Origin of the sequence: Streptomyces microflavus, from assembly GCF_014650075.1 — a bacterium.
Lineage (GTDB): Bacteria > Actinomycetota > Actinomycetes > Streptomycetales > Streptomycetaceae > Streptomyces > Streptomyces microflavus.
Map to the genome: position 1 here is coordinate 457089 of NZ_BMUG01000003.1, position 54893 is coordinate 511981.

Consider the following 54893-nt stretch of genomic DNA (forward strand, 5'->3'; position numbering starts at 1 on the left):
GACTTCCTGACCCGCGGCGGCAGCCGCCCGGCCCCCGGCCCCCGGCCGGAAGGCACCGGCGCGCCCTCACGGACGGCGACGGAGGCGGTGCGCAACCGGCACCGTACGAGGGCGAGTTGAGGGCTGGGGCGGATGGTCTCCCCGCCCCTGCACACCGACGCCCCGCCCCTGCACACCGACGCCCCGCTCCTACGCAGACCCCCGCACCACCAGCTCCGGTTCGAAGATGACCGAGGTGGCGGGGGAGGTGGGGCGGGCCAGCCGGTCCAGGAGGAGGCGGGTCATCTCGGCGGCCATCTCCTCCACCGGCTGGCGGACCGTGGTCAGGGGCGGCCGGCACGCGAGCGCAGCGCTGCTGTCGTCGAAGCCGACCACCGCCACGTCCTGAGGCACCCGGCGGCCGTGCTCCCGCAGCACATGACAGGCCCCCATCCCCATCAGGTCGTTGGCGGCGAAGACCCCATCCAGGTCCGGATGGGCCGCGAGCAGCCGCTCCATCGCCGCCTCACCGCTCTCCTGGGTGAACTGCCCCTCGGCGATGGGGGTGTACGGGTGCCCGTGGCGCGCCATCGTGTCCCGGAAGCCGGCCAGCCGCGCCTGGCCCGCCGGCACGTCCAGCGGGCCGCTGATCGTCGCGATCCGGCGGCAGTCCCGGGCCAGCAGGTGCTCCGCGGCCAGCCGGGCACCGTCCTGGTGGGCGAGGTCGACATAGCTGATGGGGACCGGCCGGGCGGGGCGCGCGAAGAGCACCGCCGCGAGCCCCGCCTCCGTCAGCAGACCGGGCAGCGGGTCCTCCGCGTGCGTGGAGACGATGAGTGCCCCGTCCGCGCTGCCCTGCCGCAGATACGCCACCACCTCGTCCCGGGCCCGTGAGGTCTCCGCGAACATCAGCACCGGATGCATCCCGCGCGGCCGCAAGTAGTTGACGACTCCGGTGACCACCCGGCCGAAGAACGGGTCGGCGAACACCTGCGCGGTGAAGGAGCCCTGGTCCCCGGCGGACCGGGAGCCGGAGCCCTCCCGGTCCGCCCCCGCCTCGACGCCCGCCCCCGACACCACCAGGGCCACGGCGTCCGCGCGCCGGGTGACCAGGGAGCGGGCCGCCCGGTTCGGCGCGTAGCCCGTGACCGAGACCGCCTGCCGCACGACCTCCTGGATCGCCGGATCGACGTTGCGCACGCCGTTGATGACCCGGGAGACGGTGGCGCGCGAGACACCGGCCGCCCGCGCCACGTCCTCCAGGGTTGGTGCTCCGGCCGACCGCAGATCATCCGTCATGAGCGCCTTTATAGCACTTGCGGAGAGCGCTCTCCATCGCAACTGCCCGCTCCCTCCTGCCCGTCGGGCAAGGGGGGACGAAGACGCGTTACCGAGGACCCAGGGGCGGAATCCGGCCACACACCCCACATAGGTGACCGACTATCACGATTCCCTTGTGATCAGCCTTCGCACCGTCCTACGTTTGCCGCTTGCGACGTGTCCCAACGCCAGTGGGGGAGCCCAGTCATGGCCGCAAACGGTCGGCACCGCAGATACCAGCCCAGCCGGATCAACCGTGCCTCGCTCACGGTGACCGCGGGCGGCGCGGGCATAGCACTCCCGCTCATCACGGCGGCCTCCGCGGGTGCCGCGTCGGGGGACGTCTGGGAGAAGGTCGCCGCCTGTGAGTCGAGCGGCAACTGGGCCGTCAACACCGGCAACGGCTATTACGGCGGCCTCCAGTTCAGCGGTCCGACCTGGGCGGCCTTCGGCGGTACGCAGTACGCGCCGCGCGCCGACCTCGCCACCCGGGACCAGCAGATCGCCATCGCCGAGAGGGTGCTCGACGGCCAGGGGCCCGGAGCGTGGCCGTCCTGCTCCGTCGAGGCGGGCCTCACCCGGGGCGGGGACGCGCCCGACACCACCCCGCAGAGCGCCGGCAGCGGACCCGTCCGTTCCGCGGCACCGCAGAGTGCTCCGCCCCGTCAGCCGAAGGTGACGCCCGCCGCGGCGACACCCACCCATGTGCCGGGGAAGCGTGACTCGTACACCGTCTCCAGCGGGGACTCGCTCTCCGGGATCGCGGACGCCCAACAGGTCCGGGGCGGCTGGCAGCGGCTCTACGCGGCCAACCGTACGGTCGTCGGCGAGAACCCCGATCTGATCTTCCCCGGCCAGCGGCTGAGCCTCACGCCGCGCGGCGGGGACGGGGCGAGCTCCCGGAAGCCCGCGCCGCAGGCGGAGAAGCCCGCGCCGCAGAAGAAGCAGGCGGCGCCCAAGACTCCCGAGCGGCAGGCGGCCGAGCCCCGGGCCGAGAAGCCGAAGGCCGAGCCCCGCAAGGTCGAGCAGCGGGCGGCCGCGCCGAAGGCCGAGCCGAAGAAGACGGAGCCGAAGAAGGCCGCGCCCAAGCAGCAGAAGCAGGCGCCGGCGGAACGCGCCGTGAAGCACTCCGGCATGAGCGCCCCCGTCTCCGCCTCCACCGGAACCGCGTACCGCCAGGCCGGCTCCTGGTCCAGCGGCTATCACACGGGCGTCGACTTCCCCGTACCCACCGGGACCTCGGTCAAGGCCGTGGCCTCCGGCCGGGTCGTCTCGGCCGGCTGGGCCGGGGCGTACGGCTACGAGGTCGTGATCCGCCACGAGGACGGCAAGTACAGCCAGTACGCCCACCTCTCCGCGCTCCACGTGAGCGAGGGGCAGTCGGTCTCCGGCGGCCAGCGGATCGCCCGCTCCGGGTCGACGGGCAACAGCACCGGACCGCACCTGCACTTCGAGGTCCGCCTCGGCCCCGGCTACGGGTCGGACGTCGACCCGCTGGCCTACCTGCGGGCGGGCGGCGTCAGCGTCTGAACGGTCCGCTCCGAGCGCGGGGCGGCGGCGCTCCCGCCACCTCGCCGGTCGTGGACCGCCCGGCGAGGACCACCGAACTCCACGCGCGGAACCGCGCTGCCCGGCCGCAGCGGCGGAGCGTACGTGGACCCGGTGGCGACCGGCCCGCTCTTGGGCCGCTTCTCCGCGCTCGCGGCACCGGCGGCCTCTGCCTCCGCGCTCACGGCACCGAACCACCCCGCCTCCACGGCCGCACCCGCCGGCCGTAGCTTCCCGGTGCCGTGCTCCGCGCTCAGCCGCTCCTTCGTCAGCAGGACCAGCCCGCCGGCCGCCAGCGCCCCGCAGGTGAGCGCGAGGACCGTGCCCGCCGCGCCATGGCGGAAGTGCTCGCCGAACAGGGTGATCCCGATCGCGGCGGCCACCACCGGGTTGACCACCGTCACCGTCGCCAGCGGAGCGGCCAGCCCTGCGCCCCGGTAGGCGGCCTGGGAGAGCAGCAGGCCCGCCGCCGCGAGCCCGGCGATCACCAGCAGCGTCGGCAGCCCCGAGCGCACCGAACCGGACGTCCACTCCATGGCCACGGTCTTGGTGAACACCGAGGCCATACCGAACGCCCCGCCGGCCGCCGTGGCCAGCACCGCGCTCCGCAGCACCGGCCGGTGCAGCGCCCGGGCGAGCAGGGTGAGCGCGCCGACCGCGCCGAAGGTCACCGTGGCCAGCGCCAGCTGCTCGGGCCCGCGCAGGGTGTGCGGCTCGGCGCTGCCCGTGAGGGCCAGGAGCCCGACGAGACCGGCCGTCGCCATCAGCGCGCCGCGCCAGGCCGTCGCCCCGGCCCTGCGACCGACGAAGAGGGCGGCCATCGGCAGGGCGAAGACGATCGTCAGCGCACCGAGGGGCTGGACCAGGCTGAGGGGGCCGTAGGCGAGAGCCACCACGTGCAGGACCGCGCCGACTCCGTTGAGCAGCACGGCCGCCCACCAGACCGCGTTGCGCACGAGGGCGTACGGGGAGTTGTCGCCGCGCGCGGCCACCCGCTCCTGGACGATCGCCCCGGCCGCGTAGGCGACCGCGGAGATCAGTGACAGCAGCACAGACAGCGCGAGGGAGCTCATGTACACCACGATGTCCTGTCCGGGGCCCCACGTCGTCGTCCTTGAGACGTCAATTCCGCGTACTGCCCCAGTAGTACGGACGGAGGACCGAGGTCCTCCCCTCGACGGTAGCCCTACTGCCCCCGGCCGTCAGAAGTTGTGCCCCGGCGGATACGGTGAGCTGCGGAGCCGGTACCCGCGGTGGCCGGACCGCGGTCGCGCTCCGGCGCCGACCCGGCGGCCGAGGCGAGGGAGGAGCGGGGCATGGACCTGGCACAGGCGGCTTCGGTGGGCGGTTTCTTCGCGCTGCGGACCGCGCCGGTGCCCGGCGGAGCCCACCGGTCGCTGGCAGAGCTGTACGCGGGCGGGACGGCGCCCCTGACCGCCCGGGTCGACAAGGTCGCGGCGCGGCTGGGCGCCCCCGAACGCCGGGTCGCCGCCTCCATCGCCCATCTCGGCCTCGCCGCCCGGCTCTGGTCCCTCGCGCTCGGCCCGGCCGCGCTCTTCGGGCGGTTCCCCGACCTCGTACCGGACGCCCTGCACTGGGACCCGCTCCACACCTCGCCGGACGATCTCTGGATCGCTGACCCCGGGGAACTGCCCGGGACGGCCGACCGGATCCGGGAGCAGATCCAGTACGGGCATCTGGTGCCGCTGGCCGAGGCCGTCCGGCGCGACGGGAACATCTCCCCGCAGCTGCTGTGGGGCAACGCCGGATCCGCGCTCGCCGGGGCCGTACGGGAGCTGGTCACCTGGTCGCGCGAGCACGGCCGCCCGGAGGTGGCGCAGCGGGCCCGTGCCCTGGCGGCGGAGCTGTTCGACCACCCCGACCTGCGCTCCACCGGCTCCCCGCACGGCCCGGCGTTCCGGCGGCGCAGCTGCTGCCTGTACTGGCGCTGCCCGGGCGGCGGCCTCTGCGGCGACTGCGTCTTCGACCGGGCGCCGGGCCGGGCCGGTACACCCCGGTAGCCGTGGCGCCGGGCCGGGCGCCACGGCTACCGGGGTGTGACGGTCAGGAAGGCAGGGTCGCGTCTATGGCCTCGTCGACATCCGTCAGGACGGGGATCGCGCTGTCGAGCCCGATCATCCCGATCAGCCGCTGCACGAACGGGGACGGCGCGGCGAGCCGCAGCCGGCCGCCCAGCGCGGTCTGGCCCTGGAGCAGCACGTTGACCGTGGTGGAGTCGGCGAAGCCCACACCCGAGAGATCCACGACGACGGGGCCGGAACCCTCTGCGGCCGCTGTCTCCAGTGCCCGGCCCAGGGGCGGGACGCTGTCGATGTCGAGGTCACCCGACACGGTGAGGACCAGAGCACCCCGTTCCTGACGGGTGATGATGCTGACTGCTCTGTCTTCGCTGGGCGGTGGAAGCACGGAAGGCACCTCGGGCGGTTCGGGCGGACGACGGAAGCCGGTCTGCCGGACGGGTCGGCCTCGTTCCGTCCCAGCTCACGGCGGGGTACGGGGTAACGATAGAAGGAACAGTTGCCATTTGACAACATTCTCCATTGGGTAACAATCTGATCCGCAACGGTTGGAGGACCAGCCGTCGGCGGTGACGTACCCAGAGAAGCGGAAGCAGGGGCTGGATGAGGCTAGGCGCTGTCGGCGACATCATCGCGGAGCAGGGGGGCCGCCGCACCCGTTTCCGGCGAGAGCCGCTCCGAAGCTGCCGCGTGGAAGGCCGCGAGGCCCTCCGCGAGCGCGGCGACGGCGGCCGGATCCATACGTTCCAGCACGGCGCTCAGCTCGCGGGCCCGCAGGGCCCGGTACTCTTCGAGGAGAGCCCGGCCACGCAGGCTCAACCGGAGCTCCACCTCGCGTCGGCTCGTCGCGCTCTGCGCCCGCTGGACGAGCCCCATCGCCTCCATGCGGTCGCACAGTCGGCTGACCGACGGCGCACGCGAGCCCAACGCCTCGCCCAACGAGCGCAGATTGGTGCCCTCCTGCTTCTCGATCACGAGCAGGGCCCGGAGCTGGGAGGGCGATACGGTCCCCGAAGCGGCCGCTTCCTGGCCACGGCCCCAGAGCACTTCCAGCAGCTCCGAGGCCGCGGAGGCGTCGGCGGACACCTCGGCGCGGGTGCGCGGACGGCGGGTGGAGTAGGGCATCCATCCACTGTGTCATTCGTCAGCCCTCCTTGTCAGCCCGGCTCCGCCCCCTACCCCGTCTCAGGACGAAGAATGCACGAGAGACCGTGAACAGAAGACCGGACATCGAGACGGCCGTCAGGGCCGCCGCTCCGCACGCGCTGCTGACAACGCTGCGCACCATGCTGGCCGACGCCTACGGTGCGCTGGCGGTGGAGCTGCATCTGGCCGACTACGGTCTCAGAGTCCTCAAGCGCCTCGACCGGCCCGACGGCGAGGAGGAGCCGCTCTCCCTGCACAACAGCGCGGAGGGCCGGGCCTTCGGCAGCCAGGAGCCCCGCGAACAGCAGGTCAGGCACGGCGACGCGGTCGACCACTACCTCCCGGTGACCGTACGCGGCGAACGCCTCGGCATCCTCACCGTCCGGCTGCCCGCGGCGCGGTCGACCCCGGACATGGTGGGCGAGCTGACCCACGTGGCCGATCTGCTGGGCCACGAGATCCTGGTCGCCGAACGGGACACCGACGTCTACCAGCGCGCCCGGCGCACCACCCGGCTCACCCTCGCCGCCGAGATGCAGTGGCAGCTGTTGCCCGCCCGCGCCTGCACCGCCGCCGAGTTCGCCATCGGCGCCCAGCTGGAGCCGGCGTACTCCATCCACGGGGACAACTTCGACTGGGCGGCCGACGCCGACGAGCTGACCCTCGCGGTGACCAACGGCATGGGCGAGGGCATACAGGCCTCCCTGCTCACCAACCTCGCGGTGAACGCCCTGCGCAACGCCCGCCGGGCCGGCATCGGCATCGCCGACCAGGCCGCCCTCGCCGACCAGGCGCTGTACGACCAGCACCGCGGCGCCTCCCATGTCTCCACGCTGCTGCTCCGCTTCGAGCTGGCGACCGGCCGGGTCGGAGTCGTCGACGCCGGGTCGCCGCAGCTGTGGATCCAGCGCGGTCGCACGGTCCGGCGCATGGAGCTGGAGGCCCAGCTCCCGCTCGGCATGTTCGAGGAGTCGCACTACACGGTCCAGGAGTTCCACGTGGAGCCCGGCGACCGGCTGCTGCTGCTCAGCGACGGGGTCTACGACGCGGTGTCCCCGGCCGGGGAGGCGTACGGCGAACGGGCGATGGCCCGGGCCATCCAGTCGACGCGGCTGCTTCCGGCGGCCACCGTCCCGCGCGCGATCCTCGGTGAGCTGGCCGAGTACCGGGTCACGGAGACCCTCGACGACGCACTGGTGGTCTGCCTGGACTGGTTCGGCCGCCAGGACGACGACGGCAGCTGAGCCAGGAACGCTGAATCAGGAACGACGAGACAGGAACACGGACGCCCCCGCAGACGCATCACGCGTCTGCGGGGGCGTCCGCCGTTCTTCCGGGCCCTGAGGGCCTTCGGGTCCTCAGGATCAGATGGAGAGCTGGAACTCCGCGCGGATCCGCTTGCCGACCGGCACCCGCTCCGCGATGAGCCGGTCGCACAGGGCCACGACGATCTCCATGCCGTGCCCGCCCAGCCGGGAGGGGTCGGGGCCGTACAGCACGGGCATCGCCGTACTGCTGTCGTACACCGTGACGCTGATGAGCTCCGCGTTCCCCTCCAGCTCCAGGAGGTAGGGCCCGTGGCTGTAGCGGTCGGCGTTGGTGACCAGCTCGCTCACGGCCAGCATCAGATCGCTGCGCGTGTGCTCACCGATCGGCGCGAGGCACTCCACCGCGAGACGGGTGAGGAAACGGTCCGCCAGGGCCCGCGCGAGCGCGATGCAGCCCGGTTCGCCGTCGAAGACCTCGGCGCAGAGCAGTACCTCGGTGGACCGCTGACCCTCACCGGGGTCCTGCGGTGGTGAGGTGACCTCTTCGTTCATGTGCTCCAGCCAGGCGCCGCAGTGAGGTCGGAGACCCTATTCCGCCATTCGTCTACCCGCGTCGAAGGGTCCCACTCCAGGCAGTCCGGAACGATCCTACGCACGACCGGGCAGCCGCACCACGGTCACGAAGAATTCGTCGATCTGGCGTACCGCCGCGATGAACTGGTCCAGGTCCACCGGCTTGGTCACGTACGCGTTGGCGTGCAGCTTGTAGCTGCGCAGGATGTCCTCCTCGGCCGAGGAGGTGGTGAGGACGACCACCGGGATGAGCGCCAGCTCGGGGTCGCTCTTGATCTGCTCCAGGACCTGCCGGCCGTCGTACTTGGGCAGGTTCAGGTCCAGGAGCACCAGGTCGGGGCGGGGTGCCTCGGTGTGCTCGCCGCGCCGGTAGAGGAAGTCCAGCGCCTCCTGGCCGTCGCGCACGACGTGCAGGGTGTTGCGGATCTTGTTGTCCTCGAACGCCTCACGGGTCATCAGCTCGTCGCCGGGATCGTCCTCGACCAGGAGGACTTCGATGGGCTGTACGGGGCTGTTCACGAAGGGTCTCCCGGCTGGCTGATGGACGGAGCGGGAGCGAGGAGCTCCGCGGTGGTGTGCTGGGGCGCGTCGGGCGCGACAGGCAGGGTGAAGTGTATGCGGGTGCCCTCACCCGCTCCGGCGTCCAGCCAGATCCGGCCACCGTGGAACTCGATGATCTTCCGGCAGAGCGCGAGGCCGATGCCCGTTCCCTCGTACTCGTCACGCGCGTGGAGCCGCTGGAAGATCACGAACACCTTGTCCGCGAACTCGGGCGCGATCCCGATCCCGTTGTCCGAGACGGTCAGGTGCCAGTCCCCGTCCTCGCGCAGGCAGTCGACGGTGATCCGGCACTCCACGTCCTCCCGGCGGAACTTGACCGCGTTGCCGATGAGGTTCTGCCAGACCATCGTGAGCGCCGTGGAGTCGCCGACCAGCTCGGGCAGCGTCTCCGGCCGTTCCACCACCGCCCCGGACTCCTCGACCGCCAGCGTCAGGTTGCCGAGCGCACGGTCCAGCGCCTTGCCCAGATCGACCGGTTTCCAGCTGTCGTGGACCCGGCCCACCCGGGAGAAGGTCAGCAGGTCGTTGATGAGGACCTGCATGCGCTTGGCGCCGTCCACCGCGAAGGCGATGTACTGCTTGCCCCGGTCGTCCAGCTCCTGGCCGTACCGCTTCTCCAGGAGCTGGCAGAAGGACGCGACCTTGCGCAGCGGCTCCTGGAGGTCGTGCGAGGCGACGTACGCGAACTGCTCCAGCTCGGAGTTGGAGCGCCGCAGCTCCTCCGTCTGCTCCGCGAGCAGCGTCTCGCGGCTCTGCGCCCCGTCCAGTTCGTCGACCAGCCGCCGCCGCATATCCTCGACCGCCCCGGCCACGGCCTGGACGTCGGAGGGCCCCTTGATCTCGATCCGCTGCCCGAAGGCTCCCGACTGCACCCGCTCGGAGGCGGCGCGCAACCGGTTCAGCGGGACGCCCACCACCCGGTGCAGCAGCACACTGAGCGCCACCACGGTCAGGACGAAGACGGCGACGAGCGCGAACAGCACCTGGTCGCGGGTGGTGCGCGCTTCGTTCAGGTCGGCCCGCGCGGCGTCGCGGGCTTCGTCGAGATGGCTCTGTTGGGCGGTGTAGGCACGCCGCAGCGCGTCGAAATCCGCCTTGCTGCTCTGCAGCTGCGCCGACGCGCCGGACTCCTTCGGCCCTTGTTCGCGGACCAGCTTCATCAGCGGCACGGCTTTGCTCTCGCGCCACTGCCGCGCAGCGGCCTCGATGGCGTCGAGATCCCTGGCGAACTGCTCCTGCCCGCCGACCAGCTGCCGGGCGCGGGCCAGCCGCTCCCGCTCGGCGGCCTTGCCCGCCTCGTACGGTTCGAGGAACGAGTCGTCGCCCGTCAGCGCGAAACCGCGTACCCCGGTCTCCTGGTCCAGCAGGGCGTTCTGCAGCTGGAAGGAGACCGACCGCGCGGGCTGTATTCGGTCGACCAGATCGTTGGTTTGGTCGGACATCCGGGCCAGCACGAGCCCGCCGACCACCAGGCAGGCGCAGACGACCACGATGAATCCGCCGAGGATCAGGTGCACCCAGTTCTGCACCGAGAGCCGTGCGGCCGTGCCGGTGCGTACCGGAGCGGCCTTGTCGTGCGTACTCATGAAAGTTCCGATCCCCAGCCCAGATGCAGTACGGCCACATCGTCCGCAAGTCCGCCGTAGGGGGCGGCCCCCTCGGTGGCTCCGGCCACCAGCGCGTCGATGAACCGGCGGCCCGGCAGATTCCCGTGGGCCTGCGCCATGGCCAGCAGCCCTTCCTCGCCGAGGCGGCTGTCCGGGCCGGTGCGCCCTTCGAACAGTCCGTCGGTGAAGAGCACCAGGCCGTCACCGGGCGCCAGGGGCAGGTCGACCGTCGGCCACCGGCCCATTCCGGGCAGCAGCCCGAGCGCCATGCCGCCCGCCGGCTCCACCCAGCGGACCTCCTCGCCCCGGCGCAGCAGCAGACCGGGGTGCCCAGCCCGCACGATCTGCGCACTGCGCCCGTCGGACGCGAAGGTCAGGGAGGTCATCGTGGCGAAGACGTGGGAGTCCGACCGCTCGGCGACCAGGATCTTCTCCAGCAGCTCGATCTGCTCCAGGTGGGAGGTCCCGCACAGGACGGCGGTACGCCAGGCCACCCGGAGGCAGACTCCCAGTGCGGCCTCCGCCGCACTGTGCCCCGAGACATCGCCGATCACCGCGTGGACGGCGCCGTCGGCGGTCTGCACGACGTCGTAGAAGTCACCGCTCAGCAGCCCGTGGACGCGCCCCGGCTCGTACCGGGCGCGCGCCTGGAACCGGTCGTCGCGCAGCAGCGGGACGGGCAGCAGGCCGCGCTCCAGCCGGGCGTTCTCCTGCGCGATCAGCTGATTGGACCGCAGTGCCGCCGCCGCCCGCTCGACCTCCTTGCGCTGGAGGGCGTAGCGGATCGCCCGAGAGAGCATCTCGGGGTCCAGTCTCCCCTTGACCAGGTAGTCCTGGGCGCCTCCGGCGACCGCGCGCAGTCCCGTGCCCGACTCGTCGAGACCGGTGAGGACGACGATCGCGGCGTCGCTGTCGGACTCCAGGATCTGGCGTACGGCGTCCAGGCCGTTGACGTCCGGGAGGTGCAGGTCCAGGAGCACACAGACGGGGGTGGCACAGGTGCGCAGGAAAGCGCGGGCCTCGGCGAGCGACTTGCGCCAGGTGAGGGCGGAGTCCAGCTCGCTGTCGGTGAGCATCTCTTCGACCAGCAGCGCGTCACCCGCGTCGTCCTCCACCAGGAGGATGGTCGCGTCGACGTTCCACAGGAGGGTGCTGGGGGAGGGGTCGCCGGTGATCTCCTGCTGAGCGGGGATGCCGACGGTGCCCACAGGTTTGAGGGACATGCCCATGGGTGACTCGGCCAACCCCTCCACCCCCTCGCACGAACGGTGCCAGCCCATCCGGCCGATCGTCGGGAAGCATATGTGATCGGCGGCCTCGGCAGATGCCGCAGGCCGCCGCTCTGACAGGAAGCGGTCGGGCACCCGGAAGGGTGCCCGACCGGACGAACGGCGGGTGCCGGGGAAGCCCCCGGCCTGTTCAGGGAGTGAAGGGAGTGAGGGGGCTCACGCCTCGACGCTCATTCCCTTGCGGAGCTGCTTGACGATCCGGGTCAGCAGCCGGGACACATGCATCTGGGAGACGCCCAGCTCCGCGCCGATCTGCGCCTGGGTCATCTCCGCCCCGAAGCGCATCTGGACGATCCGGCGCTCCCGGTCGTCGAGCTGCTCCAGCAGCGGTGCCAGGGTGTGCAGGTTCTCGACGCTCTCCATGCCCGGGTCGCTCTCGCCGAGCACATCGGCGTACGCGCGCTGCTCCTGGCCGGAGTCGCTGTCCGCCGAAGGGGTGTCGAGCGAGCCCGCGGAGTAGCCGTTGGCGGCCACGAGCCCCTCGATGATCTCTTCCTCGGGCAGGTCCAGGTGGGCGGCGAGCTCCTTGACCGTGGGGTCGCGGTCCAGCTCGGCGGAGAGCTGCTCCTTCGCCTTGGCGAGGTCGACCCGCAGCTCCTGGAGGCGGCGCGGCACGTGCACGGACCAGGTGGTGTCGCGGAAGAAGCGCTTGATCTCGCCCACGATGTAGGGGACGGCGAAGGTGGCGAACTCGACCTCGCGGGAGAGGTCGAAGCGGTCGATCGCCTTGATCAGCCCGATCGTGCCGACCTGGATGATGTCCTCGGTGTCGTCGCCGCCGCGGTTGCGGAACCGGGACGCGGCGAAGCGGACCAGCGACAGGTTCATCTCGATCAGGGTGTTGCGGGCGTACTGGTACTCGTGGGTGCCCTCCTCCAGAACCTGGAGGCGGTCGAAGAAGACCTTGGACAGGGCCCGCGCGTCCTTGGGGGCGACCTTGCCGGCGTCCTCGACCCAGGGCAGCTCCTCGGCGCCGACGTCGGTCCGCGTGCCTACCAGGTCGTCGCTCAGCGGCGCCGTCGCTCCGGTGGCTCGCACTGACATCGCCGTCATGGTGTCACCCTCCCTGTCACCCAATGTGTCGGACGGTCGCCTTCCCGGTCGTCGCGAAGTCATGTCCGCATTTCCGGAAAAGTTTTCCCGACCCGGTTTCCGACCCGGTTCCTGCCCCGGATCCGCCCCGATTCCGGCCCGGTTCTCGCCCCGGTTTCCGGCTCGAACGGAACAGCCTCGCGCGCATGGCAAACTTGGGCGGGGTGTTTCGGCCTGCGGTGATCCCTGACCCGCGGGGATGAAGATGACAGAGGAACGGCAATGACGGTGACAGAGGACAGCCCGGAGCTCGCTCCCGGAATCGACGAGTTCGGTCCCGGTATCGATCCGGAGCGACTGGCCGTCTGCCTGAGCGTGCTGGACGAGCTCGACGACATCGAGGTCGACCACCCGGACGCCATCGCCGTCCGCCGGGCCACCGCCGGGGTCTACCGCACCGTGAAGCAGCGCCGCCGCCAGGAGCGCAGGGCCGCGAAGACCGCCCACGACCGGGCCGTCACCGAGGCGACCGCGACAGGCTCGGCCGAGCGCATCGACGACGAGACGCAGGGCGTCCTGCCCTCCTCGTCCGCCGCGGCCGAGATCGCGGGGATACTCCAGCGCCCGCGCTCCTGCTACATCTGCAAGACCCGGTACGTCGAGGTGGACGCGTTCTACCACCAGCTCTGCCAGCCCTGCGCCAAGGAGAACCGCTCCCGCCGCGACGCCCGCACCGACCTCACCGGGCGCCGGGCGCTGCTCACCGGCGGCCGGGCGAAGATCGGCATGTACATCGCGCTGCGGCTGCTGCGCGACGGGGCGCACACCACCATCACCACCCGCTTCCCCAACGACGCGATCCGTCGCTTCAAGGCGATGGAGGACAGCGACGAGTGGATCCACCGGCTGAAGATCGTCGGCATCGACCTCCGCGACCCGGCCCAGGTCGTCGCGCTGGCCGACTCCGTCGCCGCCGAGGGCCCGCTCGACATCCTGATCAACAACGCGGCCCAGACCGTACGCCGTTCCCCGGGCGCCTACAGCGAGCTCGTCAACGCCGAGTCCGCTCCGCTGCCCGCGGGTGTGCTGCCCGCCGCCGAGGTCATCGGCACCTTCGGCAGCGGCACGGTCGACCGGGTGGCGGCCCTCCCCGCGGCCCGCAAGGAGGGCCTCAGCGCCCAGGAGGTGACCGACCTCGCCCTGGTCACCGGCTCGGCCTCCCCGGCCCGGATCGCCGCGGGCACCGCGATCGACGCGGGCGGGCTCGTCCCCGATCTGCACGACACCAACAGCTGGGTCCAGACGGTCGAGGACGTCGAGCCGATCGAGCTCCTCGAAGTGCAGCTCTGCAACTCCACCGCGCCCTTCATTCTGATCAGCCGGCTGCGCCCGGCGATGGCCAGGGCCGCCGCCAAGCACGCGTACGTCGTCAACGTCTCCGCGATGGAGGGCGTCTTCAGCCGGGGCTACAAGGGCGCGGGCCACCCGCACACCAACATGGCCAAGGCCGCGCTCAACATGCTGACGCGCACCAGCGCCCAGGAGATGTTCGAGAAGGACGGCATCCTGATGACGGCCGTGGACACCGGCTGGATCACGGACGAGCGGCCGCACCCGGACAAGATGCGGCTGGCCGAGGAGGGCTTCCACGCCCCCCTGGACCTCGTCGACGGCGCCGCCCGGGTCTACGACCCGATCGTGCGCGGCGAGGAGGGCGAGGCGCTCTACGGCTGCTTCCTCAAGGACTACGCCCCCGCCAACTGGTGACCGGCCGCCCGGCGGCGTAACCCGCCCGGCCCAACCGGAACCGCACCCTCCGTGCGGCGGCCGCAGACCCGGCTCAGGATGGATCCTGAGCCGGGTTTTCGCTGTCCGAAGTGGCCGAAAGTGACCCACTGCACACGTTCTATCGAGCGCAGAGCCGCTCATTTGGTTACTCTGAGGCCAACGGACGCCATCGAGGAGCCCACGAAGGTTCCCCGACCGTCCCGGGACAGGTCTGCAACCCGACCGCCGTCCCGCCCCGACACGGCGCCACCGCGACCGACATGTTCCAAGCCCCTGCCCCACCGCGGGGCGGTCGGCCTCCGGCGTCGCAGCCGGAGCGTCGGCTACGCCCCGGGTGACGCGACACAGAGGAGTGCGCGGTGACGACACCAGAACTGACGATGCGCGAGAAGCGACCCGCCGAACGGTACGGGGAGCGGACCGCACGGCCCGAGAAGCTCCGGAACATCGAGGTGTGGGCCAGGTCCGCACCGATCCGGCTGGCCGGTTACGAGGACGACCTCGCCGAGCCGCACATCCTGCCCGGCATCGACTGACCGCTTCGAGCAGGCCTCTTCGGCAGGCCGCTTCAGCACTGCTCACGGCCCGTCTCCCGGCCCTCCCGCTCCGGCGGGAGCGGCCGGGAGACGGGCCGCATGAATTCCCGGACGTAGGTGCGGTGCCACCAGTTGCCGGTGGCCCGCAGCTCCCGCAGGTCCGTGAACCGGTAGCGGAAGACCCGGGCGCGCACATGCACCGGAGGGGCGTCCGGGAACGGGTTGTGCGCGAGCAGCCGGAGCGTGTCCCGGTCGCCGCGCAGCAGCCGCTCGGTGAACGGGCCGAACCAGGAGCGCGCGTACGCGGGGGAGAGCGCCGCGAACCACATCATCCAGTCGAGCCGCAGGTGGTACGGGGCGAAGAGGCGCGGTAGCCGCCTGACATCGCCCGGTTTGCCGTGGAAGCCGTACTCCCGCCAGTCGGCGCCCTCGTCCGCGACCCTGTCGGCCGCGCCCTCCACCACGACTTCCAGCCGCATTCTGCTGATGGAGCCGAAAGCGCCGTAGGTGTTGACGAGGTGCAGGGGGTCGAAGGAGCGGTTCATCACCTGCCGGCGCGAGAGCAGATTGCGCGCGGGACGGTAGCTGAGGACCAGCACCAGGGCCGTCACCGCGATGACGGCCGCCTCGTACCAGAGCGGCGGCGCGGTGAGGGCGGGCGGCTCCCCGGCGAGCGGGGTCCAGTCGATCACCGAGAGCGCCAGGGCGATGGTCAGCCAGTTCAGCCAGGCGAAGTTGCCCGACAGGACGAGCCAGAGCTGGGTGAGCACCATGAGGGCGGCGGCCGCGCTCGCCACCGGCTGCGGGGTGAACAGCAGGACGGGCACCAGCAGCTGGGTGACGTGGTTGGCGGCCACCTCGACGCGGTGGACCGGGCGTGGCAGGTGGTGGAAGAACCAGCTGAGCGGCCCCGGCATCGGCTGGGTCTCGTGGTGGAAGTCGAGGCAGGTCAGCTTCCGCCAGCACGCGTCCCCGCGCATCTTGATGAGCCCGGCGCCGAACTCCAGCCGGAAGAGCAGCCACCGCAGCAGCCAGAGCACCAGCACCGGCGGCGCGGTGTCCCCCGTACCGAGGAAGACGGCGAGGAACCCCGTCTCCAGGAGCAGCGACTCCCAGCCGAACCCGTACCAGACCTGCCCGACCTGGACGATCGACAGGTACAGCACCCAGGGCAGCGCCCACAGCAGCATTCCGCCCCAGAGCGGAAGGCGACCGTCCAGCCCCGCGATCAGGGCCACCGAGACCGCGCAGCCGCCCCAGGCGACGGCGGCGAAGAAGCGGTCGGAGTAGTGCAGCCGGAACAGCCCCGGCGCCGCCTTCCAGGGGGTGCGCCGGAGCAGTTCCGGTACGGGGAGCATGCCGCGCTCACCGATCAGTGCCCGGAACTGGAGGGCGGCCGAGAGGAAGGCGACCAGGTAGATCACGGCCAGCGTCCGCTGGAAGATCAGCCTGCTCAGCCAGTAGCCGTCGGCGGAGAACCACTCCATCCCTGCCAGTATCGGCCCGGCGTCGGCGTTCAGCCCGCCGCGACGAGCCGGCGCAGCGTCCGGCCCAGCCGGCGCGCGTACCAGAGCTGCACCTGGGGCACGATCGGCCCTGCGAGCCGTGCGTACCAGACGGCGGGGCGCGAGAACGCCATGACTGTGAACCAGACCGTGCCGTCCTCCGCCAGGTCGACCACGAAGCACTCCTCACCGATCTCTGGGTGCCCGGAGAGGGTGCCGTAGCCGAAACCGGTGCGGCCCTCCTCCCCGTACGCCGTCCAGATCACCTCGCACGTGGCGGCCAGGCGTACCGGCCCCACGCCGAGCGCCATCCTGACCCTGCCACCGGGCTCCGCCCGCGCCGCCGACGCGTCGACCCTGGTGCCCGATGCCCGGTGCATCCGCCACTCGGTCACCGCAGCTCCCGCCGCCGCGAAGTCGTCCGCGCCCCGGCCGACCCGGGTGCGGTGGTGCAGGTGGTTGTAGCCCTTGGGGAGCGGTCCGAGGCGGGTGGCGCCGACCTCGGGGTAGGTGAGCGTGCTCATGCTGTCCTGCTTTCCGGGTGGGACGGGTGGGACTGGTCGGACGGACGGGTGGTGGTGCGGATGCGCTGCCAGGCGAGGAGCGAGCAGAGGGCGAAGCCCAGTGCGTTGCCCAGGCCATGGGTGGCGGCCATCCAGGTCAGGGTGGGGTGGGGCAGCCCGGTCGCCTCGCCGACCGCCCAGCTCAGGGCCAGGAGCATGGTCGCCACCAGGACGGCGGCGGAGGTGAGAAGGAGCAGCCGGGTCGTCCTGTCCCGCCCCTCCTCGCGTCCCAGGCGCCAGGTGAGCAGGCCGACGGTCCACATGCCCGCCGTCAGGAGCACGGCCCCGGCCAGTTCGGCCCAGTCACCGATGAAGTAGCCGACGAGGACGAGGAGCGTGCCCAGCGGCACGCTGAGCGCGGCGAACCGGCCCGCGCGGCCGTCGGAGACCCGGCAGACGAGACCGGCGACCAGGGCGGCGGCGAAACCGGCGAAGTGGAAGTGCGGCACGGTCAGGGCGAGGATGCCCAGCTCGAAGCCGAACAGTTCGTGGCCCCACCGCTCCGCGACCAGGGCGAGTGCGGCGACGGCCGGGGTGACCAGTGCGGTGAGGAGGGCGATCCAGGCGGGGGAGAGGTCCCGGTCGCGGACCGCCCGGCGTGTGCCGTGCAGGGCGAGCACGACGGTGCCCAGTGCGTAGCACGAGGCCAGCGCGGTGGCGGTAGGGCCACGCGGCAGCCATAGGGCCACCGCGCCGGGCGCCGCGAAGAGGGGCCAGAGCCTTCGGGTGCGGTCCAGCTCCCGCAGCCCGGTCAGCCGCAGCCCTGTCGGGACGATGACGAACATGCCCACCATCACGATCGCGTTGACCAGTACGGTCACAGCCCCACCCCCGTCTTTGAACACGTTCAACTCCTGAGATGAGAGTAGAGGTTTTCTTGAACGCGTTCAAGACGGCTCTTCGCGGCCCGGCGTCCGCTTGCGGGCGGGCGTCCGGTGCGGCACAGATGGTGACGATCCATCCGTTCGCCATGGACAGGCAGGAGAGCCCCGTGCGCTCACCCAGACGTTTCCGGCACGCCGTGCTCGCCGCACTGTCCGCCGGGGTTCTGCTGGCCGCCACCGGCTGCGACAGCGCCGGGGACAGGACCACGAAGGGCACCACCGGCACCGCCGAGGCCAAGGACGTCCTCCTTCAGCCGCTCGCCGAGCCGGGCCCCGGCCCCTTCACCAGGTCGACGGTGCGGGCCGCACCCTCGCCGTCCCCCACCCGTTCGCCGGAGGAGGACGACGGCTCCGCCACCCGTACGGTCCACCGGGTCTCGGGCGCCGTCCCCGGGCTCTACGGGGGCGTCCGGTCCGAGGCCGCCTGCGACGTCGGCCAGCAGGCCCGCCTGCTGGCCGCCGACCAGGACAAGGCACGTGCCTTCGCGGAGACGGCCGGCATCGAGGCCGTGCAGATCCCGGGCTATCTGCGCTCGCTCACCCCGGTGGTCCTGCGCGCCGACGCCCAGGTCACCAATCACGGCTACAGCGCCGGCTCCGCCACCGCCTTCCAGGCCGTGCTCCAGGCGGGCACCGCCGTCCTGGTCGACAGCAGGGGCCTGCCCCGGGTCCGCTGCGCCTGCGGCAATCCGCTGGGCGAGCCGGTGATCGCGAAGGGGCAGGTCACCCACCGGGGCGAGCGCTGGCCCGGTTACGACCCCACGCGGATCCTGGCGATCGAGCCCGGCGTGCAGCCGGTCACCGGCCTGGTCATCGTGAACACCGCGGACAACACCTGGATCGAGCGGACCGTCGGTGACGACGGCGGACGCGACCGGACCCCGGACGAGCCGCCGCCCTTCGAGCCGAGCGACGATCTGCTCTTCCCGTCGCCGGCCCGCCCCTCCGAGCCCGAAGCCCCCGAGGCCACCCCGTCGGCGCCCGCCCCCGCCGAACCGGAGGAGCCGCAGTGCCCGGACCCCTCGGCCCCGGACGGCCCCGCCGAGCTGCCCCCCGGCTGCCCGCCGCCCATGGAGCCCGACCCCGGCACCGAGGCGCCGGACGACTTCGACGGCCTGCCGACCGACGAGCCGTGGGAGCTGGAGGACGAGCCCGGTGCGGTACCGGAGCCGACCCAGGTCTTCCCCGGCGAACCCGACGACTTCGGCGAGCTCGACGAGTTCGGTGAGCCGGTGGACTCCGGCGTCCCCGAGCCGTTCGCCGGCTGACCGGGCCGCGCCCGGACCTCCTCCAGCTCGTGCGGTGACCGCTCCGGTCGGCGTACGGATCACTCGAAGAATCTGACAAATGGTGGCAAAGTGGCCCACATGGATGATCGGGTAGCGGGTGCCCTGTCACTCCCGGACGACTGGCCCGCCCACCCGGACCTCAGCCTCGCCCTGAACCGTATGGGCAGCTTCGACTGGGATCTGGACACCGGCCTCTTGCACATGGACCAGCCCGCCCTCGACGTGTTCGACCTGACCGCCGACGAGTACGACGACCGGCCGGTCTCGCTCGCCCAGCGCGTGCCGACCGACGAGGCAGTACGGCTGGACGGAATGGTCTCGCAGGCCCTCAAGAGCGGCCGTACCAACTACGGCGCCTACTTCCGTATCCAGCGCCGCGACGGCACCCTGCGCTGGACCCACACCCAGGGCTTCGTCCGCCGGGACGGGACCGGCCGGCCGCGCCGCATCATCGGGATCGTCCGCGACGCGACCCAGGAGCTGGCCGACTCCTCCGCCCGGCAGGAGCTGGACGTGGAGCGGCGCCAGCGCACCAGCCTGGTGGAGGGCACCACGGCGTCCCTGGCGCACGCCCGTACGGTCAAGGACGTCATCGCGGTCCTCAAGAACTCCCAGGGCCTCGCCCACCTGGGGGCCACCAGCCTCGTCATGGGCCTGCTGGAGTCCGGCCGCATCCACCTCGTGGCGGACGGCCCCGAGGGCGCCTACGTCCCCGGCACCCGGTTCACCCGGGTGGACGAGCAGTACCCGATGAGTGAGGTCGTCCGTACGCTCACCCCGCGCTTCATCGAGTCCGCCGAGGACTTCGCCACCTCCTACCCGGTCCTCTGGCCCAACATCAGCCACCTGGGGATCACCGCGGCCGCCTATATGCCGCTGATCGCGCAGGCCCGCCCGATCGGCGCACTCGGCCTGCTCTACCGCGACAAGGCGGGCTTCACCCCCGACGAGCGCAACCTCCTCATGGCGCTCGGCACCTCGATCGCCCAGAGCCTCCAGCGGGCCATGCTCTACGAACAGGAGCACGACCTCGCCGAAGGGCTCCAGCAGGCGATGCTGCCGCGCCGGATCCCGGCCGTCCCCGGGGCGCAGGTCGCCGTCCGCTACCGCTCGGCCCGGCTCGGCCGGGACATCGGCGGCGACTGGTACGACCTGATCCCGCTGCCCGGCGGACGGGTCGGCGCCGTCATCGGGGACGTACAGGGCCACGACACCCACGCCGCCGCCGTCATGGGGCAGCTCAGGATCGTGCTGCGGGCCTACGCGGCCGAGGGGCACAGCCCCGCCACCGTCATGGCGCGCGCCTCCGTCTTCCTCCACGAGCTGGACACCGACCGCTTCGCCACCTGCACCTACGCCGAGGTCGACCTGACCACCGGGGTCGTCCAGGTGGTCAGGGCCGGCCATGTCGACCCGCTGGTGCGCGACGTGGACGGCAGCTGCCGCCGCATGCCGTCCGACGGTGGGCTGCCGCTGGGCCTCTCCGCGGAGTTCGGGCGGCTGGAGTACCCGGTCACCACCGCGGAGCTGGACCCCGGCCAGACGATGATCCTGTTCACCGACGGCCTGGTCGAGCTGCCCGGCTCCGACCTCGACGAGGGCATGCAGCTGCTGACCACTCTGGTCTCCAACGGCCCGCAGAACCTCCAGAAGCTGGCCGACGAGCTCTGCGACGCCGTCGACGTGCGCGGCGGCCAGGACGATGTGGCGCTCCTGCTGCTCCGCCGCCGGGCGGCCCAGGCGCCCCAGCCCGGCGGCAGGCTCCGGCAGCACGTCGCCCAGAACGACCCCGAGGCGCTCAGCTCCGCCCGGCACATGATCCGGGCGGCGGTGCGCGCCTGGGGGGCGAAGGAGCGGGCCGACGAGATCGAACTGGCCGCCGACGAGCTGATCACCAACGCGCTGATGCACACCGACGGCGGGGCCGTCGTGACGATCCGGGTGATGGCCGGCTCCGAGCGGCGGCTGCGCGTCGACGTGGAGGACCGCTCCAGCGCCCTGCCCCGGCGCCGGGACGCGGGGGAGTCGGGGGTCTCGGGCCGCGGACTGATGCTCGTCGACCGGCTGGCCGACGTCTGGGGCGTGGAGTCCCGGGGCAGCGGAAAGTGCGTGTGGTGCGAGTTCCTGATCCCCGACCGGTCGTGAGGTGCCAGGAATCCCACAAAGAACGCAGCTGTAACAGTACGTAACATGTCCGTACTTGACCGTAACCGACCGCGAAGGATTGACTGCGGGGGTACGGCCGTTCCGCCCCCGACGACATGAGGCCCTCTGTTGGGTACCGAACTCCTGGCCCCGCTCGATCTGGCCTTCTGGCACCTCGAATCCGACGCCCACCCCATGCACCTGGGCGCGCTCGCCGTCTTCGCCCCGGCGTCCGGTGTCACCCGGCTCCACGTCCTGGAGCTGCTCCGCACCCGGGCCGCCGCGATCCCCCGGCTGCGGATGTGCGTACGGGACGTCCTGCTGCCGGTCGGCGGGGCGGCCTGGACCGTCGACAAGGACTTCGACGTGCACCGCCATGTCCACCGCGTCGCCGTGGCCGACGGCGACTTCATGGCGGGAGCCACCCGGCTGGCCGGCGAGCTGATGGAACAGCCGCTGGGCCGCGGGCTGCCGCCCTGGCAGGTGTATCTGATCGGCGGCGCCGACGACGGGCCCTTCGCCGTGCTGGTCAAGCTGCACCACGCGCTGGCCGACGGGATGCGGGCGGTCGCCATCGGGGCCGGGATCTTCGACGAGATCGCCGCCACCGCGGCCCGGCCCGGCGCACGCGGCCGCCCCGCCGTGCCGCCCCGCTCCTGGCTCCCCGACCCCCGCGAGGTGGCGGGCATGGCGCTCGGCCGGATCGGCGAGGTCGGCCGGGCGCTGGGCGTGGGCGCCTCCGTCGTCCGCGCGGGCCGCCTGGACCTGCGCGGCGACACCGCCTTCACCGCACCCTCCAGCGGCACCCGGCGCCTGGCCACCGCGGATCTGGACGCCACGGCCCTCCAGCGGATCCGGCGGGCCGAGGGCGGTACCGCCAACGACATCCTGCTCGCCGTGGTCGCCGGGGCCCTGCGCCGCTGGATGGAGGAGCGCGGTGAGGCGCTCACCGGCACCGACCCGCGCGCCCTGGTCCCCGTCTCACGGCGCAGGCCCGGCGGCGCGGTGACCGGGAACCGCCTCTCCGCCTACCTCCTCGACCTGCCCGTCGGCACGGCCGACCCCCGGGAACGGCTGCGGAGGGTCCGGGGAGCGATGGACCGCAACAAGGCGGCCGGACCCCTGAAGGGCGCCGGAGCCGTCGCCGTACTCGCCGACCAACTGCACCCGCTGGCCCACCGGTTCGGCGCACCCCTGGCGGCGAACGCCGCCCGGATGCTCTTCGACCTGCTCGTCACCAGCGTCCCGCTGCCGCGCTCAGCGCTCTCCCTCGGCGGCTGCCCGCTGAGCGCCCTGTACCCGATGGCACCGCTGGCCCGCGGGCAGTCGCTGGCCGTCGCCCTGTCGACGTACGGCGGCCGGGTCCATGTGGGTCTGGTGGCGGACGGCAAGGCGCTGCCGGACCTGGACCGGCTGGCCGAGGCGGTCCAGGCGGAGTTCGACGCGATCGGCGCGCTGTTCACCGTCGGCCGGGTGGCGGCACCGGTCTCCTGACAGGCAGCCGTACGCACCCTGCGGCAGGCTGGTGCCATGCCCGAACTGCCCGAAGTCGAAGCCCTGCGGGTCTTCCTCGACGACCACCTGGCCGGCAAGGAGATCGCCCGCGTCCTCCCGCTGGCGATCAGCGTCCTGAAGACGTACGACCCGCCGCTGAGCGCCCTCGACGGGACCACCGTCACCTCGGTGGCCCGCCACGGCAAGTTCCTCGACATCGAGGCGGGCGGGCTGCACCTCTGCACCCACCTGGCCCGGGCGGGCTGGCTCCGCTGGAAGGACTCCTTCCCGGCCGCCCCGCCGCGCCCCGGCAAGGGCCCGCTCGCCCTGCGCCTGGTGACCGCCGACGGCGACGGCTTCGACCTCACCGAGATGGGCACCAAGAAGCGGCTCTCCGTCCACCTCGTCCGCGACCCGATGGACGTCCCCGGCATCGCCCGCCTCGGCCCCGACCCGCTCGCCGACGCCTTCGACCGGGACACGTTCGCCGGAATCGTCGGCGGGGCGCGCCGCCAGATCAAGGGCGCCCTGCGCGACCAGTCGCTCATCGCGGGCATCGGCAACGCCTACAGCGACGAGATCCTGCACGTGGCGAAGATGTCCCCGTTCAAAAGGACCGCCGACCTCGACGAGGACGACATCACCCGCCTGTACACCGCGCTGCGCACCACCCTCAAGGACGCCGTGGAACGGACCGGCGGAGTGGAGGCCGGAAAGCTCAAGTCCGAGAAGAAGAGCGGGATGCGCGTCCACGGCCGGGCAGGGGAGGCCTGCCCGGTCTGCGGTGACACCATCCTGGAGGTCTCCTTCAGCGACTCCTCGCTCCAGTACTGCCCCACCTGCCAGACCGGCGGCAAACCGCTGGCCGACCGGAGGCTGTCCAAGTTCCTGAAGTGAGCACGGAGGGCTCTCACCGCGTGACCGTCACCAGCCGCCGCCCGCCCGCCGTCCGCACCTCGAAACGGTCGATGGCCTCCGGCCGCAGCGCCGCCCCGCCGTCCACCTCCACCAGCCCGTCCCCCGGGACCCCGGCCGACCAGCTGGTCACCGTCTCCTCGCTGCCGTCCCGGCCCACCGCGATCAGCGAGCACACCCCGACGGCCGGCACCCGCACGGCCTCCAGAGCCACCGCCGTACCCCACTCGTGCCGCGCCGCCGTCACCACCGCGGCCGCCCCCGAACCCCGGTCCGCCCCCACCCACCGCTGCACCCGCACCCCGTCCCCCGGACCACCGGGACGGCCCGAGAGATCAGCCGCCGCCCACGGGCCGCCCACCGCCAGCACCACCGCGGCCGCCACCAGCGCGAGCCGCCGCCTGCCCGCCCTGCGCCGGCCGGCCGCCACCGCCTCCATGAGCCGGTCCGCGAGCCCGGGACCCGGCCGCACCACCGGCCCGGCCACCGCCAGCCGCGCCGTCACCCGGGCCAGCTCGCGCGCCCGGGCACGGCACTGCGGACACTCCTCCAGGTGCTCCTCGAACCGGAAGGCGTCGGCCCTCCCGAGCACGCCCAGGGCATAGGCCCCCACACGGATGTGGGGCTCGGTCGTCTGCATGTACTGCGGTACGGGAACAAGCCGGGATTCACTCAAGCCATCGGCCCCCGCAAGGCCTAAACTCCGGGCTCATGCTGCGCGTACTCGCCGTCGACGACGAACCACCCGCGCTGGAGGAGCTCCTCTACCTCCTGCGCGCCGACCCCCGCATCCGCAGCGCCGAAGGTGCCACCGGAGCGACCGAGGCGCTGCGCCGCATCGGCAGCGCCGTGGACGCGGGCCCCGACGACCCGTCCGCGATCGACGTCGTCTTCCTCGACATCCACATGGCGGGCCTCACCGGCCTCGACGTCGCCCAGCTCCTCGCCGGATTCGCCTCGCCCCCGCTCATCGTCTTCGTCACCGCGCACGAGGGCTTCGCCGTCCACGCCTTCGACCTCAAGGCCGTCGACTACGTCCTCAAACCGGTCCGCCGCGAACGCCTCGCCGAGGCCGTGCGCCGCGTCGCCGAGCAGGTGGGGGACCGCTCCGCCCCGGTCAACGACACCGCCACCGACCAGATCCCGGTCGAGCTCGGCGGTGTCATCCGCTTCATCCCGATCGACGAGATCGCGTACGCCGAGGCGCAGGGCGACTACGCCCGGCTGCACACCGCGACCGGCAGTCATCTCGTCCGCATCCCGCTCACCACCCTGGAGGAGCGCTGGCGCTCGCGCGGCTTCGTCCGGATCCACCGCCGCCATCTCGTGGCGCTGGGCCGGATCGACGAGCTGCGGCTGGACGCGGGGAGCATGAGCGTGCGCATCGGGGAGGCCGAACTGGCCGTCAGCCGCCGCCACACCCGGGCCCTGCGCGACCTGCTGATGCGCCAGGGCGGCCGCTGAACCCGATGCCGACAGGCGGCCGCTGACCTGGGGCGACCTTTGGCGATCCCTTCCCAGCACCACCCCCCGCCGCCTACACTCCGAGCCCATGTCACAGGAGACCGCACCCCGGCGCGAAGTCGTCACGGGAGAGCCCCGCCGGGTGCGTCCGCTGCCTCGCTACCGCACCCAGTCGGAGATCGAGGAGCAGACCGCCCTCGGCGGCGCCTACGTCCGCTCGCTGATGCGCAGCCAGCTCCGTGCCGGGCTCACCGTCTTCGCCGTCCTCGCCCTCGTCGCGGGCACCCTGCCGCTGCTGTTCGCCGCCCTGAACAGCGCCGCCCTGGTCTGGGCGGTGCTCGGCTTCGCCACCTATCCGCCGCTCACCCTGGCCGCCTGGTGGTACGTGCGCAGGGCGGAGCGCAACGAGCGCGACTTCGCCCGGCTGGTGGAGGGCCGCCCCCGACCGTGAGCACCCCCGACCACACGGCGTCCTGGGTGGCGGTCGCCCTCGTCGTCCTCGCCACCGTCCTCGTCGGCGGCTTCGGCCTGCGCATCTCCCGTACGACCTCCGATTTCTATGTCGCCTCGCGTACCGTGCGGCCCCGGCTCAACGCCGCCGCGATCAGTGGGGAGTACCTCTCCGCCGCCTCCTTCCTCGGGGTCGCCGGTCTTGTCCTGCTGCACGGCCCGGACATGCTCTGGTACCCCGTCGGCTACACCGCCGGGTACCTCGTGCTGCTGGTCTTCGTCGCCGCCCCGCTGCGCCGCTCGGGGGCGTACACCCTGCCGGACTTCGCCGAGGGGCGGCTCGAATCGCTGCAGGTCCGCCGGCTGGTGAGCATCCTCGTGGTCGGTGCGGGCTGGCTCTACCTCGTCCCGCAGCTCCAGGGCGCCGGGCTGACGCTCAAGATCCTCACCGGGGCGCCAGGCTGGCTCGGCGACGTACTCGTCGCGACCGTGGTGACGGTCGCGGTGGCGGCGGGCGGGATGCGGTCCATCACCTTCGTCCAGGTCTTCCAGTACTGGCTGAAGCTGACCGCGCTGCTCGTCCCCGCCCTCTTCCTCGTGCTCGCCTGGCAGGGCGACGGCCGCCCCCGGGTCAGCTTCGACGACCAGTTCGCCGTCTTCCGTGCCGACCACCCGCTCTACGCGACGTACGGGCTCATCGTGGCGACCTTCCTCGGCACCATGGGCCTGCCGCACGTCGTCGTCCGCTTCTACACCAGCCCCAACGGCCGCGACGCCCGCCGCACCACCGTCGCCGTCCTCGCCCTGGTCGGCCTCTTCTACCTGCTGCCGCCGATCTACGGGGCGCTCGGCCGGCTGTACGCCCCCGAGCTGCGGCACGGCGGCGACGCGGACGCCGCCGTCCTGCTGCTGCCCGCCCGGGTCATCGGCGGGCTCGGCGGTGATCTCCTCGGCGCGCTCATCGCGGGCGGGGCGTTCGCCGCGTTCCTCTCCACCGCGTCCGGGCTCACCATGGCCGTCGCCGGGGTCATCACCCAGGACGTCCTGCCCTCGCGCGGCGTACGCCACTTCCGGCTCGCCACCGTCCTCGCCATCGCCGTGCCGCTCGCCGGTTCGCTGCTGGTCAGCCGGGTGCCGGTGGCCGACGCGGTGGGCATGGCCTTCGCCGTCTCCGCGTCCTCCTTCTGCCCGCTGCTCGTCCTCGGCATCTGGTGGCGCCGGCTCACCCCGCCGGGCGCGATCGCCGGACTCCTGCTCGGCGGCGGCTCCGCGCTCCTCGCCGTCGCGATCACCGTGAGCGGGGCCGTGACCCCGCCGGGCTGGCCGCACGCCCTGCTCGCCTGGCCCGCCGTCTGGTCCGTCCCCGTGGGGTTCCTCGCGATGATCCTCGTCTCGCTCGCGACACCGGGGCGGATACCGCCGGGCACCAACGCCGCCATGACCCGCTTCCACCTCCCCGAGGCGCTCACCTCGGCCCGGGCCGCCGGGAGGGAACGATGACCGGGGCCACGGTCGCCGTCCTCGTCGTCCTGGCGGCGCTGCTGCTCGGTACGGGGTTCCTGCTGGGCCGCCGCACCGCCGCCCGCCCGCTGCGCCCGAGCGATGTCGGCACCCCCGTCGAGCACGCCACCTTCGAGACCCTGCACACCGCCTCCCTCGCCGCGCCCCCGCTGCGCGCCGGCCTCACCGAGGAGAGCGCCCGCCGCTCGGCCCGCCGGCTGCGCTCCCTGCTGGGCACCGACGCCCTCTGTCTCACCGACCGCGAACGCGTCCTGGTCTGGGACGGCGCCGGGCACCACCACGGCAAGGACGTGATGGGCCACATCGAGGCGCTCCTGGAGGGCGGGCGCGGCACCGCCTTCGACAGCGGCTGCGCCGACCTCGACTGCCCCCTGCGCTGGGCGGTCGCCGTACCGCTCACCGTCGAGAACCGGGTCCTGGGCGCGCTCGTCGCCTACGCGCCGCGCGAGTCGGCGGTGCTGGCCCGGGCGGCGGGCGAGGTCGCGCGCTGGGTCTGCGTACAGCTGGAACTGGCGGAGCTGGACCGCTCCCGTACGCAGCTCATCGAGGCCGAGATCAAGGCGCTGCGGGCGCAGATCTCCCCGCACTTCATCTTCAACTCCCTCGCCGCCATTGCCTCGTTCGTCCGCACCGACCCGGAGCAGGCCCGCGAACTGCTCCTGGAGTTCGCCGACTTCACCCGCTACTCCTTCCGGCGCCACGGTGAGTTCACCACCCTGGCCGACGAACTGCACTCCATCGACCAGTACTTGGCGCTGGTCCGCGCCCGCTTCGGCAGACGGCTCTCCGTCACCCTCCAGGTCGCCCCCGAAGTGCTGCCGGTCGCCCTGCCGTTCCTCTGCCTCCAGCCGCTGGTGGAGAACGCCGTCAAGCACGGTCTGGAGGGGGCCGTCACCCTGCCCGGGACGCGGACCGAGGAGGCCGCCCCCTTCCGGATCACCATCAGCGCGCTCGACGCCGGATCGGAGGCCGAGGTGGTGATCGAGGACAACGGGAGCGGCATGGACCCCGAACGGCTGCGGGGCATCCTGCGGGGCGAGGCCACCACCTCCACCGGCATCGGCCTGCTCAACGTCGACGAGAGGCTGCGCCAGGTGTACGGGGACGGGTACGGGCTCGTCATCGAGACCGGGATCGGCGCGGGCATGAGAATCACGCTCCGGCTGCCCAAGTACCGCGCGGGAGTGCACGGTTCGTGAGCCCCGCCCGGCCCCTGTGACCTGGTGCGCAGGGGTGGGAAGGCCCCTGACAGACTGTGGGGCGGATTCGCAGTGATCTTCCCTTCCCGGTCCGAGGAGCAGCCGATCCATGCCCACCACCACCCGCCCCACCGCCCCGCCCACTGCCTCCGCCCCGGCTGCCTCGCCCGCCCGGTCCGCTCCCGCCGTCCGGGTCGGGAAGGGGTTCCTCGTGACCGTCGTCGCGGTGGCCCTGTCGCACGTGATCCTTTCCGACGGGCTGTTCGTGTCACTGGTGGGACAGGCGGCCACGAACATGGGCGCCGGTCCGGGCTACTCGTCGGACGTGTCGTTCACCTCGGCGGTCGTCAACACCACCCTGACCATGGCTCTGGTGCTGTGGGTGGGCATGCGCCTGCTGCGGGAGCGCCGGGTGTACGTGATGGTGCTGGTGGGGGCCGTGGGGTGGTTCCTGACGGTCATGGCCAACGTCGACGCCCTGCTGGAGCGGGCCTACGGTCTGCTGCCCCTGGCCCCCATGGCGCTGTTCGTGCTCGTCACCGCTCTCACCGCCGGACTCCTGCGTCCCGTACGGCGGTGAGAACCGGCGGGCCGTACCCGGCCGGCCCGCCCGGACCGGATCAGCACAGATGCACGGCCAGATGCCCGAGCGGCAGGCCCAGCTGCCACGCGGGGGTCCACACCTGGACCTCCCCCTCGCCGTCGAGCGCGCCCCCGGCCACCGGCTCCCAGGGCGCGGGCACGATCGCGTCGAGGTCGGCGGCGAGCAGCTCGGTCTCCTCCAGCCACCGCCAGGCCGCCCGGGCCAGTGCCAGGTCGGGGTCGCCGGGCCCGGCCCGCCGCTCCGACTCCGCGAGCCGCTCGCAGACCCAGCTCCGCCAGGTGGCCCCGTACGCCGTGAGCAGCCGCAGTTCGTCGACGCGGGCCTCGGACAGCGCGCGGGGGAGCGGGGCGTCCCCCAGGAGGCCGGAGAGGAAGATCGTGAGCGCGAGCGCGTCCCGCCCGGCCCGGAACTCCAGCGTCGTCGGTTCCATCAGGTCGCCGGTGCGTAACAGCTCGTCGGCGGTGTACTCCGTGTACAGCCAGGCCATCGGTACCGGCAGCCCGTCCCCGCCGGTCCCACGCGTATCCTCGGGACGCATCCCGTCTCGCCTCTTTCCTTGCTCGGTACCGGGCTTCCTGCAGCATTGAACCGGGGGCGGGCGCCCCGCGTGGGCAGAAGCGGAGGATCGCCCAGGAGATGCGAGGCTGTGAATGAGTGCCGACCCCGGCGACGACCCGCATGTGCGCCTGCTGCTGGGCGCGTACGTCCTGGACGCGCTGGACGCGGAGGAGACCTGCCGGGTCGCCGGCCACCTCCAGCTCTGCGACCGCTGTGCCCGCGACTACGTGGAGGTGGCGGAGGCCTCGGCCCTGCTCGCCCTGTTGCGGGCGGAGGACCTCGGTGAGTAGCCGGGCAGATTGCGCGAGAGCAGCCGCAGCGCGTAGTACGAACGGGACTTGACGGTCCCGGCCGGGATGCCGAGCGCCTCGGCGGTCTCGGTGACGCTCAGTCCGTGGAAGTAGATCTGCACCAGCACCGCGCGGTGTTCGGGGCTCAGGGTGCGGACCGCCTCGCGGACGTCCAGGGCGTGGACGGCCGAGTCCGCGGTGTCCTGGACCGCCGGGGCGCTCTCCAGCAGAGTGTCGCCGACCTCGGCGGGGCGCGCCTGGCGGGAGCGCCGGGCGTCGATGGCGAGGCGGCGGCCGACCGTGAACAGCCAGGGCCGCATCGAGTCGTAGGGCGCGGCGAAGGCCTCCGGATGCTGCCAGGCGCGTACCAGGGTCTCCTGCACCAGGTCCTCGGCCCGCTGCCGGTCCCCGAAGGTCAGGCCGAGCAGGAAGTGGAAGAGGGCGGGGCCGTGTTCCCGCTGCAACTCCGCGATGGCCCGCTCATCGGTCGTCGTCGTGGTCGTCATGAACGTCCTTTCCCGCGGGAGGCCCCCGGACGGCCTCGCTGCCGCCTGGCGTATACGAACGCATTCGGCGGCGCAGGAACAGGCGGTACACCGAGGCGTGCGACGAGCGGTCGCTCAGTGCGGCGAATGGTGCGGCGAACGGTCAAGGGGCCGTCGGGGTCGGACGGTACGACCAGTTCAGCTAGGGATGCGGCAATGCTCCTTGCTTCGGCAGTATGAAGATATGTGTAGTCGGATGGTCGTAATCATCCGAACATGGAGTCGAGCAGATGACGCAGCGCATCCGACCGGGCACCGTGGCCGCCCTCGCCCTCCTCCTCGCCGCGGCCACCGGCTGTACCGGGCAGCAGCCCCCGGCGCCCGCCCCGAGCGCACCCCCCTCCGCCGCCCGGGGAGCGGGCGGCCAGGACGCCGACGGGCCGCGCCCCTTCACCCTGCTCGCCTCGGGCGACGTCCTGCCGCACTCCTCCGTCATCGACCGGGCGGGGGCCGACGCGGGCGGGCAGGGCTACGACTTCGCCCCGATGCTCAAGGGCGTCGCCCCGGTCGTCTCCCGCGCCGATCTGGCCATCTGCCACATGGAGACGGTGTACGGGAAGGAGGGTGGCCCCTACACCGGCTACCCGAGCTTCAAGTCGCCGCCCGAGGTCGCCACCGCCCTGCGCGCCACCGGTTTCGACTCCTGCTCCACCGCCTCCAACCACACCCTGGACGACGGCTCCGAAGGCGTGGACCGCACCCTCGGTGCCCTGGACGCGGCAGGCATCCGCCACGCCGGATCCGCCCGCTCCGCCGCCGAGGCCGCCCGCCCCACGATCCTGCCGGCCGGACCGGGGAAGCGGGCGGCGAAGGTCGCCCACCTCGCGTACACCTATGGCACCAACGACATCCCGCTGCCCGCCGGGAAGCCGTGGACGGTCAACGTGACCGACGAGCGGAAGATCGTGGCGGAGGCGAGGAAGGCCCGGCGGGCGGGCGCCGACGTCGTCGTACTCTCCGCGCACTGGGGCACCGAATGGCAGGACGAACCGGACGCCGGGCAGCTGGAACTGGCCGAGCGCCTCACCGCCTCCCAGCAGGACGGCCGCCCCGACCTCGACCTGATCATCGGCACCCACGCCCATGTGCCGCAGGCGTACGAGAAGGTCAACGGCACCTGGGTCGTCTACGGCATGGGCGACCAGATCGCCGGCGCGATGATCAACTACCAGGGCGTCCAGGACCCGCGCGGCAACCAGAGCTCGATGGGCCGCTTCACCTTCGCGCCGCCGGCGCGGCCGGACGGGCGCTGGACGGTGAAGAAGGCCGAGTTCGTCCCGCAGTGGTACGACACCACCACCGGGCGCGTCGTGAACCTCAACACCGCCATCGAGGGCGGGGCCGAACACCACCGCCCGGTCCGCGACCGCATCCGCGACGTGGTCCTCGGCCGGGGCGCCGAGGCCGACGGCCTCGTGATGGGGGAGTAGCCGAGAAGGGTCACGGCACCACGGTGACCGGCCAGCGTCCCGCCTTCACCAGCCGGACCGCCACCGAACCGATGAACCGGTGCCCCGCCGACTCCGACGCCCCCACCACCACGGCGTCCGCGGTGAGTTCGTCGGCCGCCGTCACCAGCCCGTTGTACGGGTCGCCGCGGAAGGTGTGGAACTCCCAGCGCACGTCCCAGGTGTCCTTGAGCCGCTCCGCCGACTCCCGGATCTCCTCGACCAGCTCCTGGGCGACCTCCCCCGTCGTGTCGCCGACGGGCACGCCCAGCGCGGCGCCCGAGGCGATCACGGGCTGGACGTAGACGAGGGCCAGCGTCGCGTTCTGCCGCCGGGCGAGACCGGCGGCGTAGGCCGCCGCGCGCATGGACGAGTCGGACCCGTCGAGCCCCGCGACGATCACCTTGGGGCCGTCCGTACCGCGTTCGAACTGATGGGGCTGCTGCTCTGTCACGGTTCCGAGGCTATCGGCTCGCCCGGAAGGTGCGGAGGCGGGCCGTGGGCCCGAGCCGGCCGCTGCGTCGAATGGGTACAAAACGGTCGGCCCCCGGTGTCGTCCGCCGGAGTGGACGCCCGGTCGTGCGAGCAGTTGGCCATGAGAAGTGATCACATCCGGCCCGACCGCCGCACCCTGCTGAAGGTCGCCCTCGGCCTCGGGACCGCCACCGCCGTGCATCTGATCGCCGCCGACCCTGCGTCGACGCCCACCCGCCCCGCACGGGCGGCGGGCACCCCGCCCGCCGCGGCCGCCGGGCCGCCCGCCGGAGTTCCGGGCAGACCGCCCGCGTACCGCCTGCAGCCCATGACGGCGGGCACCCCGCCCCGCTTCCGGCCCGCCAGGCCCCCGGTGCGCACCCGGCCCTTCGAGGAGCTCCCCGACCTCGGCCACTCGATGGTGCTCAGCTTCGACGACGGACCCGACCCCCTCTACACCCCGGACATCCTGGCCACCCTGCGCAAGCACAACGTCCGCGCCATGTTCTTCGTCTGCGGCGAGATGGCCGACGCCAACCGGGACCTGCTGCGCGAGATGGCGGACGACGGCCATGTCGTGGGCAACCACTCCTGGTCCCACCCGCTCGTCCCCGGCCTCACCCGCGCCGCGATCCGCGACGAGCTCGGGCGGACCAGCGAGGTGGTCGAGGCAACGCTCGGCACCGCCCCGCTCTGGTACCGGGCCCCGTACGGTGCCTGGAACCGCAACTCCTTCGAGATCGGCGCCGACCTGGGCATGGAGCCGATGGCCTGGACCGTCGACACCCTCGACTGGACCACCCCCGGGACGGGCACCATCGTCCGCCGGGTCCTGGACGGGGCGGCGCCCGGTGTCGTCGTCCTCTCGCACGACGCGGGCGGCAACCGGTCCCAGAGCGTCGCGGCCCTGCGCCGCTACCTCCCCGCGCTGCTCGACGAGGGCTACCGCATCACGGTGCCGCAGCGGGTCTGAGCCCCGCGCGCACGCCGGCGCCCCCGGCGGGCGGGACCCGCCGGGGGCAGCAGTGACGTGGCGTCAGCGGGTCTCGACGAGACGGGCGAAGACCACCACGTTCCCGTCGTAGCCGCCCGCCTTCGAGTACCCGCCGCCGCAGGTGATCACCCGGAGCTCCGCATGGCCCGTGTCGCCGTAGACCCGGGGGCCGGGGAAGTCGTTCTTGGAGAAGACCTCCACCCCGTACACCTCGAAGATCCCGACCCGGCCGTCGTAACGCTCCACCTCGACGCGGTGGCCCTTCTGGAGCGAGCCGAGGCCGTAGAAGACCGCGGGCCCGGAGTTGTTGTCGACATGGCCGACGACCACGGAGGTGCCGAGCTGGCCGGGGGCGATGCCGTTCTGGTACCAGCCGGCGAGGTTGGGGTCCTCGGCCGGCGGGGCGTCGATCCAGCCGTTGGCGTCCAGGTTGACGTCGATGATCGGGGCGTCCACGTTGATGGACGGGATCTTCACCCGCGAGGCGGGGGCGTAGGGCAGCGGCTGCTCCGGCTCGCCCTCCACCGGCGGTCCCGCCGCGTCGCCGCTCAGGTCCAGCGAGGCCGCGGCCGCGGGTTGCGGCGGGCCCTCCTCCCCGAACTCCGCCCCGTTGCGCAGCAGGGCGAGGCCCGTGAGCATGACCAGGGCGACGGCTCCCCACGGCACGCGTCTGGTCCGCTCGGCGCCAGCGTAGTCCCGGCCCATGGTGCTCCCTTCGTCGCGACGCTTGGAACGTTAGGGGCGGTGCGGCCGGGCGGCGATCAGGGAGAGGCGAACGGGTGGCGGGCCGAATCCGGGCCCCCGGGGGTGACTGCCCTTCGGAGTAATGAGCAGATAAAACTTCTGACGGCCTGTGACCTGCGGCTCCGTCAGGTCCAGGGGTTTTCGTACGGCGTGTCGCGTCACCGGGGTGGAGCAGTGCCGAAGTGCGAGCCGCCGGGCGACTGGTGAGTGTTCGTCATGGGATGCGTTCACGTCGATCCAATCCCGGAGGAACAGGACTCCGGGGCGTTTCCCGCTGGAGGTCCACACGATGCGTGCTTCACGCGCTCTCGCGGTCACTGTGACCGCTTTCGCGGCTGTCGGGCTCGCTGCCCCGATGGCCGCCGCCACCAACGGTCCGGTCAACGTCGCCGTCAACCCTCAGTCGGTCCACCAGGGCGGCACGCTCAAGGTCACCGCGCAGGGCTGCGGCCACGGCGGCAAGGTCTGGTCGAACGCCTTCCCGACGGCCCACCTCTCGGCGGGTGACGGCACCAACTACGCCCACGCCCGGGTCCGGAACAACACCACGCCGGGTCAGTACCACCTCTCGGTGAAGTGCAGTGACAACGACCGCATCGCGACGCACAAGTTCACCGTGCTCGCCGGCAACGGCGCGCAGGGCGGCCTCGGCGGCTCGATGGGACCGAACTCCACGGAGATGCAGGTCGGCGGCGGACTGGTGGCCGCTGCGGCCGTCGGTGGCGCGGTCTTCCTCGTCCGGCGTCGGCGGACGAGCCATGCGGCCTTCTAGGACGTCAGACCTCCCGTCCGGCCCGATACGCCCGTCGCCCCGAGTCCTGGATCAGGACCCGGGGCGACTGCCGTGCGCCGCACCGTTGTGCCGTCAGTGCCGGCGGCCGGCGCTGCGGCGGCGTACGAAGTAGAGGGTGCCGGTGGCGGCCGCGAGCACGAGGGCCGCGCCGGACGCGACCTCCATCGTGTCCATGGTGCCGGAGCTTCCGCCGAGACCGCCGCGCACCCCGCTCGGCGCGATGGCCGTGGAGCTGACGGTCGGGGCCGTGGTCGGTGCGGTCGTGGGCGTCGGGGTGCTGGTGGGTCCGGCGGTGATGGTCAGGTTGACGTTGCGGGTGGTCCCGGTGGAGCCGCAGGCGAACGTCACCGCGTAGACCGCGCCCCGCCGCGCGTCCGTGTCGACGGTGGCGGTGGCCGTGGTGCTGCCGCTGGGGATCACGGTCGTGTCGAAGATGCCCGAGGTGACGGTGGTCTCGCCGGTGCATCCGCCGGCGCCGAGGGTCACCCGGCCGCCCGGAGCGATGACCGAAGGGGCGATCGTCGGGTTGAACGTGTTGATGGCCCCGTCCGGGGCGGCGTGGGCGGCGGACGGAGCCAGCAGGGTGAGCGCGGTGGCGCCCAGAAGTGCGAGGGGTGCGACACGTATCGCGCGCATGAAGGATCCTCCGGGTTCCCCGAGGGGCAGCTGCGGAATGAATTTCCACATAGCAGGAAAAATGCACCTCGATGCCCGACACGCTAGGAGCGGGACATACCTACCGCTATCGGGGTCCGGCGAATGGGTCAGTCCTGTCCCCCGGCCGGCGCACCGGCGGGTTCACCGGCGGCGTCACCGGCCGGGGGACCGGAGCATCAGCGGGTGGCCTCCGGGAACAGGTCGAGGAAGGGCTCGGCGGTGGCCGAGATGCCCCGGCCGAAGGGCGCGTCGAAGTCCCAGATCAGGAAGAGCAGGAACGCGATCAGCGCACTGAAGAGCCCCGCCAGCAGCAGTTCCCGGAACGTTCTGCGGATCTGGAGGGTGAAGATCAGCCCGACCGTCACCAGCGCCCCGATGATCAGGCCGAACCACACCACCCCGGGCATCGTCGCCCCCGCGTTCTGCCCCCGCGAGCTGCGGGCGTCGTCCGCCGCCGCCACCTGGTCCACCAGCGGCTGGTACGCCTGCCCCTCGTGGTCGGTCTGCGGCTCGTAGTCGGTGACATCCGCCCGCACCCGGTCCAGCAGCTCCGTGCCGCGTTCGGTGAGGGTGCCCCGGTCGGACATCACCCGCCACTCGTCGTCGATGACATGGGCGACGTACGCGTCGACGTCCGCGCGGATGCGGTCGCGGACCTCGACCGGGTAGACGGAGGAACGGGCCTGCACCTCGTGCAGCGCCTGCGCCTCCAGCCGTACGGACTCCTGGGCGGCGCTGCGGCCCTCCCAGACCCCGGCGATGGCCAGACCCAGGACGATCGCGTAGACCACGCCGATCATCATCGTCATGTACTCGATGACGTCGGGCGTCTCGGACGGATCGTCGTCATCGGCGATCCGGCGGTTGTTGAGCACCGCGATGGTGAGGACGACCGCACAGGCCGACGCCATGGCAATGCTCAGGACGAGCCATTCGGACATGGATATCTCCTCGTCAGCGGGATGACCGCGGCCGCAGCACGGCGACGGCGAACACCGCCGGGGCGGTGATCAGCAGGGTCGTGGACACCAGGGAGGGCCCGCTCCGCGGCTCCTTGCGGGTCGTGTTGCGGTACGCCGGAAGCGCCACGGGCCGGGGCTCCGCCGGCTTGGGCCGCACCGAGGGCTTCGGCGACGGCTTCGGTGCCGGCCTGGGCTCGGGCGCGGCCTTCAGCGGTGGTGGCGGTGGCGGCGGAGGAGGGGGCGGTGGCGGCTCCGGTGGTGGAGGGGGCGGTGGTGCCGGCGCCGGGGGCGGCGGAGGAGGTGGTGGTGGAGGTGGTGGCGGCTCCGGTGGTGGCGGGGGCGGGGGCGGAGGAGGCGGTGGCGGGGGAGGGGGCGGTGGTGGCTTCGGGGGTGGCGGGGGAGGTGGCGGCTCCGGTGTGGTGACCGCCACGCAGTCCCCGCCGCCCGCCACGGCGACCGAGGTACTGCCGTCGCCCTGCCCGATGGTGGCCACCGCGCAGGCGTCGGCGGTCGCGGGCTGCGGTACGGCTATCAGCCAGACGAGTGCGGCGGCTGTCGAGAGCCGCCCTATGCGGGATCCGTACACGAGCGGGAGCATGATCCACGTCGTCCCGCGACACGCGGCACTTCGCAGTGATTCGCCTGATGGTGGGACAATGAGCCGTTCATGTTTGCGCACGGTTGACGGCCCGGCAGTTCCCAGGCCACCGACCCCGATGCGCGTCCCGCCGAATTCTTCTCGGCCCGCGTTGAACGCCACCCCCGTGACGCCCCGTACCTAGGGCCATGAACGGCGCGGACTCGCGCCGCCATCGGAGCGACAAGACGACGTACTACGGGAGTCGACATGAATACCTGGCGCAACGCCTCGCTCGCGGTCACCGCCGCGGCCCTGTTGACGCTGACGACGGCGTGCGGTCAGGAGCAGGGCACGGCATCGCCCAAGGGGCAGTCGGTGGGCAACGCGGCCCCGGCGCAGCAGCCGGCGGAGGGCGGCTACGGCTCCGAGGCCGGCGGCTACGGCTCCGGCGCGGACGTGGCGGCCCCCAAGGCCGCGGGCCAACTCGGCGTGCAGGAGAGCAAGAAGCTCGGGAAGGTGCTCACCGACAGCGAGGGGTTCACGCTCTACCGCTTCGACAAGGACACCGCCCAGCCGCCGAAGTCGAACTGCGACGGCGACTGCGAGAAGGCCTGGCCCGTGGTCCCCGCCGGCGATGTCACCGCCGCCGCGGGAACCGATGAGGAGCTGCTGGGTGAGGTCGTCCGCACCGACGGCTCCAAGCAGCTCACCGTCGACGGCTGGCCGATGTACCGGTACGCGAAGGACACCGCGCCGGGACAGACCAACGGCCAGGGCGTCGGGGGCACCTGGTTCGCCTCCGCCCCCGACGGGAAGAAGGCGGCGGCCAACGCCGACAGCCCGGCCGTGGCCGAACCGGCCGACGCGGCAGGGCTTTCGGTCCGCAAGGACCCGGAACTCGGTGACATCGTCGTGGACAAGCGCGGTATGACGGTTTACCGGTTCACACAGGACTCCGCATGGCCGATGAAGACGGCCTGCACCGGCGACTGCCTCAAGAAGTGGCCGGTAGTCGCTCCCGTGTCCAAAAACTCGGTGGAAGGCGTCACCAAGAAGGGATTTGTCACTTTCGACCGCCCCGACGGCATCAAGCAGCAGACCATCGACTGCTGGCCTATCTACACCTTCGCCGGGGACGAGAAGCCGGGTGACGTGAACGGTCAGGGAGTCGGCGGCACATGGTTCGCGGTCTCGCCCGACTCCAAGCTCGTCGGCGCCAAGAAGTAACCGCCCAGTAGCCCCCAAGTGGCCCCGAACCACCGGGAATCGGTGAGTGAAGTGCCGGTCCGTCGCTGTGTGTGTACACGCAGCGACGGACCGGCCGTTGTTGCCACCGGAGTGTGACCAATAACGGATCCCTAATTTCCGTTTCCACTCGCTCTCTTGGCGGTCGATCAGTAGCCTCTGGTCAACACTGACCATGAACATGGCCGGATCGCCGTGGCGAACTTGTTGGAGACATCGATGGAGCGTCCCGCCTGGGCACCGCAAGGCATAGATATCTCGGTGCCGAGCGTGTCCCGCATGTACGACTTCTATCTGGGCGGATCGCACAATTTCGAGGTGGACCGGGAAGCCGCGCGGAAGGCCATGGAGTTCCTCCCGGGCCTTCCCAAGATCATGCAGGCCAATCGGGCCTTTATGCGCCGGGCCGTGCGGTACGCCGTCGACGCGGGGATCGACCAGTTCCTGGACATCGGCTCCGGCATCCCGACCTTCGGCAACGTCCATGAGGTCGCCCAGGCCGCCGACCCGCGGGCCAGGGTGGCGTACGTCGACCACGACCCGGTCGCCGTCGCGCACAGCCAGGCCGTGCTGGAGGGCAACGACCACGCGGTCATCGCCGCCGCCGATCTGCGCCGCCCCAAGGAGATCCTGGCGAACCCGGAAGTCACCGGACTGCTCGACCTGAACCGGCCGGTGGCCCTCCTGCTCGTCGCGGTGCTCCACTTCATCGAGGACGCCGACGACCCGCGCGGAGCGGTCGCCGAACTGCGCGAGGCACTGGCCCCCGGCAGCCTGATCGTCCTGACCCACGCCTCGTACGAGGGCATCCCGCTCTCCAAGGAGGAGGCGGACGGCACGGTCGGCGTCTACCGGAACATCCGCAACCCGCTCATCATGCGCACGCGTGAGGAGATCGGCTCGTTCTTCGAGGGGTACGAGATGGTCGAGCCGGGCCTCGTGTCGATGCCCGAGTGGCGGCCGGACACCCCGCAGTCGCCGGAGCAGGAAGACCCGTACGCCTTCTCGGGCTTCGGCGGGGTTGGGCGTAAGGCGTGAGTATTCCCGCCCAGGCCTCCGGTGAGCAGGACGCGGAACCGGACGGGCCGGAAGGCCGGCTCCGGAGATTCGCCACGATCTGGAGCCGGGCCATCTTCCCGCTGACGGCCACCTCCCTGACCCGGCCGGAGTTCGAGCAGCACCTGCTGCCGCTGGCCCGCGAGCTCAGCCTCACCCTGCACGCCCACCCGTTCGACGCCTCGCCCGCCGCCCGGATCGGCTCGGCGCTGGTCGACGCGCACTGCACCGACCCGGACGCCCTCAGCTCCACGCTCGGCGTCGTCGACTCCTACCTCGTCCTGTACTGCGGCGGCAACGGCCCCGGCGGACTCTCCACCGAGGACGCCCGCGCCCGCTGCGCCCGCATCCAGCACACCCTCGCCTCCGGCTTCTCCCAGGCCCTGCGCGAGCGCACCCTCGCCGAGCAGGAGGCCATCGCCCGCTCGGCGCTCACCGCCCGCTCGGATGCCGAACAGGCCCTGCACGCCACCGAGGCCCGCTTCCGCGCGGTCTTCAAGGACGCCGCCGTCGGCATCGGCATCGCCGACCTGGACGGCAACATCCTGGAGATCAACGACACGCTCACCAAGATGTTCGGCGGCCTGGAGCACCACGTCCGCAGCCACCGCGTCAACGAGTGGGTCCACCCCGAGGACTCGCCGCAGGTGTGGAAGTACTACAACGAGCTGGTACGGGGGGAGCGCGACCACTACCGGGTCGAGAAGGCGTACTACCGCAACGACGGCACGGTCCTGTGGACCAACCTCACCGTCTCCCTGCTGCGCGACCCCGAAGGGCGCCCCCAGTACCAGCTCGCGCTGATGGAGGACACCACCGAGCGCCGCCTGCTCAACCTGCGGCTGCGCTACGAGGCCACCCACGACGCGCTCACCGGACTGCCCAACCGGACCCTGTTCTTCGAGCGGCTGGAGAAGGTCCTCGCCGCCAAGGGCGGCACCCGCTTCGGCCTCTGCTACCTGGACCTGGACGGCTTCAAGGCCATCAACGACAGCCTCGGCCACGCGGCCGGCGACCGGCTCCTGGTCGAGGTCGCCGACCGGCTGCAGAGCTGCGCCACCGCGCCCGGCGAGATGGTCGCCCGGCTCGGCGGCGACGAGTTCGTGGCCCTGACCACCGGCCCGGAGACCGCCGACGCGGTGGACGAGCTCGCCGGCCGCATCCTCAACGTGCTCGCCACCCCGATCCGGCTGGACGGCCGCGAACTCACCGTGCGCGGCTCGATCGGCGTCGTCGAAGGGCCCTCCGGGGAGCGCACCGCCGCCGAGGTGCTGCGCAGCGCGGACATCACCATGTACCGGGCCAAGGCCCGGGGAGGCAACCGGTTCGAGCTCGCCGACGCCGAGGCCGACGCCCGCGCCATCACCCGCCACGGGCTGACCACCGCACTCCCCGCCGCGCTGGACCGGGGCGAGTTCTTCATCGAGTACCAGCCGCTCGTCCACCTGGGCGACGGGACCGTGCACGGCGCCGAGGCGCTCGTACGGTGGTGCCATCCGCAGCACGGCGTGCTCGGCCCCGACCGGTTCATCCCGCTCGCCGAGCACACCGGTCTGATCGTGCCGCTCGGGCGCTGGGTGCTGGAGGAGTCCGTCCGGCAGGCCAACTTCTGGAAGGAACGGCACAGCGACGGCGGTCCGCTGCGGATCAACGTCAACCTCTCGCCGACCCAGCTGCACCACCCCCGGCTGGTCGCCGAGACGGTCGACGTGCTGGAGCGCTCCGGTCTGGAGCCGGGAGCGCTCTGCCTGGAGGTGACCGAGTCCGCCCTGATCGGCGCCGACGACGATCTCCTCAAGCCGCTGCGGCAGCTCGCGGAGATGGGCGTCGACATCGCGCTCGACGACTTCGGCACGGGCTACTCGAACCTGGCGAACCTGCGGCGGCTGCCGGTGAGCGTCCTCAAGCTGGACCGCTCCTTCACCCGGGGCATGCAGCAGCACCCGGCCGACCCGGTCGACATGAAGATCGTCGAGGGGATCGTCTCGCTGGCCCACAGCCTGGAGCTGGCCGTCACGGTGGAGGGCGTGGAGACAGGGGCACAGGCCGAGCAACTGCGCCTGCTGGGCTGCGACACCGCCCAGGGCTGGTACTACGCCCGGCCCGGCGCCCCGGACCGGATCCACTCCCTGCTCCTGGCCGACGCGGTCTGAGGCGTACGGGTACCGGGTGTGGGGGAGTCACCCGGTCCCGGGCCCGTGCTCCAGCAGCATCCGCTGGAGCTCCCGGGCCGCCCGGGGCGGGGCCACATCGCTGCGGTGCGCCAGTGCGATCGTGCGCCGCAGCCCCGGCCTCGCCAGCGGGGTCCGCCGCAGGTCGTGGCCCGCCCGGTGCGCGGCCATGCTCGGCACCACCGCGATCCCGAGTCCCGCCCGTACGAAGCCGAGCACCGCGTCCATCTCGCCGCCCTCCACCGTGAACGAGGGCTCGAACCCCTCCGCGCGGCAGGCGGCGAGCGTCAGCTCCCGCAGGTTGTACCCGTGCCGGAACATCACCAGCGGGGCCCCTTCGAGATCGGCGATCCGGACCCGGCCGCCGCGCCCCGGGGCCGGCCCGGCGGCGGACGACACCACCACCAGGTCCTCCCGCAGCAGCTCCACCGTGGTCAGCGCGGGCGACGCGGCGGGCAGCGGCAGCACCACCAGGGCGAGGTCGAGCGCCCCGCGCGCCAGCTGCCGTACGAGGTCGTGCGAACCGCCCTCCTCCAGCAGCAGCCGCACCCCCGGATGGCGGTCGTGGAAGGCGCGCAGCACATCGGGCAGCAGCCCCGTACAGAGGCTCGGCGTCGCCCCGAGCCGCACCCGCCCGCTCCGCAACTGCACCAGCTCCTGCACCTCGTGGCGCGCGGTCTCCGCGTCCGCGAGGATCCGCCGGGCCAGTGGCAGCAGCGCCTCGCCCGCGTCGGTGAGGGCGATATTGCCCCGGGCCCGGCTGAACAGCTCGGCGCCCAGCTCCGTCTCCAGTGCCCGGATCTGCTGGGAGAGCGAGGGCTGCGAGACATGCACGGCCTCGGCGGCCCGGGTGAAGTGCAGGGTCTCGGCGACGGCCACGAAATAGGTGAGCTGCTGGAAGTGCATACACCCACGCTACCGCCTTCGATAGGCAAATCCTATGAAGATCAGCCAGACCATCTCTTGGACTGATCGGCGGCCCGCCCCTACCGTCGTGTCCATGGCATTGGCAACGCGGACGGACCGACGGCCGTCGATGACGCGTACGCTCTGGGACTCGACCGTCGGCAAGAAAACGATCATGGCCGTGACCGGTCTGATCATGCTGGGGTACCTCGTCGCCCACATGGTCGGGAACCTGAAGATCTTCTTCGGACCCGGTGAGTTCGACGGCTACGCGCACTGGCTGCGCACCATGGGTGAACCGATCCTGCACTACGAGTGGGCGCTGTGGATCGTCCGCGTGGGGCTGGTCGCCGCCGTCGTGCTGCACGGCATCTCCGCGTACCAGCTGAGCCGTCGCGACATCAGGGCGCGCCCCGCCAAGTACGTCCACAAGAGGCGCCGGGCGAGCTATGCCACCCGGACCATGCGCTGGGGCGGGATCATCCTCGCGCTCTTCATCGTGTGGCACATCCTCGACCTGACGACCGGCACCGTCCACACGAGCTTCGAGGCCGGACACCCGTACCAGAACGTCATCGACACCTTCTCCACCTGGTACGGCAACGTCATCTACATCACCGCGGTGCTCGCCATGGGCCTGCACGTCCAGCACGGGTTCTGGAGCGCCGCACAGACCCTGGGCGTCGGCAACGCGACCCGCGACCGTGTCCTGAAGACCCTCGCCAACGCCCTCGCGGCGGTGCTGACGCTGGGCTTCGTCTCCGTACCCGTCGCCGTCATGACCGGAGTGGTGAGCTGACATGCCCGACTACGCGCACTACGCCACGGGCGAGCCCGTCGTCGACACCAAGGCCCCCGAGGGCCCGGTCGCGGAGCGCTGGGACACCCGCCGCTTCCAAGCCAAGCTCGTGAACCCCGCCAACCGGCGCAAACATACGGTCATCGTCGTCGGCACCGGACTGGCCGGCGGATCGGCCGGCGCGACGCTGGCCGAACAGGGCTACCACGTCGTCCAGTTCTGCTTCCAGGACTCGCCCCGGCGCGCCCACTCGGTCGCCGCGCAGGGCGGTATCAACGCGGCGAAGAACTACCGCAACGACGGCGACTCCATCCACCGGCTCTTCTACGACACCGTCAAGGGCGGCGACTTCCGCGCCCGGGAGTCCAACGTCCACCGCCTGGCCCAGATCTCGGTGGAGATCATCGACCAGTGCGTCGCCCAGGGCGTCCCCTTCGCCCGCGAGTACGGCGGCCTCCTCGACAACCGCTCCTTCGGCGGCGTCCAGGTCTCCCGCACGTTCTACGCGCGCGGCCAGACCGGGCAGCAGCTCCTCCTGGGCGCCTACCAGGCGCTCTCCCGGCAGATCGCCACGGGCGGGGTCGAACTCCACGCCCGTACCGAGATGCTGGACCTGATCGTGGTCGACGGAAAGGCCCGCGGGATCGTCGCCCGCGACCTCGTCACCGGGAAGATCGACACCTACTTCGCCGACGCCGTCGTCCTGGCCACCGGCGGCTACGGCAACGTCTTCTACCTGTCGACCAACGCCATGAACTCCAACGCCACCGCCATCTGGCGGGCCCACCGGCGCGGCGCCTACTTCGCCAACCCCTGCTTCACCCAGATCCACCCCACCTGCATCCCGCGGACCGGCGACCACCAGTCCAAGCTCACCCTGATGAGCGAGTCGCTCCGCAACGACGGCCGCATCTGGGTCCCCAAGGCCAAGGGCGACGACCGCCCGGCCAACCTGATCCCCGAGGACGAGCGCGACTACTACCTGGAGCGCATCTACCCGGCCTTCGGCAACCTGGTGCCCCGCGACATCGCCTCCCGCGCCGCCAAGAACGTCTGCGACGAGGGGCGCGGCGTCGGCCCCGGCGGGCAGGGCGTCTACCTGGACTTCGCCGAGGCCATCGGCCGGATGGGCCGCAAGGCTGTCGAGGCGAAGTACGGCAACCTCTTCGACATGTACCAGCGGATCACCGACGAGGACCCCTACACGGTCCCGATGCGGATCTACCCCGCCGTGCACTACACGATGGGCGGCCTCTGGGTCGACTACGACCTCTCCACCACCATCCCCGGCCTCTTCGCCATCGGCGAGGCGAACTTCTCCGACCACGGGGCCAACCGGCTCGGCGCCTCCGCGCTGATGCAGGGCCTCGCCGACGGCTACTTCGTCCTGCCCTCCACGATCAACGACTACCTCGCCCGCAACCCGCACACCGAGAAGGTCGACGCGGAACACCCCGCCGTCGCCGAGGTGGTGGCGGAGACCGAGGACCGCATCAACCTGCTGCTCTCCGTCGACGGCGACCGCACCCCCGACTCCTTCCACCGCGAGATCGGTGAACTCATGTGGGAGTACTGCGGGATGGCCCGCACCGAGGACGGACTGCGCAAGGCGCTCGCCCGAATCCCCGAGATCCGCGAGGAGTTCTGGCGCCGCATCAAGGTCCCCGGCACCGGCGAGCAGTTCAACCAGTCGCTGGAGAAGGCCAATCGCATCGTCGACTACCTGGAGCTCGCCGAGCTCATGTGCCTCGACGCCCTGCACCGCGCCGAGTCCTGCGGCGGCCACTTCCGCGCCGAGTCCCAGACCCCGGACGGTGAGGCCGAGCGGCGCGACGAGGAGTTCTCGTACGCCGCCGCCTGGGAGTTCACCGCCACCGGCGGCGCCCCCGTCCTACACAAGGAAGACCTCGTCTTCGAGTACGTCCACCCCACCCAGCGGAGCTACGCATGAAGCTCACCCTGCGCGTCTGGCGCCAGCAGAACCCCGAGACGCCCGGCGCCATGGCCACCTACGAGGTCGACAACATCTCCGCCGACATGTCGTTCCTGGAGATGCTCGACACCCTCAACGAGGAGCTCACCCTCGCCGGTGACGAGCCCGTCGCCTTCGACCACGACTGCCGCGAGGGCATCTGCGGCGCGTGCAGCCTCGTCATCAACGGCGACGCCCACGGCCCGGAGCGCACCACCACCTGCCAGCTCCACATGCGGTCCTTCGCCGACGGCGACACGATCGACATCGAACCGTGGCGGGCCTCCGCCTTCCCGGTGATCAAGGACCTGGTCGTGGACCGCTCGTCCTTCGACCGGATCATCCAGTCGGGCGGCTACATCTCCGCCGCGACCGGCACCGCCCCGGACGCGCACGCCACCCCGGTGCCCAAGCCGGACGCCGACTTCGCCTTCGAGCACGCCGAGTGCATCGGCTGCGGGGCCTGTGTCGCGGCCTGCCCCAACGGCTCGGCGATGCTCTTCACCTCGGCCAAGGTCAACCACCTGAACGTCCTGCCGCAGGGCGCCCCGGAGCGCGAGACCCGGGTCCTGGACATGGTGGCCCAGATGGACGAGGAGGGGTTCGGCGGCTGCACCCTGACCGGCGAGTGCGCCACCGCCTGCCCGAAGGGCATCCCGCTGCCCTCGATCGCGGCGATGAACAAGGAGTGGCTGCGCGCGACGCGCAAGGTCCGTCGCTGAAGCGGGAGTTGATCCCGTACGGCCCTGAGTTCGTACGGCCCCGACCATGCGAACTCGGGGCCCTACGGGGATCAACTCCCCAGCGCCTTCGCCAGATGGGGTGCGGTACGGCTCTCCGCCGCCCGCGCCACCTCCTCGGGCGTACCGGTCGCCACGATCCGGCCGCCCCGGTCCCCGCCGCCGGGCCCCAGGTCGATCACATGGTCGGCGCCCGCCACCACGGCCATGTCGTGCTCCACGACCACCACCGTGTTGTGCGCGTCCACCAGGCCGTGCAACTGCCGCATCAGCACCTCCACATCGGCCGGATGCAGACCGGTCGTCGGTTCGTCCAGCAGATACAGGGTGTGCCCGCGCCGGGTGCGCTGGAGCTCGGAGGCGAGCTTGATCCGCTGGGCCTCCCCGCCGGACAGCTCCGTGGCGGGCTGCCCGAGCCGCAGATAGCCGAGACCCACGTCCAGCAGGGTGGTGAGCGCACGCTCGGCGGCCGGGGTCCCGGCGAAGAAGCCCGCCGCCGACTCCACGGTGAGATCGAGGACCTGAGCGACCGTCAGCCCGCGCAGCGTGACCTCAAGCGTCTCCGGGTTGTAGCGCGCGCCGTGGCAGTCCGGGCAAGGGGCGTACGTGCTGGGCAGGAAGAGCAGCTCCACCGAGACGAACCCCTCGCCCTGGCAGGTCTCGCACCGCCCGCCACTCACGTTGAACGAGAACCGCCCCGCCGTGTAGCCCCGCTCCCGCGCGGTATCCGTCTGTGCGAAGAGCTTCCGTACGGTGTCGAACAGCCCGGTGTACGTGGCCAGGTTGGACCGGGGCGTCCGGCCGATCGGCTTCTGGTCGACCTGGACGAGCCGGTCCACCGCACCGAGCCCGGTGGCCTCGGCGCAGAACTGCTCGCCCGCCCCGGCCTCCTCACCCGCCTGCCGGTCCGCCAGCACCCCGGCGAGCACCTGCCCCACCAGGGTCGACTTGCCCGACCCGGACACACCGGTCACCGCCGTGAACACCCCGAGCGGGAAGGCCGCGTCGACCCCGCGCACGTTGTGGCGGTCCACGCCGGAGAGCCGGATCCACCCGGAAGGGCTGCGCGGCTCCCGTACCGGCGCGGGCTCGCCCTCCTCCGGGAACAGGAACCGCCGCGTCGCCGACTCCGGCACCTCGGCCAGTCCCTCCGGCGGCCCGCTGTGCAGCACCCGCCCACCGTGCTCCCCGGCCAGCGGCCCCACGTCCACCAGCCAGTCCGCCCGCCGCACCACATCCATCTGGTGCTCCACCACGAAGACCGAGTTCCCGGCTTCCTTCAGCCGGCCGAGCACCGCGAGCAGGGACTCCGTATCGGCGGGGTGCAGCCCGGCCGACGGCTCGTCCAGTACGTAGACGACCCCGAAGAGCCCCGAACGCAGCTGGGTCGCCAGCCGCAGCCGCTGCAACTCGCCCGAGGAGAGCGTCGGAGCCGTACGGTCCACGCTCAGATACCCGAGCCCCAGCTCCGTCACCGTGCCGATCCGGGCCAGCAGATCGGCCGTCAATACCCGTGCCGTCTCCTCACCGCCGGCCCCGGCGCCGGAGAGCACCTCGGCCAGCTCGGAGAGGGGCAGCGCGGCCAGCTCCGCGATGGTCCGCCCGGCGAAGGTCACCGCCATCGCCTCCGGCCGCAGCCGGCTGCCGCCGCACACCGGGCACGGCGCACTGGTCAGGAAACGCTCGGCCTTCGCCCGCAGTGTCCGGCTCTTCGTATCGGCGAAGGTGTGCAGCACATAGCGCCGGGCGCTCATGTACGTGCCCTGGTACGGGCGTTGGATCCGGCCCGCGTCCCGCACCGGATGCACCGTCACCACCGGCTGCTCGTCGGTGAAGAGGATCCACTCCCGGTCCTCCGCCGCCAGCTCGCGCCACGGCCGGTCGACGTCGTACCCCAGGGTGTCCAGAACATCGCGCAGATTCTTCCCCTGCCAGGCCCCCGGCCACGCGGCGATCGCGCCGTCCCGGATCGACAGCGAGGGATCGGGGACGAGCAGCTCTTCGGCCGTCCGGTGGATCCGCCCCAGGCCGTGGCACTCGGGGCAGGCCCCGGCCGCCGTATTGGGGGAGAACGCGTCGGAGTCGAGCCGCTCGGCCCCTGCCGGGTAGTCCCCGGCCCGGGAGAACAGCATCCGCAGCGAGTTGGAGAGCGTGGTGACCGTCCCCACGGACGACCGGGCCCCGGGTGCGGAGCGCCGCTGCTCCAGGGAGACCGCGGGCGGCAGCCCGGTGATCTCCCCGACGGCGGGTGCGCCCACCTGGTGGATGAGCCGGCGCGCGTAGGGGGCGACCGACTCGAAGTAGCGGCGCTGGGCCTCGGCGTAGATCGTGCCGAACGCCAGCGAGGACTTGCCGGACCCGGAGACCCCGGTGAAGACCGTGAGGGTGTCGCGCGGGATGTCGACGTTCACGTCCTGGAGGTTGTGCTCGCGCGCGCCGCGCACCCGGACGTACGGATCGTGGGGGGAGTGCATGGGGCTCGGCTCCGTACATGAGGGGGACAAACAGTTCGATTCTAGGCGCGGGTGGTGGTGCAGGCCGGTCACCCGGGATCGCCCGGACCGCTCAGCGGCCCTGCCGTACGACCCCGGCCAGCCGCCGCAACGAGTCCACCAGCGCCTCACGGTCGTACGTACTGGTCGTGACGAGCACCTCGTCCGCCCCGGTCTCCTTGATCGCCGTCTCCAGCTGCTCCGTCACCTGCTCCTCGGTGCCGTGGATGTGGCCGTCGAGCCCGCGCTCGTACAGCGCGCGCTCCTTGGCGGTCATCGTGCGGCTCTCGATCTCCTCGGCCTGCGCCAGCGGGGGGAAGCTGCCGTGGGTGCGGGCGTATGCCATGGCCCAGGCCTCCGGGACCAGCAGGCGCCGGGCGTCCTCCTCGGTGTCGGCGACGGCGACCGTGCCGGAGACGATCACCTCGGGGCGCTCGGCGCGGGCGGAGGGGCGGAAGTCCCTGCGGTACACCTCGATGGCGCGCAGCACCTTCTCGCGGCCGCGCAGATCGCCGATGACGAGGGGGAGTCCGGCGGCCGCCGCGACCGCCGCACCCTCGCCGATCGCCAGGACGTACGCGGGGATGTGCAGGCCCTCCGCCGGGCGGGCGTGCACCTGGGGGTGGGCGCGCTGGGTGCCGTCGATCCAGCCGAGCAGCTCGGCGAGGCGGCCGGGGAAGTCCTCCGCGTCCTCCTTGCCGTGGCCGAGCGCCCGGCGTACGCCGTCGGTGAACCCCACGGAACGGCCGAGCCCCATGTCGATCCGGCCGGGGAAGAGGGAGGCGAGCACCCCGAACTGCTCGGCCACGACGAGCGGCTGGTGGTTGGGGAGCATCACCCCGCCGGTCCCGACCCGGATGGTGGAGGTCGCGCCGGCGACGGCGGCGGCCAGGACCGTCGGCGCAGACCCCGCGACGCCCGGCACGCTGTGGTGTTCGGAGACCCAGAAGCGGTGGTAGCCCAGCGCCTCCACCTCCCGCGCCAGCGTCACGGTGTCGCGGAGTGCCTGGGGGCCGTCGTGCCCCGCACGGGTGCGGGAGCGGTCCAGGAGGGAGAACCGGGTCGAAGCGATCACAGAGCTCACACCCTCTTCAACGCCCCCGACCGGTGAGGATTCCCGTGGCGCGATCCGAACGAAGGGCTCCACGGCCGCGGTTTCCCGGGGCGGACGGCGCCGGAGCTTCCTAAGCTGGCCGGGTGAACAACGACGCCCGGCCGCTGGCCGTATTCGACCTCGACGGCACGCTCGCCGACACGGCCCACCGGCAGCACTTCCTGGAGGGCGCGAAGCGCGACTGGTCCGGCTTCTTCGCGGCCGCACCGGACGATCCGCCGCTGGCCGAAGGGGTGGCCCTCGTGCTCGCGAGCGCCGAGGAGTGCGAGATCGTCTATCTGACCGGGCGGCCCGAGCGCTGCCGCCGGGCCACCGTCGAGTGGCTGAGCCGTCAGGGGCTGCCCGAGGGGCAGCTGTTCATGCGGCGCAACGACGACCGGCGCCCGGCCCGCCGGACGAAGCTGGACATCCTCCGGCGGCTGGGCCGGTCGCGTGAGGTGCGCATGCTCGTCGACGACGACGAGCTGGTCTGCGATGCGGCCGAAGTGGCCGGATTCCCTGTGGTGCGGGCCCGCTGGTTCGACCCGTCACAGGCGCTGAAGGATGCACAGGAGCGCGACGGGCGTACCTGATCAGGCGTTTTCGTCGAGCCGGAAGCCCACCTTCAGACCTACTTGGTAGTGCGCGATTCGGCCATCCTCGATATGGCCGCGCACTTGGCCAATCTCGAACCAGTCGAGATTGTGCAACGTTTCTGCGGCTCTTGCGACGCCGTTCCGGATCGCCGCGTCGATGCCCTCCTCGGAGGTTCCTACGATTTCGGTGACCCGATAGGTGTGGTTGGACATATTTTGTCTCCTCTCTGGTGACCACGGTGCCTCAATCCCGGGTGTCGCGCGAGGGGGCGAGTGGGGCGAATCAGGACGAGCACGCGTCTTGACCTACTCATTGGTCCATACCAAAATTCAGCCAAACACCCGTGCGAGCGTCGCCCGCAATCCCCCCACACCGGGTCCTGATTTCGTCGTGTCGTTTCGCAGAAGGTGACTACGTGAAGAACCGCATACTCGTCGGAGCCGTCGCGCTCGTTTCGTCCGTCACGCTGAGCGGATGTGGCTACTTCTCCGGTTCGGGTGGCGGTGACCGCACGGTGACGGTGTGGCTGATGAAGGACAGCGTCTCGTCGGGATTCCTGGAGAAGTTCACCAGCTCTTACGAGAAGGAGAACCCTTCCATCGAACTGGAGTTCAAGATCCAGGAATGGGGCGGCATCGGCCCCAAGGTTCTGGACGCCCTGGAGAGCGATGACGCCCCGGATGTGATCGAGGTCGGAAACACGCAGGTGGCGCAGTACGCGGAGAGCGGCGGCCTGCGCGACCTCACCCTCGAATCGATGCGCGACCTCGGCAGCGAGGACTGGCTGCCCGGCCTCGCCCAGCCCGGCCAGATCAGCGGTGTGCAGTACGGCATCCCCTGGTACGCGGCCAACCGCGTGGTGATCTACAACAAGGAGACCTTCAAGGACGCGGGCATCACCGCCGTCCCCAAGACCCGCGCCGAGTGGCTCAAGACCACCGAGAAGCTCAACACCCAGGGCAAGCAGGGCATTTACCTGGCCGGCCAGAACTGGTACGTACTGGCCGGATTCATCTGGGACGAGGGCGGCGAACTCGCCGAGGGCGGCGGCGGTGACTGGCGGGGCACGCTGGACACCCCCGAGGCGCTCGCAGGAATGAACTTCTACAAGGAACTCCAGGCGCTCGGCGACGGGCCCATGGACTCCGACGAGGAGAAGCCCCCGCAGAACGACGTATTCGCCGAGGGAGACGTCGCCCAGATCATCTCGCTCCCCGGAAGTGCCGCGCTCATCGAGCAGAAGAATCCCGAACTCAAGGGAAAGCTCGGCTACTTCCCCATTCCCGGGAAGACCGCCAAGGCCCCCGGCTCCGTCTTCACCGGCGGCTCGGACCTCATCGTGCCGAAGAACGCCGACCAGCGCAGCGCCGGTATCGCCGTCGTCAAGGCGCTGGCGAGCGAGAAGTGGCAGACCGAACTCGCCCGCTCCATGAGCTACGTCCCCAACAAGCCCCGGCTCGCCCACGTCGTCGAGGGCGAGGAGGGCACCGCCGCGATGGCCGAAGGGGCGAGCCAGGGCCGCGCCACGCCCAACTCCTCGCAGTGGGCCAAGGTCGAGGCGGAGAACCCGATCAAGCCGTACATGACGGCGGTGCTCACTGGCGCCGACCCGGCCGCGGCGGCGAAGAAGGCGTCGGAGCGCATCACGGCCATGCTCGCCGGCAGCTGATCCGGCGGCCGCCCCGCACGGGCGGCGGCCCTGGGGATTCAGCCGTCGCACATCCCCGCGCTCCACAGCGGTCACGTCGAATCCAGCCGGTGACGGAAGAAGTAAGGGGCCGGGCCTTCGCTCCCCGCGAAGGCCCGGCAGCCGCCCTTGCTGATCCGTCCCCGGAGACTGCCATGACCGTGCTGCCCACCGCCCCGCCCGCCTCGGTACCCACCCGGTCCGCCCCGTCGGCCCCGCCCGCCCCCCGTTCCCCCGAACCGGCCTACCGGGTCTCCCTCGCCACCGGCCAGGAGGACGTACGTGCCGCGCAGCGCCTGCGCCACCAGGTGTTCGCCGGTGAGCTCGGAGCCAGGCTGGAGGGGCCCGAACCCGGCATCGACAGCGACGCGTTCGACGCGTACTGCGACCACCTGCTGGTCCGCGAGACCGCGACCGGCGAGGTCGTCGCCACCTACCGCCTGCTGCCGCCCGACCGCGCCCGGATAGCCGGCCGGCTCTACGCGGAGAGCGAGTTCGACATCACCCGCCTCGCCCCGATCCGCGAGGACCTCGTCGAGGTCGGCCGCTCCTGCGTCCACCCCGCCCACCGCGACGGCGCCGTGATCGCCCTCGTCTGGGCCGGACTCGCCCGCTACATGGAACGCTCGGGCCACACCTGGCTGGCGGGCTGCTGCTCCCTGCCGCTGGCCGACGGCGGCACGCTCGCCGCCCGCAGCTGGAACACCGTACGCACCGCACACCTGGCCCCCGAGGAGTACTGGGTCACCCCGCACCGCCTCTGGGACTCCTCCACCCACCCCGACGCCGGCCCCGGCTCCCGGGCCGACCTGCCGCCCCTGCTCCGCGGCTACCTGCGGCTCGGCGCCTGGGTCTGCGGAGCCCCGGCGTACGACCCCGAGTTCAACGTCGCCGACCTGTACGTCCTGCTCTCGCTGCGCCGCACCGACCCGCGCTACCTGCGCCACTTCCTCTCCCTCGTCCCGCAGGCATGACCGGCTCCCGTACCGCGGGCACCAGCGCCTCCCGCCCCGGAGGCGTGAGCGCCTGGCTGCCCGTCGCCCCCTGCACCCCGCAGGCCTGCGCCCGGCACACCGGAGCGGTCCGCCCCCCGCTCCCCGCGCTCCTGCGGCTCCTCGCCGGCTGCACGTGGACACTGCTGGGGGTGGCCTGCGCCCTGCCGGTCCGGCTGCTCCCGGCTCCCCCGCGCGGGTGGCTGGTGCGGCGCTGGGCGCAGGGCGTACCGCGTGCCTTCGGCGTACGGGTGACGGTCCGGGTGCATCCGTACGACCCCGGCTCCGGCGGCGAGCTGGTCGTCGCCAACCACATCTCCTGGCTGGACATCCCCCTCGTCGCCTCCGTGCTGCCGGGCCGGATGCTCGCCAAGAGCGAGGTCGGGCGCTGGCCCCTGCTCGGACGGCTCGCCGGGCTCGGTGGCACGCTCTTCATCGACCGGGACCGGCTGCGCACGCTGCCGGGGGCCGTGGACACCGTCGCCGCGGCGCTGCGCGCGGGCTCCCGCGTGGTGGCGTTCCCCGAGGGCAGCACCTGGTGCGGGCGGGGGAGCGGCGGGGTGTTCCGGCCTGCGGTGTTCCAGGCGGCGATCGACGCGAAGGTCTCCGTACGACCGGTCCGCATCACCTACGGCACCGCGGGCGCGGTCGCGTTCGTCGGGGACGATCCGCTCGCCGCCTCCCTCTGGCGGGTGGTGCGGGCGGCCGGGCTCACCGCCGAGGTCGACGTCCTCGCCCCGATCCCCGCAGGCGCCCGCGCGCTCGTCCCCGCGAGCGGCGGGCCCGGCCGCCGCGCACTGGCCCGCGCCGCCCGGGCCGCCGTCGTCGGTACCGACCTGACGGCGACGGCTCGGGCAGCGGCGGATCAGACCGCCGTGGCCAGCGACAGGGCGAACCGGCCGGCCGCGTCCGTCCACCACTGAGCGAGGTCGAGCCCGGCGGCGGCCAGCTCCTCGCGGACGTCCTCCTGGCGGAACTTCGACGAGATCTCCGTACGCAGCTCCTCACCTGCCTCGAAGGGCACCACCAGGTCCAGCTCCCGGATCTTCACGCTCAGCGCCCGGCGGGCGCGCAGCCGCATCTCGATCCACCGCTGTTCCCGGTTCCACACGGCGACATGCTCGAAGTCCTCGAGCGGGAAGTCCGCGCCCAGCTCCCGGTTGACGACGTTCAGCACGTTCTTGTTGAAGGCCGCCGTCACGCCCGACGCGTCGTCGTACGCCGCGACCAGCGTCTCCTCGTCCTTGACCAGATCCGTGCCGAGCAGCAGCGCGTCGCCGGGGGACAGGAGCGAGCGCACCGAGTGCAGGAACGTGGCCCGCTCGTCGGGCAGCAGATTGCCGATCGTGCCGCCCAGGAAGGCGACCAGCCGGGGCCCCGGCGTGCCGGGCAGCGCCAGACCGCCGGTGAAGTCCGCGATGAGCGCGTGCACGGAGAGCCCGGGACGCTCGGCGAGCAGCGCCTCGGCCGCCCCCGTCAGCGCGCTCTCGCTCACGTCCACCGGCACGTAACTGTGCAGCTCCGGCAGGGCGTCCAGCAGATGACGGGTCTTCTCCGACGAGCCCGAGCCCAGCTCGATCACGGTCCGGGCCCCCGAGGCCGCGGCGATCTCCTCGGAGCGCTCCTCCAGGATCTCCCGCTCCGCGCGGGTCGGGTAGTACTCGGGCAGCCGGGTGATCTCCTCGAACAGTTCGCTGCCGCGCGCGTCGTAGAACCACTTGGGCGGCAGCGTCTTCGGGTGCCGGGTCAGCCCGCTCAGGACGTCGGCGCGCAGCGCCGCGTCCGTCGCGTCCTCCGGCAGGGTGCGGGTCAGCAGGAAAGGGCTCACGCGGCGGGCTCCTTGAGCGGTGTGGGGGTGACGGCTGCGGAGGTCGCGACCAGCAGGGTGCGGTCGGGGACCTCGCGCCAGCGCGGATCGTCGTCGTACGGCTCCGAGGCCACCGCGGTCGAGCGGCCCGGGTCGTGGAGGTACCAGAGAGTGTCGCCCCAGGCGGTGGCCACGATGGCGGTGCCGTCGGTGACCAGCAGGTTGAGCCGGGAGCCGGGGGCCGCTTCCGCGACCTCCCGGACGGTCTCCGCGACCGCCGTCGGCAGGTCGTCCCCGGCGGCGACGCGGTGCAGGATCAGCGCCCAGACCAGCGCGGAGTCGTTGCGCGCCGCCAGCGACAGCAGCTCCTGCGCGGGCAGGGCGGCGGCCGGGCCCGCCAGCGAGCCGGGCCAGCCCGGCACCGCGCCGTTGTGGCTGAAGAGCAGCCGCCCGGCGGCGTAGGGCGCGGCCGCGGCCTCCCCGTCCGCACCCGCCTCGGTGGCGTCCCGTACGGCGGCGAGCAGCGCGGTGGACCGCACCACCCGGGCCAGATCGGTGAACGTCTGGTCGTG

The 54893-nt window shown here is 72.1% G+C and carries 56 protein-coding genes (2 of these 56 cut by a window edge); 30 read left to right on the forward strand and 26 right to left on the reverse strand.

The annotated features are described in order from the left end of the window. A protein-coding gene (locus tag IE264_RS10995) for an ROK family transcriptional regulator (protein WP_078657442.1) crosses the window boundary here: on the forward strand, positions 1-120 show its final stretch. The gene continues 1227 nt to the left of window position 1, outside the view; 120 of the gene's 1347 nt are visible here — the last part of the coding sequence; its start codon lies off the left edge, out of view; the stop codon is at positions 118-120. 69 nt (positions 121-189) lie between these two features. Here IE264_RS10995 and IE264_RS11000 read toward each other — a convergent pair whose 3' ends face one another. Next, positions 190-1278: a LacI family DNA-binding transcriptional regulator gene (locus IE264_RS11000; protein WP_015612860.1), complete on the reverse strand. Its 1089-nt coding sequence runs from the start codon at positions 1276-1278 to the stop codon at positions 190-192. Between the two features lie 228 nt (positions 1279-1506). On the opposite strand from IE264_RS11000, the gene IE264_RS11005 reads away from it, so the two are divergent. Beyond that, entirely contained in the window at positions 1507-2829 is a 1323-nt protein-coding gene (locus IE264_RS11005; RefSeq protein ID WP_032756785.1) for a transglycosylase family protein, read from the forward strand. Here IE264_RS11005 and IE264_RS11010 read toward each other — a convergent pair. Further along, positions 2799-3920: a DMT family transporter gene (locus IE264_RS11010; RefSeq protein ID WP_032757058.1), complete on the reverse strand. Its 1122-nt coding sequence runs from the start codon at positions 3918-3920 to the stop codon at positions 2799-2801. The two genes, IE264_RS11005 and IE264_RS11010, sit on opposite strands and share 31 nt — an antisense overlap. A gap of 243 nt (positions 3921-4163) precedes the next feature. On the opposite strand from IE264_RS11010, the gene IE264_RS11015 reads away from it, so the two are divergent. Then, positions 4164-4868, forward strand: a complete 705-nt coding sequence (locus IE264_RS11015) for a (2Fe-2S)-binding protein (protein ID WP_032757057.1) — start codon at positions 4164-4166, stop codon at positions 4866-4868. Positions 4869-4911: 43 nt separating this feature from the next. Here IE264_RS11015 and IE264_RS11020 read toward each other — a convergent pair whose 3' ends face one another. Together IE264_RS11020 and IE264_RS11025 are read right to left on the reverse strand one after the other, a co-directional pair. Further along, a complete protein-coding gene (locus tag IE264_RS11020; RefSeq protein WP_015612864.1) occupies positions 4912-5274 on the reverse strand; it encodes an STAS domain-containing protein in 363 nt (120 codons plus the stop codon). Positions 5275-5495: 221 nt separating this feature from the next. Beyond that, positions 5496-6011, reverse strand: coding sequence for a MarR family winged helix-turn-helix transcriptional regulator (locus IE264_RS11025; protein WP_015612865.1), 516 nt, complete (start codon positions 6009-6011; stop codon positions 5496-5498). Positions 6012-6097: 86 nt separating this feature from the next. Here IE264_RS11025 and IE264_RS11030 point away from each other — a divergent pair, with 86 nt between their 5' ends. Further along, complete coding sequence (locus IE264_RS11030; protein WP_015612866.1) at positions 6098-7276, forward strand: PP2C family protein-serine/threonine phosphatase; 1179 nt, start codon at positions 6098-6100, stop codon at positions 7274-7276. Positions 7277-7396: 120 nt separating this feature from the next. On the opposite strand, the gene IE264_RS11035 is transcribed toward IE264_RS11030, so the two are convergent. The 5 genes from IE264_RS11035 to IE264_RS11055 all read right to left on the reverse strand — a co-directional run bounded on the left by IE264_RS11035 (position 7397) and on the right by IE264_RS11055 (position 12383). Continuing rightward, entirely contained in the window at positions 7397-7852 is a 456-nt protein-coding gene (locus IE264_RS11035; protein WP_015612867.1) for an ATP-binding protein, read from the reverse strand. A gap of 96 nt (positions 7853-7948) precedes the next feature. Beyond that, positions 7949-8392, reverse strand: coding sequence for a response regulator (locus tag IE264_RS11040; RefSeq protein ID WP_015612868.1), 444 nt, complete (start codon positions 8390-8392; stop codon positions 7949-7951). Beyond that, positions 8389-10020 (reverse strand): sensor histidine kinase, encoded by a 1632-nt coding sequence (locus IE264_RS11045; RefSeq protein ID WP_032756784.1) that lies wholly within the window; start codon positions 10018-10020, stop codon positions 8389-8391. Before IE264_RS11045 ends, IE264_RS11040 begins: the two co-directional genes overlap by 4 nt. Beyond that, positions 10017-11249 carry a PP2C family protein-serine/threonine phosphatase gene (locus IE264_RS11050; protein ID WP_032757055.1) on the reverse strand — a complete coding sequence of 411 codons (1233 nt, stop codon included), beginning with the start codon at positions 11247-11249 and terminating at the stop codon, positions 10017-10019. Before IE264_RS11050 ends, IE264_RS11045 begins: the two co-directional genes overlap by 4 nt. 237 nt (positions 11250-11486) lie before the next feature. Beyond that, positions 11487-12383, reverse strand: coding sequence for an RNA polymerase sigma factor SigF (locus IE264_RS11055; RefSeq protein ID WP_032756782.1), 897 nt, complete (start codon positions 12381-12383; stop codon positions 11487-11489). Positions 12384-12644: 261 nt separating this feature from the next. On the opposite strand from IE264_RS11055, the gene IE264_RS11060 reads away from it, so the two are divergent. Then, positions 12645-14129, forward strand: coding sequence for an SDR family NAD(P)-dependent oxidoreductase (locus IE264_RS11060; RefSeq protein WP_032756780.1), 1485 nt, complete (start codon positions 12645-12647; stop codon positions 14127-14129). Positions 14130-14509: 380 nt separating this feature from the next. Then, complete coding sequence (locus IE264_RS11065) at positions 14510-14686, forward strand: hypothetical protein (protein WP_015612873.1); 177 nt, start codon at positions 14510-14512, stop codon at positions 14684-14686. A gap of 32 nt (positions 14687-14718) precedes the next feature. Here IE264_RS11065 and IE264_RS11070 read toward each other — a convergent pair whose 3' ends face one another. The 3 genes from IE264_RS11070 to IE264_RS11080 are packed head-to-tail and all read right to left on the reverse strand — an operon-like array spanning position 14719 to position 17575. Then, positions 14719-16173 carry a lipase maturation factor family protein gene (locus IE264_RS11070; protein WP_032756778.1) on the reverse strand — a complete coding sequence of 485 codons (1455 nt, stop codon included), beginning with the start codon at positions 16171-16173 and terminating at the stop codon, positions 14719-14721. A 29-nt stretch (positions 16174-16202) separates the two neighbouring features. Further along, complete coding sequence (locus tag IE264_RS11075) at positions 16203-16715, reverse strand: DUF1990 domain-containing protein (protein ID WP_015612875.1); 513 nt, start codon at positions 16713-16715, stop codon at positions 16203-16205. Next, on the reverse strand, positions 16712-17575 hold the full coding sequence (locus tag IE264_RS11080) for a YndJ family protein (protein ID WP_051821801.1): 864 nt from the start codon (positions 17573-17575) through the stop codon (positions 16712-16714). The genes IE264_RS11075 and IE264_RS11080 overlap by 4 nt, the downstream gene beginning before the upstream one ends. 170 nt (positions 17576-17745) lie before the next feature. Here IE264_RS11080 and IE264_RS11085 point away from each other — a divergent pair, with 170 nt between their 5' ends. The 4 genes from IE264_RS11085 to IE264_RS11100 all read left to right on the forward strand — a co-directional run bounded on the left by IE264_RS11085 (position 17746) and on the right by IE264_RS11100 (position 23463). Next, positions 17746-18906, forward strand: a complete 1161-nt coding sequence (locus IE264_RS11085; RefSeq protein ID WP_032757053.1) for a DUF6777 domain-containing protein — start codon at positions 17746-17748, stop codon at positions 18904-18906. Positions 18907-19005: 99 nt separating this feature from the next. Continuing rightward, a complete protein-coding gene (locus IE264_RS11090; protein WP_015612878.1) occupies positions 19006-21072 on the forward strand; it encodes a SpoIIE family protein phosphatase in 2067 nt (688 codons plus the stop codon). 129 nt (positions 21073-21201) lie between these two features. Further along, positions 21202-22566 carry a wax ester/triacylglycerol synthase family O-acyltransferase gene (locus IE264_RS11095; RefSeq protein WP_032756776.1) on the forward strand — a complete coding sequence of 455 codons (1365 nt, stop codon included), beginning with the start codon at positions 21202-21204 and terminating at the stop codon, positions 22564-22566. Positions 22567-22602: 36 nt separating this feature from the next. Continuing rightward, positions 22603-23463: an Fpg/Nei family DNA glycosylase gene (locus tag IE264_RS11100; protein ID WP_032756774.1), complete on the forward strand. Its 861-nt coding sequence runs from the start codon at positions 22603-22605 to the stop codon at positions 23461-23463. 13 nt (positions 23464-23476) lie between these two features. Here IE264_RS11100 and IE264_RS11105 read toward each other — a convergent pair whose 3' ends face one another. Next, positions 23477-24121: an anti-sigma factor family protein gene (locus IE264_RS11105; protein WP_032756772.1), complete on the reverse strand. Its 645-nt coding sequence runs from the start codon at positions 24119-24121 to the stop codon at positions 23477-23479. Positions 24122-24192: 71 nt separating this feature from the next. On the opposite strand from IE264_RS11105, the gene IE264_RS11110 reads away from it, so the two are divergent. From IE264_RS11110 to IE264_RS11130, 5 genes are all read left to right on the forward strand, one after another. After that, positions 24193-24945 (forward strand): LytR/AlgR family response regulator transcription factor, encoded by a 753-nt coding sequence (locus IE264_RS11110; protein WP_015612882.1) that lies wholly within the window; start codon positions 24193-24195, stop codon positions 24943-24945. Between the two features lie 88 nt (positions 24946-25033). After that, positions 25034-25396 carry a hypothetical protein gene (locus IE264_RS11115; RefSeq protein WP_015612883.1) on the forward strand — a complete coding sequence of 121 codons (363 nt, stop codon included), beginning with the start codon at positions 25034-25036 and terminating at the stop codon, positions 25394-25396. Continuing rightward, complete coding sequence (locus tag IE264_RS11120; protein WP_032756769.1) at positions 25393-26895, forward strand: sodium/solute symporter; 1503 nt, start codon at positions 25393-25395, stop codon at positions 26893-26895. Before IE264_RS11115 ends, IE264_RS11120 begins: the two co-directional genes overlap by 4 nt. After that, on the forward strand, positions 26892-28115 hold the full coding sequence (locus tag IE264_RS11125) for a sensor histidine kinase (RefSeq protein WP_015612885.1): 1224 nt from the start codon (positions 26892-26894) through the stop codon (positions 28113-28115). The genes IE264_RS11120 and IE264_RS11125 overlap by 4 nt, the downstream gene beginning before the upstream one ends. Before the next feature lie 109 nt (positions 28116-28224). Continuing rightward, positions 28225-28695, forward strand: coding sequence for a hypothetical protein (locus IE264_RS11130; protein ID WP_032756767.1), 471 nt, complete (start codon positions 28225-28227; stop codon positions 28693-28695). A gap of 40 nt (positions 28696-28735) precedes the next feature. Here IE264_RS11130 and IE264_RS11135 read toward each other — a convergent pair whose 3' ends face one another. Beyond that, entirely contained in the window at positions 28736-29257 is a 522-nt protein-coding gene (locus IE264_RS11135; RefSeq protein WP_015612887.1) for a hypothetical protein, read from the reverse strand. Positions 29258-29369: 112 nt separating this feature from the next. On the opposite strand from IE264_RS11135, the gene IE264_RS11140 reads away from it, so the two are divergent. Next, a complete protein-coding gene (locus IE264_RS11140) occupies positions 29370-29567 on the forward strand; it encodes a zf-HC2 domain-containing protein (RefSeq protein ID WP_015612888.1) in 198 nt (65 codons plus the stop codon). Here the strand turns inward: IE264_RS11140 and IE264_RS11145 are convergent. After that, the gene (locus tag IE264_RS11145; RefSeq protein WP_015612889.1) at positions 29501-30073 is read right to left on the reverse strand and encodes a sigma-70 family RNA polymerase sigma factor; all 573 of its coding nucleotides are present in this window, start codon (positions 30071-30073) and stop codon (positions 29501-29503) included. The genes IE264_RS11140 and IE264_RS11145 overlap by 67 nt on opposite strands. A 269-nt stretch (positions 30074-30342) precedes the next feature. Between IE264_RS11145 and IE264_RS11150 the strand changes: the two genes are divergently transcribed. After that, a complete protein-coding gene (locus IE264_RS11150; RefSeq protein ID WP_032756766.1) occupies positions 30343-31542 on the forward strand; it encodes a CapA family protein in 1200 nt (399 codons plus the stop codon). A 10-nt stretch (positions 31543-31552) separates the two neighbouring features. Here IE264_RS11150 and IE264_RS11155 read toward each other — a convergent pair whose 3' ends face one another. Beyond that, complete coding sequence (locus IE264_RS11155) at positions 31553-32014, reverse strand: universal stress protein (protein WP_015612891.1); 462 nt, start codon at positions 32012-32014, stop codon at positions 31553-31555. 141 nt (positions 32015-32155) lie between these two features. Between IE264_RS11155 and IE264_RS11160 the strand changes: the two genes are divergently transcribed. Then, on the forward strand, positions 32156-33007 hold the full coding sequence (locus IE264_RS11160) for a polysaccharide deacetylase family protein (RefSeq protein ID WP_032756765.1): 852 nt from the start codon (positions 32156-32158) through the stop codon (positions 33005-33007). Between the two features lie 63 nt (positions 33008-33070). Here the strand turns inward: IE264_RS11160 and IE264_RS11165 are convergent, their stop codons facing one another. After that, entirely contained in the window at positions 33071-33733 is a 663-nt protein-coding gene (locus IE264_RS11165) for a class F sortase (RefSeq protein ID WP_015612893.1), read from the reverse strand. Between the two features lie 328 nt (positions 33734-34061). Here IE264_RS11165 and IE264_RS11170 point away from each other — a divergent pair, with 328 nt between their 5' ends. After that, positions 34062-34544 carry a hypothetical protein gene (locus IE264_RS11170; protein WP_015612894.1) on the forward strand — a complete coding sequence of 161 codons (483 nt, stop codon included), beginning with the start codon at positions 34062-34064 and terminating at the stop codon, positions 34542-34544. Positions 34545-34637: 93 nt separating this feature from the next. Here IE264_RS11170 and IE264_RS11175 read toward each other — a convergent pair whose 3' ends face one another. The 3 genes from IE264_RS11175 to IE264_RS38385 form a co-directional block, all read right to left on the reverse strand. Further along, positions 34638-35201 (reverse strand): hypothetical protein, encoded by a 564-nt coding sequence (locus IE264_RS11175; protein ID WP_032756764.1) that lies wholly within the window; start codon positions 35199-35201, stop codon positions 34638-34640. Between the two features lie 197 nt (positions 35202-35398). After that, positions 35399-36163 (reverse strand): bestrophin-like domain, encoded by a 765-nt coding sequence (locus IE264_RS11180; RefSeq protein ID WP_015612896.1) that lies wholly within the window; start codon positions 36161-36163, stop codon positions 35399-35401. A 13-nt stretch (positions 36164-36176) separates the two neighbouring features. Continuing rightward, the gene (locus IE264_RS38385; protein WP_015612897.1) at positions 36177-36311 is read right to left on the reverse strand and encodes a hypothetical protein; all 135 of its coding nucleotides are present in this window, start codon (positions 36309-36311) and stop codon (positions 36177-36179) included. A 116-nt stretch (positions 36312-36427) separates the two neighbouring features. Here IE264_RS38385 and IE264_RS11185 point away from each other — a divergent pair, with 116 nt between their 5' ends. The 4 genes from IE264_RS11185 (at position 36428) to IE264_RS11200 (ending at position 41218) form a co-directional block, all read left to right on the forward strand. Beyond that, on the forward strand, positions 36428-36607 hold the full coding sequence (locus IE264_RS11185) for a hypothetical protein (RefSeq protein WP_268247673.1): 180 nt from the start codon (positions 36428-36430) through the stop codon (positions 36605-36607). 424 nt (positions 36608-37031) lie between these two features. After that, complete coding sequence (locus tag IE264_RS11190) at positions 37032-37991, forward strand: SCO0930 family lipoprotein (protein ID WP_015612899.1); 960 nt, start codon at positions 37032-37034, stop codon at positions 37989-37991. 237 nt (positions 37992-38228) lie between these two features. After that, complete coding sequence (locus tag IE264_RS11195; RefSeq protein WP_078657575.1) at positions 38229-39047, forward strand: SAM-dependent methyltransferase; 819 nt, start codon at positions 38229-38231, stop codon at positions 39045-39047. Continuing rightward, the gene (locus tag IE264_RS11200; protein WP_015612901.1) at positions 39044-41218 is read left to right on the forward strand and encodes a putative bifunctional diguanylate cyclase/phosphodiesterase; all 2175 of its coding nucleotides are present in this window, start codon (positions 39044-39046) and stop codon (positions 41216-41218) included. The genes IE264_RS11195 and IE264_RS11200 overlap by 4 nt, the downstream gene beginning before the upstream one ends. Before the next feature lie 27 nt (positions 41219-41245). On the opposite strand, the gene IE264_RS11205 is transcribed toward IE264_RS11200, so the two are convergent. Continuing rightward, positions 41246-42142 (reverse strand): LysR family transcriptional regulator, encoded by an 897-nt coding sequence (locus IE264_RS11205; RefSeq protein ID WP_032759271.1) that lies wholly within the window; start codon positions 42140-42142, stop codon positions 41246-41248. 130 nt (positions 42143-42272) lie between these two features. Here IE264_RS11205 and IE264_RS11210 point away from each other — a divergent pair, with 130 nt between their 5' ends. The 3 genes from IE264_RS11210 to IE264_RS11220 are packed head-to-tail and all read left to right on the forward strand — an operon-like array spanning position 42273 to position 45635. Beyond that, positions 42273-42941 (forward strand): succinate dehydrogenase cytochrome b subunit, encoded by a 669-nt coding sequence (locus IE264_RS11210; protein WP_032759270.1) that lies wholly within the window; start codon positions 42273-42275, stop codon positions 42939-42941. Position 42942: 1 nt separating this feature from the next. Beyond that, complete coding sequence (locus IE264_RS11215) at positions 42943-44892, forward strand: fumarate reductase/succinate dehydrogenase flavoprotein subunit (protein ID WP_032759269.1); 1950 nt, start codon at positions 42943-42945, stop codon at positions 44890-44892. Next, positions 44889-45635: a succinate dehydrogenase/fumarate reductase iron-sulfur subunit gene (locus IE264_RS11220; protein ID WP_015612905.1), complete on the forward strand. Its 747-nt coding sequence runs from the start codon at positions 44889-44891 to the stop codon at positions 45633-45635. Before IE264_RS11215 ends, IE264_RS11220 begins: the two co-directional genes overlap by 4 nt. A 71-nt stretch (positions 45636-45706) precedes the next feature. Here IE264_RS11220 and uvrA read toward each other — a convergent pair whose 3' ends face one another. Next, positions 45707-48127, reverse strand: coding sequence for an excinuclease ABC subunit UvrA (uvrA, locus tag IE264_RS11225; RefSeq protein ID WP_032759267.1), 2421 nt, complete (start codon positions 48125-48127; stop codon positions 45707-45709). A gap of 91 nt (positions 48128-48218) precedes the next feature. Further along, positions 48219-49220, reverse strand: coding sequence for an LLM class flavin-dependent oxidoreductase (locus tag IE264_RS11230; RefSeq protein WP_373301912.1), 1002 nt, complete (start codon positions 49218-49220; stop codon positions 48219-48221). 122 nt (positions 49221-49342) lie between these two features. Here IE264_RS11230 and IE264_RS11235 point away from each other — a divergent pair, with 122 nt between their 5' ends. After that, positions 49343-49831 (forward strand): phosphatase domain-containing protein, encoded by a 489-nt coding sequence (locus IE264_RS11235; protein WP_015612908.1) that lies wholly within the window; start codon positions 49343-49345, stop codon positions 49829-49831. Here IE264_RS11235 and IE264_RS11240 read toward each other — a convergent pair whose 3' ends face one another. Beyond that, a complete protein-coding gene (locus IE264_RS11240) occupies positions 49832-50047 on the reverse strand; it encodes a dodecin (protein WP_032759265.1) in 216 nt (71 codons plus the stop codon). A 203-nt stretch (positions 50048-50250) separates the two neighbouring features. Between IE264_RS11240 and IE264_RS11245 the strand changes: the two genes are divergently transcribed. From IE264_RS11245 to IE264_RS11255, 3 genes are all read left to right on the forward strand, one after another. Then, a complete protein-coding gene (locus IE264_RS11245) occupies positions 50251-51504 on the forward strand; it encodes an extracellular solute-binding protein (protein ID WP_015612910.1) in 1254 nt (417 codons plus the stop codon). Between the two features lie 173 nt (positions 51505-51677). Next, positions 51678-52496 carry a GNAT family N-acetyltransferase gene (locus IE264_RS11250; RefSeq protein WP_032759264.1) on the forward strand — a complete coding sequence of 273 codons (819 nt, stop codon included), beginning with the start codon at positions 51678-51680 and terminating at the stop codon, positions 52494-52496. Then, positions 52493-53437 carry a lysophospholipid acyltransferase family protein gene (locus IE264_RS11255; protein ID WP_229887490.1) on the forward strand — a complete coding sequence of 315 codons (945 nt, stop codon included), beginning with the start codon at positions 52493-52495 and terminating at the stop codon, positions 53435-53437. The genes IE264_RS11250 and IE264_RS11255 overlap by 4 nt, the downstream gene beginning before the upstream one ends. Here the strand turns inward: IE264_RS11255 and egtD are convergent. Together egtD and egtC are read right to left on the reverse strand one after the other, a co-directional pair. Next, positions 53380-54342: an L-histidine N(alpha)-methyltransferase gene (gene egtD, locus IE264_RS11260; RefSeq protein WP_032759262.1), complete on the reverse strand. Its 963-nt coding sequence runs from the start codon at positions 54340-54342 to the stop codon at positions 53380-53382. The genes IE264_RS11255 and egtD overlap by 58 nt on opposite strands. Then, a protein-coding gene (gene egtC / locus IE264_RS11265) for an ergothioneine biosynthesis protein EgtC (protein WP_032759261.1) crosses the window boundary here: on the reverse strand, positions 54339-54893 show its 3' portion. The gene runs 201 nt beyond the window's last position; the window shows 555 of its 756 coding nt (coding positions 202-756); its start codon lies beyond the right edge, outside the window — the gene reads right to left on this strand; it ends in the stop codon at positions 54339-54341. Before egtC ends, egtD begins: the two co-directional genes overlap by 4 nt.

Excerpts from the sequence above, each read along its gene's own strand:
- IE264_RS11070 (WP_032756778.1), bottom strand. The coding sequence starts at position 16,173 with ATGGAGTGGTTCTCCGCCGACGGCTACTGGCTGAGCAGGCTGATCTTC.
- IE264_RS11240 (WP_032759265.1), bottom strand. The coding sequence starts at position 50,047 with ATGTCCAACCACACCTATCGGGTCACCGAAATCGTAGGAACCTCCGAG.
- IE264_RS11145 (WP_015612889.1), bottom strand. The coding sequence starts at position 30,073 with ATGACGACCACGACGACGACCGATGAGCGGGCCATCGCGGAGTTGCAG.
- IE264_RS11090 (WP_015612878.1), top strand. The coding sequence starts at position 19,006 with ATGGATGATCGGGTAGCGGGTGCCCTGTCACTCCCGGACGACTGGCCC.
- IE264_RS11130 (WP_032756767.1), top strand. The coding sequence starts at position 28,225 with ATGCCCACCACCACCCGCCCCACCGCCCCGCCCACTGCCTCCGCCCCG.
- IE264_RS11055 (WP_032756782.1), bottom strand. The coding sequence starts at position 12,383 with ATGACGGCGATGTCAGTGCGAGCCACCGGAGCGACGGCGCCGCTGAGC.
- IE264_RS11170 (WP_015612894.1), top strand. The coding sequence starts at position 34,062 with ATGCGTGCTTCACGCGCTCTCGCGGTCACTGTGACCGCTTTCGCGGCT.
- IE264_RS11220 (WP_015612905.1), top strand. The coding sequence starts at position 44,889 with ATGAAGCTCACCCTGCGCGTCTGGCGCCAGCAGAACCCCGAGACGCCC.
- IE264_RS11165 (WP_015612893.1), bottom strand. The coding sequence starts at position 33,733 with ATGGGCCGGGACTACGCTGGCGCCGAGCGGACCAGACGCGTGCCGTGG.
- IE264_RS11140 (WP_015612888.1), top strand. The coding sequence starts at position 29,370 with ATGAGTGCCGACCCCGGCGACGACCCGCATGTGCGCCTGCTGCTGGGC.
- IE264_RS11015 (WP_032757057.1), top strand. The coding sequence starts at position 4,164 with ATGGACCTGGCACAGGCGGCTTCGGTGGGCGGTTTCTTCGCGCTGCGG.
- IE264_RS11175 (WP_032756764.1), bottom strand. The coding sequence starts at position 35,201 with ATGCGCGCGATACGTGTCGCACCCCTCGCACTTCTGGGCGCCACCGCG.
- IE264_RS11195 (WP_078657575.1), top strand. The coding sequence starts at position 38,229 with ATGGAGCGTCCCGCCTGGGCACCGCAAGGCATAGATATCTCGGTGCCG.
- IE264_RS11150 (WP_032756766.1), top strand. The coding sequence starts at position 30,343 with ATGACGCAGCGCATCCGACCGGGCACCGTGGCCGCCCTCGCCCTCCTC.
- IE264_RS11045 (WP_032756784.1), bottom strand. The coding sequence starts at position 10,020 with ATGAGTACGCACGACAAGGCCGCTCCGGTACGCACCGGCACGGCCGCA.
- IE264_RS11000 (WP_015612860.1), bottom strand. The coding sequence starts at position 1,278 with ATGACGGATGATCTGCGGTCGGCCGGAGCACCAACCCTGGAGGACGTG.
- IE264_RS11025 (WP_015612865.1), bottom strand. The coding sequence starts at position 6,011 with ATGCCCTACTCCACCCGCCGTCCGCGCACCCGCGCCGAGGTGTCCGCC.
- IE264_RS11075 (WP_015612875.1), bottom strand. The coding sequence starts at position 16,715 with ATGAGCACGCTCACCTACCCCGAGGTCGGCGCCACCCGCCTCGGACCG.
- IE264_RS11190 (WP_015612899.1), top strand. The coding sequence starts at position 37,032 with ATGAATACCTGGCGCAACGCCTCGCTCGCGGTCACCGCCGCGGCCCTG.
- IE264_RS11010 (WP_032757058.1), bottom strand. The coding sequence starts at position 3,920 with ATGAGCTCCCTCGCGCTGTCTGTGCTGCTGTCACTGATCTCCGCGGTC.
- IE264_RS11125 (WP_015612885.1), top strand. The coding sequence starts at position 26,892 with ATGACCGGGGCCACGGTCGCCGTCCTCGTCGTCCTGGCGGCGCTGCTG.
- IE264_RS11115 (WP_015612883.1), top strand. The coding sequence starts at position 25,034 with ATGTCACAGGAGACCGCACCCCGGCGCGAAGTCGTCACGGGAGAGCCC.
- IE264_RS11105 (WP_032756772.1), bottom strand. The coding sequence starts at position 24,121 with ATGCAGACGACCGAGCCCCACATCCGTGTGGGGGCCTATGCCCTGGGC.
- IE264_RS11035 (WP_015612867.1), bottom strand. The coding sequence starts at position 7,852 with ATGAACGAAGAGGTCACCTCACCACCGCAGGACCCCGGTGAGGGTCAG.
- IE264_RS11215 (WP_032759269.1), top strand. The coding sequence starts at position 42,943 with ATGCCCGACTACGCGCACTACGCCACGGGCGAGCCCGTCGTCGACACC.
- IE264_RS11100 (WP_032756774.1), top strand. The coding sequence starts at position 22,603 with ATGCCCGAACTGCCCGAAGTCGAAGCCCTGCGGGTCTTCCTCGACGAC.
- IE264_RS11005 (WP_032756785.1), top strand. The coding sequence starts at position 1,507 with ATGGCCGCAAACGGTCGGCACCGCAGATACCAGCCCAGCCGGATCAAC.
- IE264_RS11180 (WP_015612896.1), bottom strand. The coding sequence starts at position 36,163 with ATGTCCGAATGGCTCGTCCTGAGCATTGCCATGGCGTCGGCCTGTGCG.
- IE264_RS11135 (WP_015612887.1), bottom strand. The coding sequence starts at position 29,257 with ATGCGTCCCGAGGATACGCGTGGGACCGGCGGGGACGGGCTGCCGGTA.
- IE264_RS11110 (WP_015612882.1), top strand. The coding sequence starts at position 24,193 with ATGCTGCGCGTACTCGCCGTCGACGACGAACCACCCGCGCTGGAGGAG.
- IE264_RS11250 (WP_032759264.1), top strand. The coding sequence starts at position 51,678 with ATGACCGTGCTGCCCACCGCCCCGCCCGCCTCGGTACCCACCCGGTCC.
- IE264_RS11060 (WP_032756780.1), top strand. The coding sequence starts at position 12,645 with ATGACGGTGACAGAGGACAGCCCGGAGCTCGCTCCCGGAATCGACGAG.
- IE264_RS11210 (WP_032759270.1), top strand. The coding sequence starts at position 42,273 with ATGACGCGTACGCTCTGGGACTCGACCGTCGGCAAGAAAACGATCATG.
- IE264_RS11255 (WP_229887490.1), top strand. The coding sequence starts at position 52,493 with ATGACCGGCTCCCGTACCGCGGGCACCAGCGCCTCCCGCCCCGGAGGC.
- IE264_RS11160 (WP_032756765.1), top strand. The coding sequence starts at position 32,156 with ATGAGAAGTGATCACATCCGGCCCGACCGCCGCACCCTGCTGAAGGTC.
- uvrA (WP_032759267.1), bottom strand. The coding sequence starts at position 48,127 with ATGCACTCCCCCCACGATCCGTACGTCCGGGTGCGCGGCGCGCGCGAG.
- IE264_RS11205 (WP_032759271.1), bottom strand. The coding sequence starts at position 42,142 with ATGCACTTCCAGCAGCTCACCTATTTCGTGGCCGTCGCCGAGACCCTG.